Consider the following 56199-nt stretch of genomic DNA (forward strand, 5'->3'; position numbering starts at 1 on the left):
CGAACTGGCCGTTATCCACCGCCACATGATGCTTTAGGCGGCGCACCAAACACGCCAGGTCAGAGCCTTGAGCACCATCGAAGGTGTGCAGCTCATCGACCACCAAAAAGCGCAAGCAACCCGGTGTGTTGTAGCGCCACAGCGGCTGATCCACCGGCCGCATCAACAGGTAGTCGAGCATCTTGTAGTTGGTCAGCAGAATATCCGGCGGGTTCTGGCGCAAGGTTGGCTTGTCGGTGATCACCTGCTTGGGTCCCATCACCTTGCTGGGAAACTCATCGCTATCGCCGACAAACAGGCCAACCGTCACCCGCCCATGCAGCTTGGGATCACTGGCAATGGCACTGGCAAAACGGCTGGCCTGATCGGTGGCCAACGCGTTCATCGGGTAGATGATGATCGCCTTGACCCCCGCGCCGGCTGTGGCGGCGCAGTGGTTAAGCAGCGGATACATAAAACATTCGGTCTTGCCCGAGCCGGTGCCGGTGGCCACCAGGGTTGGCTGGGGGTTGGCGCCGCCTAAACGCTCAAAGGCGCGCGCCTGATGGGCGTGCGGCGGGAAGGGCAACCGCAACTGGCTGAAAAAATCCAGCGGCAGTGCGCTTTGGCGAAACGGCAACTGCGCCGAAAAATAGGGCCCCTTCAGCAAGGTATCCGGGTCTTGCAAAAACGCCTCGAGGGTGTGGTGCTCCGGTTGCTCAGGGTCGCCGGCAGCCTGGTTAAACAGCGGGCTATTCATCGGGAAGGCGGCGCGCAAAAACTCGGCCACACTGTCGGCCACCTGCCGACTGACAACAGAAGGCAGCATCAGCCATGTTCCTTATGGTTGTTGAAGAAGTCCCACGCCACCCGATAGTCATCTTCGCGATCCGGTTTGATAAAGGGCGCTTGCCAGGTGATGGTACGGCGCACCACGCCACCCGGGCGGGTATCGTCGTCGAAGGTGACACTGACCGAGCCGGTTTTCAGGTGCTGGATATCCTCCCAGCCGATGACCAGATCAGCGCCGCTGCCACCGGTCCACTCCGGGCTATCCACCCCATAGACGATACCGGCCTTGAGGTCGGTTTTGCGCGCCTTGCGCGGCAGGCCAACCCCAACCAGCCCCTTACTCGGGGTAAACACGATGCGGCCCACTTGGTCATACCAGGTATCGGCCTCGTACTGGCGCATCACCGGGAACTGCACCCGGTAGATGGTCAAGAGTTCATCGAGGGTCAGCCCCAAGGCCTGGGCCACCAGCACATCGATCTCCACCAGCGCCTGACGGCGGCTGTAATCGGTACGCAGTGCACAATTGCGCTGCCACTTGGGGGTCAGGTTTTTGAAGAAGTCAGTAGGCAGTTGCGGCAGCTCACGGCTCCAGCGATATTTCGAGAAATCTACATCGTAACAATTAGCCCATAGCTCACTATGGAAAGAACTTACAGCATTCAACACTAAACCAAGAATGCTCGCCTTTTTGACTTCTATATATGGAAATTTAGAGAGCTGAGTTCCATATAGATCTGAGCGACCTGATACACGTAAAATAAAATCAAAAACCAAAGAATGAGTCAATGTTGCAAAATTAACTAAGTCGCCAGCATCTTTAAAAACTGTGGTGACAACTGAATTTATATTCACAACACCTTTCGGAATTATGGTGCTAATAAGCGATCTTTCAGCGGAGGCACCAAACATTCGCCTATGAGCTAACCTATAAAAATCACTTACAAGATAAATCTTATTATCAAAGTTCACCGTAGGAATACTAGAGTCATAGCAAATTGATTCTCTGTTTAAGACATACTTAACTCTAGGTAGATAGTTGTCAGAAATAAGAGATAGATCCAATGCATCATAATCACTATTTAACTGTCCCTTAGCTCTAGGGGTTTTGTATAGCGGGTTTGCAACAAAAAAATGAGGGCCAGATAAAACCATATCAATTGAATGTTTAGGAAATGTAATTTTTGAGTCTAGAATCCCATCTTTTTGAGCTTGGGTTTCATCATAATGCACATCAATTGTTTTGACGCCCTTGCAATCATGCAGCATTTTAGCGTTACGGATAATTTTTTCTAACACGCTAATAAATTGTTGTGCATGCAATGTAGGAAGACTAGCCTGACAAGCTTGAGTATCTTCGGAACCATACAAACGAGCAAATATCTGCAGTTCTTTAAGTCCAACAGTAACTAATCGACTATGATGCCCAGAAGTGTTCCAAGACACTTTAATTTTTCCATCAACTTCTTGTTCCTCCTTTATACCAGGTACTGGCCCAGTATTGTCGTGAGAAAATGAAGCATCAATAGAGCTTGCGGCATAAATGTTAGACATATGGATAAATGCCGCTTTATGTAAAGTTGGCCCATAAACATTTATGCTAAACATAGTGGCATGATGCACTTCCGCAAACAAGTTCAGTTCATTGTGGAACTGAAAATGCGCCCGCAATCTGGGATAAATCGCCGCCCGGAGTTGCCCCCCCTTGGGATCATCATAAACTCCTTCCGGATGAAGAAATCCCGCTACCCCTTGAGCGGCCCCCAGCCGCCATGCCTGCGGAAGGAAACATTTATAGAGGTTAGCTTTTTGCCCCTTCAGCAACGGGTAGTTCTGAATAGCGTTTAGGAAGTTCTGGGTCCCTTCACAGCCCTCGTATTCGGCGCGCCAGGCATTCTCCAGCGCCGGAATGCGGGCAAAAGTCTGTTCCCGCAGCTTGACCAAGTTACTGGCCGAAAGCTTGCGCAGTACAAACTCCGGCTCAAAGTCGCCGAGCACCCCCGCCTCCTGCCATTCCACCTTAAGCCAAGGCGGGTTACCCAGCATCAGATCAAAGCCGCTGCGCTTGGCAAACAGATCGCTAAATTCCAAATCCCAATGGAAAAAGCGCTGGGCGCTGGCAATCTCATCCACCAACTTGAGGCGTGGCAACAGCGCAAACAGCTGCTTGCGCTGCAACACCCCCTGCTGGCTAAACAGCGCCAACTGCTGCGCCGGTGCCTCCTCTGCAAACAACTGCCCCTGCGCGGTGGCCGGGGTCTCATGCGGCGCGCTGGTCAGCATCACCCCATCGAGCAGGGTTTCCAGCTCAAACAACCACTCATCGCGGCTCGGTAGGTGTTCGGCCTGATCGATCGGCCAAAACCACAGCGCGCACCAGTAGTTCATCACCCAGCGCAGCTTTTGGTAGGCGCTGCTCTCCTGGCCGCGCCCGGCCAGGCGCGCATCCTTATCACGGATGCTCGATAACGGCTGCGCCGTGCTTGGCGCCGGCCACACCGGGTGGCTGTCGCAGGTTTGCGCCCGCTCGTGCATCAATTGCTGGCGGTGCGCTTGCCACAGCTCATCTACCTTGGCACTGATGCGGTCCAGGGCGACTTGCTCATCGGCGGTGATGCTGGCGCAAAATGCCTTGCGCCAGCCATCGAGTGCTTTTATGTCATCGGGATAACGGGCCTTGACCGTTTTGTCGCTGTAGCTGGCCATGGCAAGATCGGGCAGCAAGAAGTGAAACACCTGCCCTGGGACTCGCGGCTCACTCATCGCCAGCTCGCTGGGCACGCTGTTAAGCCAGCTCGGGTCTTTTTGCTTTTTATAGCTGAGCTCGCTTTTGCTAAACACCTGGCGGCGCGCACCAATCAGCGAGTTGCCGTGATGCAGCTGATAGCCAAACCAGGGCACAAAGGCATCGCCGCTGATGGCGTTGAGCCACAACGACACCTCGGCCAGCTCCACCGCCACCGGGTTTAAATCCACCCCGTACACATTGTTATCAGCAATAAACATCTTCACCCGCTGCAATTCGCGCGGATAGCTATCTTGCGGGATACGCCGCCCCTCGGCCTGTTGCTTGAGTTGCAAATAGGCTTCGGCCAACTGGTTGATGGCTTCGTTCAAGAAGGCCGCGCTGCCCATGGCGGGCTCGCAGACGGTGAGCGTCAAGATGGCATCGGCCTTGGCATGGGGGTCGCTAATCGGGTCGATTTGCGCCTTAAACAGCTCTTTGAGGGCGTATTTGACCAAGGATCGGGTCAGCACCTCCGGGGTGTAGTAGGAGGCGGATTTTTCCCGATCGCGGCCAGCCATGCGGTAGATAAAGCTGCCCTTAGGGTGGATTCGCAGGCTGCCATCTGGGTTAAACACCTTTTCGTCGTCGCGGTATTTGCCAATCTCGGCGGCCGTGACGAAGTAACCGGTCTCCAGCGGGTTAAACTCCTCGCCGGCTTTTTTCACTTCATATAAGTCATCGCTGGCAAAAAAACCGCGGTAAGAGAGCAGCGCCTCATAAACGGCGCCCAACTGGTTGATGCCAAGCTGGCGATAGGATATGCGGCCACGGCGCCCCTTGCCAGCGCGGTTTAGCGACATCAAGTTGATGATGTTAAGCAGGGTTTCGTTGCGAAATACCACCTTGTTGAGGTGCGGGGTGTTGCTGTTGGCAAACAGGTGGCTATCGAGGCGCGGCACACTAAATTGGCTCTGGTGTTGGCTGATTTGCTCGCCACTTAGGGCATCAGCTTGCACCGCGATGCCGCCTGCGTAGCCTTCGCGCACCAGCTTGAACAGCATCTGCAAGCTGTCATGCAAATAGCGGCCGTGGCGATCCTCCTCACTGGTGAGGGTGATCATCTCCAGATCGCGCAGGCTCTCCAGGCTATAGCCTTGCAGGTAGGTTTTGGCGGTCATCGGCGCAAAGCCGAGTTCGGGGCGCGCCTCGATGTAGAACAAAAACAGCAAACGGTACATGTAGCGCAAGCATTCGCGGCTGAGCTCATCAGGGCTGACTGCCCGCTGGCCACTGTAACCGGCCTGATTGTGCTCAATCAGATAGCGCATCGCCTCGTTGCCGAGCAGCTCGATGCTTTCGCGCAGGGCAAATTTGAGATCTTCCGATACCCCGAAAGCGTGCTTGTGGGCGTTGTCATCCAGGGAATCGAGATAGGGTGCGCCGCTGCCGGGCAGCAAGGAGTCTTTGTGCAGCAAGGCGGCCAGCGCCTTGAGGGTGGCATCTTCTTTGCGGCTTAAGATCTCATCGAGTTCAAAGCGCAGCAGGCGGTTTTGCGCCCACTTGGTTCTGTCGAGCAACAGCAGTTGCCGGCTACCGAGCAGCAACACAAAGCGTGGCGGCTCGGCCTGGGTAAACACCACAGAGGAGAGCAACTCCTGCCAGCTACGCGGCTCACCGCGACTGTTGTGGCGCAGCAGTTGGTTCTGTTTCGGGTCGCTGTCAGCGGGCAGTTGCAGCGCATGCAGGGCCTGGGCAAGCGGATCGCCCTCTTCTTCACTATCGAACGCTTCGGCAATCCACAACCAAGGGCTGCCATCGGCACTCTCATAGCTGGCCAGCAGCGGCAAGCTGCAACCTTCATCGAGCGGCTGCAAGGTGGGCGCGAGCTGATAACCGAGCGCGCTTAGCACTGCTGCTTGGCGGGCGCGCTGCTGGCTAAGTTGCTGCGCGATATCGCGTTGTTTCTCCTGCTCGCTGAGCTGGCGAAAATAGCCGCTAGCGAGACTAGCGAGCTGGTTCCATGGGGCACGATAACCGGGGGCGACCGTTTTGCCCAGCTCCCTGGCGGCACGTTCCTGGTCGCGGGCGGCTTGCTCTTGTGCCTGCCAAGGTTCGAGCACGCTGCGGATGTCACTGCCAAACACCTCGTCGAGGTAGTGGTTGGAGTAAAATTCGTTTTCGTTAATGATGCCGACCAGTGCCATGGTTAACCCTCCGCGCCGGTGATAACGGCAATCAACTGAATATATGGTTCTTTTTCGGTGGTCATGGTCTCTTCGATCCACTCGATATAGCTTTCAAAGTTGTGCTCTATTTCGCGCTGACGCTGGGCCTGGCGACTCTGTTTCACCGCTTCGACCTGTTTGTTATCGGCAAAATCCAGCGTCAGTTGCTGGAGCTGGCGGGTTTTCAGCGCGTCGAGTTTCTCTAGCTGCGCGGTTAAGCGCAGGTTGATCTCGGTTTCAAACGCGTTGCGCTCCTGCACAAACACACTGCGAGCATGGTCAATGGCTTCGCGCAGCAGATCTTGCTGGCGTTGGTGGTTGCGCTGCTTGCCGCCGGGGTTGCTCAACTTACTGCATAAGGCGGGTTGCTGAGCAACGAAGTCGGCAAACGGCTGACTGCCCACAAACTGTGCTTGCTTAAAGCTGACCACCAGCCAGGGGTTGACCATGGGGTGGGATTTGCGGTTGGGGAACAGCCCCGAGAGGATAAAGTGGTCTTCATCGGCGTTCATGGCATGGCTCATGCGTAGCACAGGCGCCTGATGACGGCCAAAGGCGCCTTGCACCTTGTCATCGAGCCACTGCACTACCGGGTTGATCTGCCACAGATAGTGAATGCTCGGCCAGGCATGTTGCTCGCCGCGCGCCGCAATAATGGCGCTGTTGATCACCTGTTTGTCTTCGCTGAGCAGCAGTTGCCAGTTGTCGGGCTCAATTTCTGGCGGTAGTTGAGCAAAGCGGCGGCGCAGTTCATCAGGCGCCACCAATGAGAGACAGCCATCGGGCAGACGCTCGAATTGCACCCGTTGACCGGCTTGTTTGAGGTAACCGAGTGCCGTCTCACAATAGGCCTGTTCGCTGGCAAACAGTGACAGATCCTGGGTGGTGAGGCGACTGGCATCCTGGCTGACCTGATTGCTCAGGGCCCCCAGTAGATCGCCGGGTTGCGCCTGCTCGCTGGCATTGTGGTTAAGCAGCATATCTAACAGGCTGGCGCCATCTTGGGCGCCCTGCAGCATGAAGTCAGCGGTCTGCAGTTCTTCTTCTTCCTGGCTGTATTTACCGGTGAACTCGGAGCTGTCGCCGATGTTCTTTTGTGCCTGCTCATCTTTGTTGATCAGCACTTCCAGCACCCGCATATCGCCCTTGATCTGCTCGGCTTCGGTGAGCAGGTAGCGGATCTGCGGTACATGCTGCTGGCCATAGCGGTCGATACGGCCATTACGCTGTTGAAACACCATCAGTGACCAAGGGATGTCAAAATGGATCATCTTGTGGCTTTGATGGTGCAGGTTGATGCCCTCGGAGGCGACATCGGAGCACACCAGCAAGCGCACCGGCGCACTCTGTTTGCTGAATGCTTCGACGGTGTTCATCAGTTCAACATCGCCCTGGTCGCCGCGCAAGGTGGCGAGTTGTTCAGGCTTGAGCTTGAGATCGCGCGCCAAATTCTCGGCCAAAAACTCCAGGGTCTTGATGCTTTCGGTGAAGATCACCAAGCGGTCATCCGCCTGATTGGCGCGCCATTGCAGATCGTTGCGAATGGTGTCGAGCAGCAGTTGGTATTTACTAAAGCTGCTAGCATCGATGCGCTCCAGTGCCAGCTGCAACGACTCCAACTCGTTGATCTGGCTTTGGCAGTTATTGACCTTGCGCTTGGTCAGATTGGCGAGCCGGTTGTTCACCACGCTGGCGCAGGCCATGGGGCTGGAAAACAGGGCCTTGGCGAGAGTGACCTTAAACAGGCGACCACGCTTGGCACTGCTGTCATCACTATCATCATCTTTAAGTTCGCTCTCAACAAGCCGGCGGAAGACTTCTTCTTCTTGTGCGCTGGCCTGACGTGCGATCTGCTTGATCTCGCGCTCGGGAAATTCACCGGCCATCTGATCTTTGACATCTTTTTTAAAGCGCCGCACCACCAGATTTTTGTCGGCAAAATCACTATGCTGGTAATTAGAGGGATTGGCGATGGCTGTCGGGTCGAGCATGTTCATTAAGCTGGCGAAGCTCTCTGGCTTGCCATCATGAGGGGTGGCCGAGAGCATGATCAGGGTGTCACTGCGCCCAGCCAGCAATTTGGCGAGCTTGCTGCGTAGTGAGCTGCTGCCACGCTCGGCAACGTTGTGCGCCTCGTCGATGACGATGATATCCCACCAGGCATTCTCTAAATGGTGGCGATATTCGATGTCTTGCTTGAGGGTATCGATGGAAATAATGCTTTTATCGAAGTAGTGAAACGGGTTGTGGTTGGTGGGAATGCGATTGCGCACCCGCTGCAACCCTTGAGAATCGAGCCGGGTGAGCGGAATGGCAAACCGACTCCAGAACTCTTTTTGAAACTGGGTCAGCATGGATTTAACCGCCAGCACCAAGATCCGCTTGCCACGGCCACGACGAATAAGCTCGGAAACCATGATCCCTGCTTCCAGGGTTTTACCCAGCCCCACGGCATCGGCGATCAGGATGCGCTGGCGCGGTTGCTCCAGTGCCATGCGGGTGGGATCAAGCTGGAACGCCATCGAGTCCATCGCTGCCCGGTGACCAAAGTGCAACTTAGCATCGGTTGGTACCCTTTGGCGCAGCTGGCTTTCGATATACAGCTGCGCAGCCTGATAATTGGCCGATTCATCTTCCACCAGTTGGGTAGTAGCAGGATCGAGGATCTCGATGCGCTGTTCCAGTCGGGTTAAAAACAGCCCCTCTTTGCCACGCACCAATTCAGACACGCCATCACAGGTTAATAAGTGACCACCATCACCACTATTGTCTGCTCGACGGATGCGCCACTCTGCATCCCGGATCACCACCCGCATACCGGGTGCAAAATTTTGGTCGTTCATCAGTCTGGTCTTAATGTCACAACAATGTCACGTGATGGCAGGCTGTACTTCGTCAAGCCAGGCCATGCGGAACAATGCAATTAAAGGAGGCCAAAAGGGTACCATAGCGGGACATCTACATGATAAAAAACACAATTCAAATGTGATGTACCGCAATTTACGCCTTCATTCATTAGCTTGAGAAATGGCTTGGATTAGCAATGACCGCAAATTTAGTCTGCAAAATAGGCTGAAGACGCAGTCAACATTGGCAGCCTCATCCCCGGTTAATCAATAGTCTGAGCGCTTTCATCATGGGCATAACTCAGACTTCGTCATCCTTAATCACATCGCAGTCTTCATCCCTATTGGGTGGATTCACAAACGTGACTGTCGATTTCACCTGCATGCTCCCGTGGTTAACGCCAGAGTCTTCTCGCCGCCCCCCATCGCCATACTTCTTGGGAGCCAGCTTTGAGGCCAGCCATTTACGAGCATCGATCTGCAGGCGGGCACGAGCAATCACATCATGGTTAACTTTCACGTTCCCGTTGGCGTCGAGGAGGGTGTCATTGCTGCCGTCATCGGCAATCTGGAGGATCTCGTCGGCCAGTTTGTCGGCCAGATCCTCGCGCGCACACGTGTACTGGTCCCTAAATTCTATGTAGCGTTCATCAGCCAACCAGCGCATCACCATGGATTTGGACGGCATCCCCGGACGAGCCAACACTGCTCGTAGACTCACCCCATCAGCAATGGCGCTACATATGGCCTCCCCCAACTCGTTCGTGTATGCGCTCCGACGGCCTCTTGTTACCGGCTTGGGATTCGACGTATTGGTTTCCACCGTGGAAACCTGAGGAGTGACAACTGGGATCATAACTTGAGTTGTAGAATCCACGTGTTCTGCGCCACTTATAGGAGCCGTAGGCATAGCTGAAGATGAGGCAGCATTAACAGGTGTTGTGACTCTTGACCATTTGTGCGTCTTGGCCCGCTTGTTAATGGCGGTATGTGAAATGCCGTGCTCTATCGCTATCTGGCGAACACTCTGGCGGCCAGCACAGTACGCAAATTCGATACTGTGCCAGTCTGGGGAATCTGTTGAATGCATAGGGGAATAGATCATAGGCGACCAGTATTTCCGAGGAGGCAAGTAGGTATCCAGCCCTACAGGGGGAGCCCCGTCAGTGCAAACGCAGCTGTGTGTGGCAAGAAGTTGTCTGTGATAGTCACTTGGTCACTGTTTTGATAAACATCCCGCCATCATTGGGCTAGCAGCTAGTGACCATGATTTTTCATGGTCTCTGGGAGTCACTCACATCACTCTTTTGGGCACTGCTTTCACTGATCCACTCATTGCGTCATCTCCCATCTGCCATCCATCAAGAAGCATCAGGGCAGTGACCCAGTGACAAACAGTGACCATGAATCAATGTTGGTCACTGCATCCCAACCCGTGCAGGACAAGACATTCACACAGTAAAGTGACTCAGTGACTATGAAATGGGGTATGCCCCCTCCCCTCAAGTTAGAAAAAAAGGCCCCGCAAGGAGCCTTCTTGTCACCACCGTTCGGCCTCATTAAGTAATGTCGGCCTACAGGGCCCGCGGAAGGTACTCCTCTGCCAGTTCGGTGAGTGCAACATTGGTTTGAGTTTGGCCATTGGTCTTGCGCGTCTTGTACTCCGCGCCCAGCTCCTTTGCAGCCTGTTTAACGGCTTTGCTGAATGAAATAAGCGAGAGTGGGCGGTTCAAGCCGTGGTACTCCAGATAAGCCAGGTAGAGGTGATACAGGAATTTTCTCGGCTCCTTCATCACGGCGACATTTCCCCCCATACAGAACCCTTGCGGCTCAGCCAGAAACGCCAAGGTGGCGCAAAAGTCGAGTACGTGGTCAGCCTCGCGTTTCACCGCCAGTGCATCAGCACCATCCCGTTGCTCCTCCAGCAGACGCTTGGCCAGGTCAGGGTCGGCAAACCGGGTCAGCAGATGGCGAATGATCACCGGTAACTCAGCAGCAATCTTGTCGCCAAGCGCCCCATCCCGATCAGCCGATGCCACCACTCGTCCGAAGTGGAAGATCACCCGGCGACGAGCGATCCCCCCGTTGCGCTCGTTAAACACCATCGGCACGTTGTTGGTGGCCAGCAACACAGCTGGGATCCGAGTGCTGAAAATCGCCTTACCTTTAGGGTTGACCGATACTTTATCGCCACCAGTGATCGCCTTGAGCACGTGGCCATCGCCAACGTACGAAGGTTGGTCCGGCAACAAGATCAGGCGTTTGTCCCAGACATTCTCCAGACCAAAGTTGCTCTCGAGCAGTTTCATCGAGCTACTGCCCACGTTTTCTTGGCCAACCAGCAGCTCGCACAGACCTGCCATGACCGATTTGCCACTGCCGCCTTCCCCCGTCACCTCCAGGAACAACTGCCAGTCGTAGCGATTCGCCAGCACCATGAACAGCGCCGCGTTAATGCGATCCATCTTGGCCGCATCATTGTCGGTTGCGTAGCTCAGCCACTTCATGAAGTGGGGGGCACAATGCGCCAGGGTTTCCCCCACCAGCGGCTCGCTGTACTCGATCCCGTTGTGAGTCAGCAAACCATCGACGAGGGAATGCGGGCGAAACGCGCGGAGCACTAAGTCATAGACCCCATTGGCAAAACCAATCAGGTTGAGCGCCGGACGCGGTATCTCATCAAGGCCCAGTTTCATGGTATCCACAGCAGTGTTGATTATCCGGGCACTGTGTTTGGCGCCTTGCTGCTTAAACATTGCCGTCATACAGCGCGCAAGCACCGCATCCGGCATCGACTCCCACAGGCTGCCGGTGTAACGGTACACCTGGCTCGTGTCGACATTGATGGCCAGGGTTCTCAGACTAGAAACCAGTGCCTCCCCGCGCTGGCAGGCACTCATCTGATCCAGCATCAGCGCCGCGTCGTCCTGCTCAGGGCGCAGAGAAACAACATTAGCCGCCAGCAGAGAACCTGTTTTTTGGCTGCCCTTCTTATCGGCCAACAGCTTACTTTTAGGCGGGGCTTGGCGTGGCTCCTGTATCCCCTTCTGGTGCGCACTGGCAATAGTCGCCTTGACCTCCTGTACCGATTGGCCAGACGCCATGCCAGCAGCAAACAACTGACGCTCAGCGTCGGCGTGGCAGATCTCTCCACCAGCGACCAGTTGCGCCACCCCCAGCGCCTCCCGGTTGAGCGTCTCGTTCCGGCTCCCCATCGGCGCGCTGACAATCGCCTCACAGGCACTCGTCAACGCTCTCTCTCCATAGCGGCTGGTCTCTGCGGAGCTGACCATGGGGGCAATCACCTTTGGCTCATGTTTGGGCTTGGTGATCCACCCCAACAAGATGGCAGGAGCCTCCGGCAGAGCGGCCAGTTGGGGGATGGTATCGCCGCGCAGCACCTTACCGGCTTTGATGTAGATCAGCTGATTGCCGGTCTTTACATCTACGCCGGCCAGTCCATTCGCGTTGTTGACGCTCTGCTTCAAGCTGGCAAGGTCTACCCCAGCTGGCAAGCGGAACAGCCAGTGATACGAACCGTCAGGCAGGGTGTCGGTGAGCATCCGGTACTGGATCGGGAGCGTCTGATTGGGCAATCCGAGCATCGCCAGCAGATCCCTGGGGTGCGGCGCCTCGGGTACCTTGTTACCGTCCAGGTCCAGCAGGACCATTTCATCCAAGCGAACACCAAACAGGGTGTCATCCTCACGCACCATGGAGGACGGGTAGCGCTGCTCATTGCCATAGGGTTTCGGGTTGCCGTTGTCCTGATACGGAATGACAGCGTGACCGTTGGCCTCGATATTTGCAGCCTTGGCTTGCAGGGTTGCGTTCATACCGTACCCCCTACCACGCGCAGCATGGCACGCTTGTGATCGAACAGTGACACGCCGTCATCGTTCTCATAGGCTTCCTGAAGGCGGTGCATTTCCTCGATGCGCGCGCTGTTGGTGCTAGGGGAAGCACCATACAGGGCGAACTGGCCACAAATAACATCCCTGCTAATTATCCCCGACTTTGCGCGGCACAGGCTTTTGCTTGCCAGCGAGCGCGCAGGTGCTACGCTCTCAGCGCTAGGTTTAATTATCTGGCCAATATCAAACATGCTAACCGAAGAGGCCGCCGTACCATGGCGGCTCTTTTTTGCGTAATTGGTGACTGTCATCCTCGCCTCCTTACGCCTCACGGCTCTTCTGGATCTGGGCGATGAGCCATGCTTCCAACTCCTCTTCAATCCAACCAACGGCTTTTGCGCCGATGGACACCGGTTTGGGAAAGGTCGGGTCATAAACATTGGGGTACTTCGGATTGGGACGCATTTTGGCGTAGATGGTAGAGCGGGACAGCCCGGTGCGGGCTTCAACCTCATTACGGCGAATAATGGTCAGAGTGGGTTTGCTTTCTTTAGCCATGTTAGTCATTCCCTGTCATGTACTGGAACGAAATGCACCAGCATGGCTCCTTATTTTTATCATTTCGTCACCAATTCCTAACCCTACAGGGGGAAACCCCGTCAGAGACGCACTTGACAAGGGAAATTAAATGGCGAGTAGGTGTGGATGACTTCCAGGAACAGCAACGAAATCTGCTGTTGAACGGCGGAACCGGGACGGGTCAAACCCACCTGGCATCGCCTTGGGATGCAATGCTGAGGGCCGGGTCAAGCGAGTGCGTTTCTATACAGTGGTGTACTGGTCAGCGAACTGGAGCAGGAAAAGGTGGCAGGCAAAGCCGGACTGCTTGCCATTCGGTTGGTCAATGTCGATGCAGTGATTCTGGGCAAACTGAGCTATCTGCCGTTTGCCGAAAGCGGAGACGCTCTGCTGTTTCACCTGATCAGCAAGCTGCGCAAGCGCACCAGCCCGCTCCTGACCTCCAACCTGGCCTTCAGCAAGTGGAGAAGATGACAACGGTGATGCTGGATAGGATCATGTGAGTTTATCGAGACAGGCAACGACGCCTATCGCTTCAAACAGAGGATGAAATCAGCCAGCTAACCCTGGTCAATGTTGGACGCTGATCCCTGGTCATTTTTCGATGCTGATTGACAACCCGATCCGTCTATACAGACAGACTGTTTGGCAAGTGAATTACATTGCTCTCCAACCCGGTAAATTCATGGGGTGGCACATAGTGATGCTTGCAACAGTCCAGCCAGTCAGCCCACCATTGCACCATCTGTTGCCGCTGGGTGATAAATTCGGCCCGATGAATGTAAGCCGCCCGCACACCGTTACGCTCCTTATGGCTCATCTGCCGTTCAATGGCATCCGCACTCCATTGGCCTGATTCAAGCAACGCGCTGCAGGCCATCGCCCGGAAGCCATGACCGCATACCTCCACCTTGGTGTCATAACCCAGGCGGCGCAAGGCACTATTCACGGTGTTTTCACTCATGGGTTTTGATACATCATGGTCACCGGCAAATACCAGATCAAAACGCCCGGTCAAAGGGCGGATCGCCTCAATGATGGCCAGTGCCTGGCGTGACAACGGCACAAAGTGCGGTTCTCGCATCTTGGCACCACGATGTGAATGTTTAACCCCTTCAATGGGATCGCGGGACGCCGGGATCGTCCAGATTGCTCGCTCGATATCGAGCTCATCCCAGCGCATGAAGCGCAATTCACTCGAACGGACAAAGGTTAACAAAGTGAATTTCACCGCCATCTTGGTCAGCAGACGTCCCGAATAACTATCGAGACGACGCACCAGCTCGGGAATATCCTGCAGCGGCAGCGCGGGATGATGCTGGACTTTGCGAACCGACAACGCCCCCGTCAAATCAGCGGCAGGATTGGCCTCAATCAAATCAGTTCGCATTGCATAACTCATTATGCCATTGATGTGTTGCCGCACTCGTCCTGCCAAATCAAGCGCATTTCGCTGCTCTATCTTACGCAGTGGAACAAGCAGGTCACGAGTCTTGAGTTCGGCAACGGGGCAATGGCCAATCAATGGAAACACGTCTTTTTCAAGCCGGGTCAAGATGCGTGAAGCGTGATCGGAGGACCACTTGCCAGCATTATTTGCATGCCATTCACGGGCAACAGCCTCAAAACTATTCACTTGTTTGCGGGTAATGTCGTTACGCACCTGCTGCTTATGGACGACAGGGTCAATACCCTTGGCCAACAAATTTCGTGCGGCAGCGTGTTTGGCACGGGCCTCCGTCAACGACAGGATGGGGTAATCACCAAACGCCATCAGCCCGGCCTTACCATCAGGCTTAGTGAACTTGAAGCGCCACGAACGGGTACCGTTCTTTTTGACCAATAAGTGCAAGCCATTCCCATCGAACAGGGAATAGTCTTTTTCTCGCGGGCGGGCATTGCGACACTCGGTATCAGACAAGGGTCTGGTGGTTCGCGGCATTGGTATACGACTCCTTTATCGAATCGATGTATACCTAAGCGTATACCAATTTATAGCGGATGTGTTAGGAATGACTCGGAATGTTCTGGACGTAAAAAAACCCAGAGACGTTGAATTCACTGGGTTTTTTGAACTTTTTCGGAATACTTTGGAAGTATTAATGGTGCCCGAGGCCGGAATCGAACCGGCACGACGCGAACGTCGAGGGATTTTAAATCTGATTCAGCCCCATGATAAAACAAGTACTTACATAAAAATCAAAGAGTTAGTTAACCAATGACAACCAAAAATGACCACCCATTTAAAATTTTGTCGCCACTTTGTCGCCACTTTCAGCCCCCACCTGACAGCATTCTCTGCAGCTTTCCCCACTCCTCGGCATACTCCCGACGCAGATAAAACTGCCGCAAGTTGATGGTGGTTTTCTTAAGAAGACCCGCTTCGGATTCTTCTTTCAGCAGGGCCTGGATATCAAGCCAAAGCCGATCCCTCTCAAAGCCGCTCCAAATCTCAGGGACAGGAGTCAACATCTTGGTGTAACAGACAGGGGCAACCCATTCGAACAGGGCTTTTTCCACATGCTCTATTGGAAATGCCTTGGCTACTTTGGCGATGTAGCGATAGTCCACTTCGTTATCCACGAAAAACCCTGAGAGGGCTTCACACAACTCGATATCAGACCTAGTTCCCTTCATCAGAACCCCTCAGCCTCCACCCTACCCAGATTATTCTAAACCACAAACAGAAAGAGGATTTAGACGAATAGCATCCTCCAAGTGATCAGGGGCAAAGTGGGCGTATCGCATGGTCATGGCGATGGTGGAGTGGCCCAAGATCTTCTGCAGCACCAGAATGTTCCCGCCGTTCATCATAAAGTGGCTGGCGAAGGTATGGCGCAGCACATGGGTATTCTGCCCGGCGGGCAGCTCTAGCCCAGCACGTTCGACCACCATCTCGAAGGCGCGATAGCAGTCGCTGAACAGGCGGCCGCGCTTTCTGGGCAACTGGGCGTAGAGCTCTGGGCTGATAGGCACGCTGCGACTCTTCTTGCTCTTGGTGCGAGTGAAGGTGATGCGGTTTGGGGATACTTGGGACTGGGTCAGTTCTTCCACCTCAGACCAGCGTGCGCCGGTGGCCAGGCAGAGTTTCACCACCAACAATAGATCGGGGTTGGGGCTCTCGGCGCAGGCGGCCAGCAGGCGCTTGAGTTCGTCGGGGTAGAGGAAGGCCAGCTCGGCCTCTGCCACCTTGTAGGCCCTCAGCCCATCGAGGGGGTTTTCACTCTGCCACTCCCCTAGCCTTTTCAGTTCGTTGAATACCGCGCGCAGGTACGCGTGTTCGCGGTTCACCGTATTGGGGGTGACGCCTTGCTTCTCCTGATTGATGGCGCGCCGGTCGGTGATATCGCCCGATAGCCTTGCTTCACGATAAGCGGCAAAGTCACGAGCGGTGAAGTTGACCGCCAGCGGATCACCGAGATAGTGACACACCGTCAACAGCTTGGATTTGCGGGCCTCGCCATCACGCAGGCTCTGTCCATGACGACCAAACCAGAGTTCGACCAGATCGGAGAGTCGTCGGCCATCGATTGGTTCCCCCTGCCCCTCTAACCAAGGTTTGCCCTTGTCTGGGTCCAGCACAAAACGCTCGAACGCTAGCGCCTCACCTTTGGTAGCAAACTGCTTGCGCACTCTTGGTGCAGTAGGGTTTGTCTTGCTTGGGCGCCCCTCTGGATAAATCTCTGTAAGCCACTTACCGGATGTCTGTTTTCTTACTGTCATTTATTTAATATCTCTAAAGATGACAAAACATTCCAGATATACTCCACAATCCACTACACACTATTTCAAGTGATACAGAGATTTTATTATCATACGCAAAATCATCCACCAAGCATAAACACAATACTGAGAGTTTGATTCTTGATCAGACAACAACCCATGCGCGACCTCATTCCTTAAGTTAATGCCCACGGACTCGGTAAACACGGCCTGAAGTTCAAACAATATATCTTTACCAAGGATATTCTCAGCGGAAGGATTATTTAACAATGTTGACAACCCACATTCAGTTTCAATTCCATCTCTATCAACATTTGATGTATTAACTCCGTTACTTTTAAAAAGCACTCTAACAATGTTTTCAACCTGTGGAGCCAAAATATAAATGCAACTTGAAAAGTCATATTCAAAGCCAAACCAAAGAGCGCTTGCCATTAATTCCTCTCGCCCATCAGGAATTATTGGTGAAAGTGCGCACACTTTAATTAAAAACTCTCTTGTAATACGATACTCAGATAGTATTTGATTAAGCGCGGGAATAATACAGCCTTTAACATGTAGTGGAATAGCGTATTTGAAATTCTGAATCATCTTATGATGAATAACAATTTCACTATCATCGCCATTAAAGTTAAATGAAGGAGTTTTGGCTATAACTCTTCCATCTACAGACATATAGCTCGATGAGAACAGATTGCTAAGGGGGTATTTTTTAATTTGTTTTAATGCTTGTTCTCTGCTTTCGGAATAATTAGTTATTGAAAAGCCAACGAAATACATCAATGCAAGTTCTATATTATTTTTATCTTTAACATGATTCTCTGCGTTTTTTGCAATTTCCGAAATATTAATCTTGGGAGATTTAAAAGTCCCCATTTCAGTTAGAGCCGCAGCACCAGACTCATTTATTTTCCTTCTTATGGATTGAACTCTTTCTTCAACACCTAACTGCTCTCTATGCTTTACTGGTATTCGTCGATAAGCTTGCAAAGCATCTGTATAAAAAATATTTGCAACCATCTGAACTGAGCTTTTGGCATCACCTTCACACTCGTAGCTTTCAGCGTGAACCATCAATACTTTTAACAACAACTCCGTATCGTTAGAGTACCTTGATGCCTTCTCTGCAAGCAGACAATACTGCCTAGATTGAATATATTCTTTTGCTATCAAACATGATTGAGCACATTCAAAAAGGACACTTGCTATAACACCTATCTGATTTTCACACAAACCATGCTCAATTATTGTTTCAGCGAGCCATAGCTTCATGTATGAAGCATTTTGATAGTCATTTTCAAATGCTTCATATAAAAAGCCTTCTATCTTAGAAATTATTGAAGTGGCTCTTACTTGCCTAGCTAAGCCAATTGCTCTGGACCAGCAATCTTTCACATATATCGACCAGGTATTTTCATTGATCGCTATATTAATGTAACTTTCTATTGCGTCATCCACATACTTTCTATTTCTAGGTTTCCCTATATACCAAAGTAAATCAGCGAGTCTAGCCTTAAGTAAAGGTTCATGTATTTTATCGTAGACTTCACTAATAAATCCTAGTTGCTCAGCTGAAAAGTCATCAACACTTGCCGAACGCTTAGATTCAAGCTGTAGGTATGGTCTAAAGACGTCATTAGTACTGGATGGAGACAATGTCATTGAGCATATTTCATAGATGAGACTCAGTGCGTCGGCAAGTCCATTTTTATCTTCTTCTGCTTTAACTAAAGCATTTCTATATATATCGCTTAGAGAATAATACCCATGTTCAAAGGGCGGAATCGTAATTTCGTTACATAGTTCTACAAAGGAATCAACCGAAATATCAGAAAACGTGTTACTCATTCTTCACCCTGACCATCATATTAGTATTTACTTCCAGTCAAACAGACAGCTTAAATTATTCATTTGGTATTTCACCAGTATTAAGCATTGAAATAAACTCTACCTTGTTGATTACCAATACACTTTTGTTTCTAGCATCCCTCATCTTTGAAGGTCCTGCATTATCACCATAACAAAGAACATCTAAGTCTGTTGTAACACTTTTCCTAACCAAACATTGCATAGATTCAGCCAATTGAACTAACTCATCTTTTTCCTTTTTTGAAAAACCGGTAAAACAAACCTCAAGCAATGCCTTAACTTTTGGTTTTTGCACTTCAATATGGCCAGACTTGAGTAAATGTTGAATTTCATTTTCCAGAGATACAACATCCTCCCCTTCAAATAAAACCCTATCCTGACGGAAAGTTTTTAATTTTCCATCATGAACAGCCTGAATATAAATATCATTCTCACTAATATCTTCAAGCTCATAAGATTTAACTTCACCTTTGGCATTTACATAAATAATGTACCTAATATCCATATCAATCCCCAAAAAATTCAGGGCGCATTAGCGCCCTGTTTGTCTTTTTCTAAATATTCTGTGCTCAACCATCACACCGATGATCTGGATGTGTTGTCGATCGGAGTGCATGGTGGGGTAATCCTCGTTGAGGGGGACCAGTTCAAACACCTCTTGCCCGTTCTCGTCGATGCCACGGGGCCGGTACTTTTTGAAAGTTGCCTCATTGCTGCCGTTCTTGGCCACCACGTAGTCCCCGGGCTGCGGCGCTTCGTCGGGGTCAACAATGATCAGATCCCCCTCTTTGAACTGCGGCAACATCGAATCTCCACGCAACCAAAGGCCAAAGCCAAACGGGCCGATCTCGCCGCTTGCAGATACGAACTCAACGTTGCCATCGAAGGTGGTGGCCTGCTCGCACATTTCGCGCCAGTTGCCCGCTTGGACATAACTAAGAATCGGGATCCGCTTGCCAGGCAGCATTACCGCCGGTTCGACGTTGTGATAACCAGGAATAGGCTGTTCTTCAGCTAGCTCAGGTGTATCCCCACTCCCTGTCAAAAGCCAGTCAACAGTTACCCCCAGCGCTTCGGCCAAATCGTTCAGATAACGGCCTTTAGGCTGGTTCAGGCCAGATTCCCACTTACTGATTGAAACGCGGGTAATCCCGATTCGCTTAGCAAGTTCGTCTTGGCTCATTTTCTGCGCGCGTCTGCGTGCAGATATCCGGTCATTGATAGTTTCCATAAACCTAAGTTACCACCCCACACCGTAACTAAAGCAACGAAACTGCTTGATCTTAAATCGACCCTTAAGTTACATTCACCTCATTCCGACACTTATGGAACGGAAAGAGAGGTGAGTAATGCAAAAATCTGAAGTGATAGAGCACTTCGGCACGGTAACAGCAACCGCGAAAGCACTGGGAATTTCACATGTAGCTGTCAGCAAGTGGGCTGAAAAAATCCCGAAGGGCCGAGCCTACCAAATCGAAGTACTGACTGGCGGCAAATTGAAAGCCGAACAGACTCAAACTGCGCAAGGAAGCGCGTAACTTAAGCAACAGGAGGCACTCATGATCATAGCCCCTATCCACATAGACACCCCGGTTTGCACGGTCGAGAGCTTCTCCGAGCGGACCGGTTTGACCCAGCGCACGGTTGAAAACTACGTGCGTGCCGGGCGCATTCCAATCATGCCCAAGCAAGGCCGATCTGAAAAAGTGCTGATCAACCTGGTGCTCTACACCCAGCAGGCCATGAATCAACCGGGTCTGGAACCCATTTCGAAACCTGTACGCACACCAAGAGTGTCGCGCAAGCAGCGGGATGAAGACCATGTTTGAACAAACATGCAGCAAACATCCTCACTGGGTCAGTGCCTGCCAGCGCTTTGCGGCGAACCACAACGTGGCCGAACTCGCCGACAAGGCAGGCATTAACCCGCAGACCCTGCGCAACAAGTTAAACCCCGACCAGCCCCACGAGCTGACCGTAGTCGAGCTGATTGCCATCACCCAAGCGAGTGAGGGGGATGAAACCCTCTTCGATGGCGCCTTGTTCTGCTGTGGCCTGACGGCCATTGCCATCCCCGAGCGGGAGAAGGGCCCTAGCCTGGCCCATCAGGTGATTGACACCACGGCCAAGGTGGCCGGACTCGGTGCGCAGGCGCTGACAGTGGTGGAGAGCGGCCGCGTCACCAAAGGGCAGCGCAATGCACTGGTCGGTGCTGCAACGGCAGCCATGGGCAACCTCGCCCTACTGATCACCGAGATCGAGCACAAATACCAAGCCATTCCCTCTCTGTCTTGTGCGCTGGATATGGCGCGCATGGCGGCCGGGGCTTAGGAGAACCCATGAGACTGATTTGCCCCCACTGTGGTGCCCGTGCCAGCACTCGCACATCCATCCGGATGAGCCCGCTTTGCGGCATCGCCACTTATCAATGCAGCAATGTGGATTGCGGCCACACCTTCAAGGCGGGGTTCGAAATCATCGCAACCATCAGCCCCAGTGCCATGCCCAATCCGGCCATTGTGCTGCCCATTGTCCCGCGCAGGGTGAAAGAGGTGGCCCAGTGATCCCCTCACTGGCCGCCAGATTCTGCGCCCAGGTGAAGGAGAAACCAGCATGCAACACACCCAACACGAACCCCGCAACATCGCCGGTCTGACCGCCGAGGAGCAGGTGTTGATGAATACCGCCGGCATTGCGCTATTGCGCGAGCACCTCAACCGGGCGGGTTCAAACCTCGACGGTGATTGGCTTAATGCGCCCAAGACCAAGCGCGTCGCCATTTGCACCATCGCCCGCCAGCCGTGGGATTCGCTGATGATGGCGACCCTCTCAGCCCTGCCCTATCAGCAGCGTGAGGCGATCCGCCTTGCGGTGATTGCGCTGGATTATCAGTCGCTGTTTCACAGCGGGTGTGATCCGAAGGTGTGGCACCCATCGGTGAAGGTGATGCCAGCAGAACTGGCCGAGCGGAAGAAGAGAGAACAGGCCAAACGCCAGCAACTGGATCATGCGGTGCATGTCGCTGGCCAGATTGGCCAAGAAGGCCCGAGACCCATCGGGCACTAAAAAGCCCGCTTAACGGAGCTGCAACTCCAAGCGGGCCTTTATCAACAACGTATGAGGAAGTCGACATGGCAACTTTAGCGATCCCCTGCGCCCTGCGCAACCTTCGCATCCAGCAACGCAAGCTGACGGGCCGCTATGGCACCCGTCTTAGCCAACACCCGGACGGTGTGGCGCTGCTCGAGCGTTCCACCGCACTGGCTTGGGCTTCTCTGTTCAGCTGCATCAACCCCTGCACACCTCAACAAGGAGCCTGACCATGACCGCACAACCGACCCAAATCAATCTGCTCAACCACCATGCCGCCAAGCGTCTGCGCCAGTTGCGGGAACAGTTGAAGCTGAGCCGCCCGAAGTTTGCCGACCTGCTGGGTATTCCACCCACCACGCTCAAGAACTACGAGCTGGGATACCGCGAGATTGGCGGCGGTTTGTTCCTGCTGATTGCCAACCACCCGGAGCTAAAACGGCACATCGACTGGTTACTGACTGGCATCGCCACGCCGGAGGTGCAGCCATGAGACAGATCTTTCACCCCATATCCCAACAGGAGGCGCTAGCCGAGTTGCCGCGCCTTCAACAACGGCTGACCGCCAAAGCTCGCCCTGCCTCTTTTACCTATCGGGGGTCAGAGGGCAAATCCCTGTTAGTCCAGGCGCAGCAATCATTGCGCTGGCACCAGTTGTTTCACCACCTCAACCGGAGGGCCCGTCCATGAGTGACGCCATCAAGATTGCCAACCAAGCACCCAAGGTGATCGAGGGTCTGCTGGCCGAGATGTTTGCCGCACGCGCCGAGGATAACCGCATCGCCTTGGGCGCACTCTACTCGGGGGATGAATACATCCAGGTGCAACTGGTGGTGACCAGCAAGCCTGCGGATCTGCTCGATGACGATTTGGTGATGGGGGATGAGGCATGAGCACCACGCTGTTCACCCTGGCCAGCCTGAAAGAGTGGCTGGCCCAGAACGAATCGAAACTGCTGCCGACAGCCCCGCTTTGCTGTGGTGGTGAACTCGGTATCTCAATCCGCATCGAGGCGGGCCATATCGCCATCGATGAGCCGGACTTTCAGGCAATAGATGAGGCATGCGATGAGCAACTTCGAACTGTTTGAGCTGGACGCCCAACAAGAGCAGAGCGAAACCGGCCCTGCACATATGCAACCCACCACACCGGTCAGCCAGCTGACCACCCACTGGTTTGCCGCCCGCGCCGAGTTTATCGCTGCGGGCAGCGATGCCAGAGGCAACCGGGATCAGGTGGCAGAGCTGCTGGCGCTGGGCGCAATGCGCACCGTCTACTGGTTGGCCGCTGCAAATCTGGAGTTGGCACTAGCCCGGGAAATTGCCGAGTGGTGGGCCGAGTGCGCACCACTGCATGGACAGGGGGAGATCATCAAATGAGCCATGGACTGCAATGGGAGCTCACGCTCCTGCAAGATCGCTGGCAAGCCACCTACCGGGAAGACGCGGCACGGCTGCGTCTTTATCAGCGAGAGCTGGCCCATGCGCGCCGACTACCTGCCCGCCCCCACGCCAGCATCAAACAGTTGCTACGCCAATGTGCGGCCGCCCGCCGATTAAAAGAGCATGCCCAAATGAGCGTTCGTGGCTGCCAGTTCCGCATCAAACAGCTATCCGGTTATCTCTCTGCATGACCAGCAAGACCAAACGCCTGCCGCTGTCGAAAAGAACACTGCGGCAGCGCATCGATACCCTTTGCAACTCTCTGCCCGGCGTCAACTTTGACGCCGCTTTTGCTGGTGACCGCGGCCAGTACGACCTGATCTGGGCCATGCAACTGCTCGATGGGCTCTCCACCGAGTTGACCAAGAACCTGTTCAAGCAGTACATCCGCCGCCGCAAGGATTGCAGCTTTACCCATTGCCGCTCCGCCAACATCTGGTTGAGGGAGCGAACCAAGTGGGTGCGGATGCAGCTCCAGACCATCCCGGTCGATCCAAAACAGATGCGCGATGACTCCGGCCGCAAACAGATTGCCCACCAGTTTGCCAACCAGACCGCAGCCATTTACAAGCACATCGAACAGAGCATCAAAGAAGGTGCCGAAGCGGATCTGCTGCAGACCTGGGAGCTGATGCGCCAGCCTGCCGACCAGTGGGGATTTATCGGCGAGCTGCCGAAGTTCAAAACCGACGAGATGCGGGATAACTGGATCCTGAGCGTGCTGGTGCGCCTGCTCTCTGCCAAGTGGTGGGAGAAGCGCGTCAACCGCTGTTGGGATCGGCTGCAGGAGCAGATCAACATTCTGCTGGGCAAGGTACGCAAGGGCGTGTCGGCTTATGTATCGAACGCCACCATGAAGGTGGTGCGCGAACGCAAGCGGGCGATGATACGCTGGCTGGCCGAGTCGGAAGTGGTCAACGGGCAGTATGACCTGGTCGTGTCGATGAAGGATTGCTGGGAGGCCAGCAACGCCAACCCGGTGAACCGCCGCAACGAAATGATGGTGCGTGCTCGGGGATTCAATGACTATGCCGAGGAGCAGGGTCATGTGGGGGTCTTCTTCACCTGGACAGCCCCTAGCCGCTTTCATGCCTGGACACAAAAGCACAATGGCAAAGCGGTAGAGAACAAACGCTATCAAGGGGCTACGCCGCGAGAGACCTGCGCCTATCTGGCCAAACTCTGGAGCCGTGCAAGAGCCGCCCTCAAACGGTGGAACGCCCCCGTTTATGGATTTCGCGTTTGCGAGGCTCACCACGACGGCACCCCGCACTGGCACCTGCTGCTATTTATGCGCCCGGAAGATCGCAACCGGGTGATCGGCATCCTGCAACGCTATGCCCTGACCGATGACCACGAAGAGCTGGTACGGGATATCAAGGGCGCCCCACCCTTTACCGACTTTACTCCCCGCTTTGACTGGAAAGAGATAGACCCAGCCAAGGGGGATGCCGCGGGCTACATCGCCAAATATATTGCCAAGAACATCGACGGCGCCTACCTGGACGATGACGAGGAGGCCGGTACCGCCGCCGATGAGGGTGCCCTGCATGCCGTGGCCTGGGCCAGTTGGTGGGGCATTCGCACCTTCCAGCAGATCGGCGGCGCCCCGGTAGGGGTATGGCGCGAGCTGCGCCGCATCAGCAACGCCAAGAAGCATGCCGATCTGGTGGGCCCACCCAAGCCAGTACTGCAAGACCCGCGCTTTGAGGCAGCCCGATTTGCCGCTGATAACGGCATTTTCCGCTGCTACCTGCACGCCATGGGCGGCGCACTGGCGACCCGTGCCGAACACCCCATCAAGCTGGCCCACCTCATCGAGGAGCAGGCCAACTGCTATGGCGAAGACATCAAGCGCCTGATGGGCATTACCTCCGCTCGCTTGGGCATCAAGACCCGCCTGCAAGGGTGGGAAATTGTGCCCGCCGGCACCCATGAAGCCAGGAAAGCCGCCGAGGCTGCAGCGAGGGGGGTTGGGGTTAAGACGGGCGACAGCCCGGCACCTTGGAGCTCTGACAATAACTGTACGCGGCCGGATCCTGAGGCCTTCGCAGACCAGATCATGAGGGAACAATGGGGGTTATCGCCCTTCTCCATCGACCGATTGCGGGCTGGATCCAGTGTCAGCACAGACGGCTTCACCCTTTGGCTGGAGAACGGCCAGCTGCAGTCAGGTCGCGCACTCCCAAGCGAACCAGATTGGCTGCCAGATGGCCAGAAACCAGCAGAACAGAACCAGCCGGATGAGTACGCGGTACCGGAAGGGGATCAGGATTGGCCGATGCTGGTTGAACTGTGCGGCGAGGTCTACCAGGCACAAGGCCACGCCGGGGCGCACCGCTGGATCGAAATGCTGCCGGAGCCCTATCAGTCAGAGATGTGGAAGGTATTGGAGGGGCTGGATTCGCTAGAGTGGAGCGGGGACTAAACGGTTATAACAGATGACAGGAGAATCTATGTATACAGTAATACTGATAGAGTTAAACCGTTGACGGAATTTTATAGAACAAACAATACGTCATCAATACTAACCACAAAAAAAATAAACACCATATATATTTTAGTGTCAATTTAATAGACAGCCAGTCGATAGAACAGTGGTGAACAGATAAAAAACTGATGGTAAATATTGGTGATTATGATTTTTATCATAGAATAAACGCTGGCCTAAAACCAGCGTCGCATATAAATCAACCTTCATTAGTTGGTAAATTATGCTTTTGATATTCTTTAATATGAACATCTTCAATACCAAGCATACTCAACAAGTACGATTGTATAATTAATTTTAAACAACGACTTATAACCATGCGTTGATAATGACCTATTGCTTTTAATAATGTTTTTGGCCTACCAACATGTGCGATTTCATTTCTAAGATCCGCTAGTTTTTTTCCATAACAATCATGTTTTTGTACTTGCAACGCATTTCTTAGTCTATCAATCAATAAATCACTGCCATATTTATTTATTGGCTTCGTATACTTCTCAATAGATTTCCCGCTTAAGGAAATATTAATTGATTCAAGTTGAGTAGCAAACAATACTAATTCACTGTTTGTTTCATGCTCAGTTCTATAACCTGTTTCATGTTGAATTATTGATACTATAGAAGAATGGCTGTCATCAATTTGATACCACTTCATCAAAGCTTTTTCCAAATCAACAGTTCTAGTTGTCAGCGGGAGGTGCAAATGATGAACTTTGCTTTGCGCCAATTTTAAAGTACTCTTGTTTATCGCCATGCTAGCCAAAACAGGAAGGGTTTTTACATCATTTGGGTTTGCACGCTCTATAAATTTTATTTCTTTTGCGTAAACAGGTCGATCGAAGAACAACGAGAGCAAATCTGAAACTCTAAAAACCTCACGGAGCAATTCTTTTATTGGCACATTGTTATTTTTCTTAAGCCGAAAATAATAACTTAGCTCAGTTTTGAATGTTAATAGAACATTTTTATACTCTTCTCTTATTTTATCCCAGGCAGCCTGAAGATCATTCAATGCTTGCTCATTCTCACAAAACAATGCACCTCTTAGGTCATTTGGTAAATATTTAAATTTTGCAGCATTTTCGACACTAATGACGCCATCCGGCACTACAACTTTATACAAAGCTTCCTTATTAAATTTTATATGGTCAACATATCCTGCCGGGAAGAAAAACTCTTGAGTATTATCAAACTCAAAACAAACCTCGTCAAATTTAGCATCTTCTGATAAATGCCCGCCAAAAATACAAAAAGCCACAGAAAAAACACCATAGTGAGTGTTAATATCACTACATCTAAGTCCTGCATAACCAAAATTAAAATCACCAAAAAGAGTACATAGACGCCCATTATCCAAGGCTGCATAAAGGACTTTTCCTGTGCGAGTTTTTTCTATTTCATCCTCCGTAGATGGCGCCGTATAATGAAGGTGCAAGCCTTTTTCTGATGAGTAAGTTACTTTACCAAAAAAACGATGAGAGAAATTTTTAAAATAAAACTCTCCTGTCCACTCATATTCTTTAGAAAAATCAAAAGCGTTTTTGGTCACACCCAGCCCCTTTTTTTAACAAAAAAACACAACTACTGAAAATGATGCCATCTGAGTTAATACATCTTACCATGCCTTTATCTAAAGGCATTAATATCACACATCTTTATGACAGCTTTTTCTTGTTTTTATGGATTGAAGATAATGATTATTAATAAGTACAAGGAACAATATGTTGTCACCAGTCTTTCACTACCATTAGTATCCACACGTAAAGCTGATATGTATAGTGGTGTGAACATTCTACACTCTTGGCTGAGGGACTTTGGGTATGGGAAAAAGACAAGGTTACCAACTTGTCGTATCTCTTTCGGCGCCTGTGCACTGGCAAAGATAGATATCAAATAACTCACTTCACAACCGGTAACTCGCCGAGAGCGGTGGTATAGCGGGGGCTTAGCTGCTCCCGCTTCATCATCCACTCTCGAGTATCCCGGCCGCGGGCTGCAAAGTAGACCTTCCCCAGCCGTCCCTGGTTGATCTTGTCGATGACCTGCATCAGCGCCTCGCTGCGTGGGGATTGCTGCTGTGCGGCGAACAAGTCGCCCTGCTGCATGCTGGCTGGGGTGAAGTCGGCCAACATGACGCCCCCTTTCTGGTAACGCTGCTCGTCGCGCCAGATGCGGGGGAGCAGCTCGGGGATCAGGGCCAGCAGCGCCCGGGTGTCATGGGTAGGCATGGCCAACTTGGTGCTCACCTGGTTGCCGTAATAGGGCTCCCGGTCGCTGAACGGGCTGGTGCGAATAAACAAAGTCACATGCCGGCAGCACATCCCCTCACCCCGCAGCTTCTCGGCGGCCCGCTCCATGTAACCGGCCAGCGCCTGGTGCATGGAGCCGATCTGGGTGATGCGCTCCCCAAACGAGCGCGAGCAGATGATCTGTTGTTTGGCCTGGGCCTCTTGCTCCAGCTCGGCACAGGGGATCCCCCGCAGTTCCTGAACCGTGCGCTCGACCACCACGCCATAGCGGCGGCGCAGTGCCTTGGGGTCGGCGGCGACCAGGTCGGCCACGGTCTTGATGCCCTGAGCCTCCAGCTTGGCCGATAGCCGCCGGCCAATGCCCCATATCTCGTCCACAGGGGTGATCGCCATGAGCCGTGCGCGCCGCGCTTCATCCCGCAGATCCACCACACCGCCAGTGGCCGGCCACTTCTTGGCGGCATAGTTGGCGAGCTTGGCGAGCGTCTTGGTGCGGCCAATGCCAACCCCCACGGTCAGCCCCGTCCACTGCTGCACACGCTCGCGTACTTGGCGGCCATAGGCCACCAGGTCGCCCGCCCACGACTCGCTCAGTTCGATGAAGGCCTCGTCGATGCTATAGACCTCCACTGCCGGGGCCATTCCCTCCAGAATGGTCATCACCCGGTTCGACATGTCGCCATAGAGTGCATAGTTGCTGGAGAACCAGACCCCGCCCATGGCCTCGAAGAATTGGCGGACCTGGAAATAGGGTATTCCCATCTTGATGCCCAGCGCCTTGGCCTCCGCCGAACGGGCCACCACGCAGCCATCGTTGTTGGAGAGCACCACGATGGGCCGCCCCTTCAAGTCGGGGCGGAACAGCCGCTCGCAACTGGCGTAGAAGTTGTTCACGTCGACCAGGGCAACGGCGCAGCGCTTGTTCATGGGGTATCCACCTGATGCACGACAAAAGACACCACTCCGAAGATTTCCAGCTCCTGCCCCTCATTGAAATGGATGGGCCGATATGCCGGGTTGCCAGGGAGCAGCGCCACGGTTGGCGCAAGCTGCAGCTTCTTCACCGTGAACTCGCCATCCACCGCGGCAATCACCACGCTGCCATGCCTGGCCTTGCGGCTGCGATCGACGACCAGAAGGTCGCCATCACGGATCCCGTGATCCACCATGCTGTCACCGGCCGCCCGCACGAAGTAGGTGGCCGCTGGATGGGCCACGCACAACTGGTTAAGGTCGATGGTCTGCTCGGTGTAGTCCTGCGCCGGCGACGGAAAGCCGCAAGCCACTGGGGAGAGAAAGGGGTAGCTCCAACAAGGGAGCATCAGGCGTGGGTTGAACAAACATGCTGGCAATCTCGAAATACACTGTATAGATAACCAGTATAGCAAAGCGCCAAAATCGGATCACCGTGCGACGTTTGGCTCCAACCACGCAGGCGGCGCAACCCCATATTTATCAGAATGTATCGCTCACAATTCCAATTTTCGGTGAGCAATTCCAATAGGACATAAAATAGATCTACACCCTGAAAGGGAATGATACAGCTCGCGTGCACAGTCAAATGGAGATAATGTAATGGCGCAAAAATGTCCAAATTGCGAATCAACAAAGGTTGATAAGCGCAACTATGCAACCAGAATTGGGGCTGCGATTGGTGGAGCAGCTGCTGGTTTCCTTGGCTTTATCGGTACCCGTGCAACTGCAGTTGCAGGTGCGACAGCGGGGGCGGAGGCTGGAGCCGTGGTAGGAGCTATAGCTGGTCCTGCTGGAGTTGCCACTGGCACATTTGCCGGTGCCGTTTTGGGCGCACTTGCTGGAACGGCTGCAGGCGCTACTGTCGGCGGAACAGCAGGCAAGGCCGTTGATAGTTTCATACTCAACAACTACAAGTGCCTCAGCTGCGGCCATACGTTTACTGACTAGGACTTCTAACAACCATCCCGGGTGTATGTTGCCTACCGAAACTAACGCCCCTTTCCTTGTGCAGGCCCTTTACCCTCCCGGCCGTGTTGTGCTGCAGGGCAGTGGAGGTTGTGGCTTATTCCACATTACTGTGGGTTGATTGGTGTCGTGCTGTTGCGCACCGCCGATTACATGGTGGGGCATCTTTCTCCTGCACGATGTGGCCTAACACCGCGAAGCCGGCACCTACTACTCCATCATCCACGAATACCCGAAGACCCTGGCCGCGGCCCAGCGCATCCTAGCCGACAAGACCCGCCATGTGCAGCCCGCCACCCACAGCGACCGCGACTGGAACAGGTTGATCCCCCATCTGCACCGCCTGCCGACAGCAAAAAGTTGGTAAATGTGACCGGTCCCGCACTCCAGTGCGTGACCGGTCTCTTTTGTATGTGTACTCTACAAAAAATAGATGGAGAGCTTTGACATATGAATAAACGCTATCAGGTTTTTGTTAGTTCAACATATGCAGATTTACAGGATGAACGTGCTAAAGTAATTCAAACACTAATGGAAATGGATTGTATTCCAGCTGGAATGGAACTATTTCCGGCCATGGATGAGGAACAGTTTGAATTTATTAAAAAAATTATTGATGACTGTGACTACTACCTACTTATATTAGGTGCTAGATATGGTTCTATATCCGTAGATGATGGCCTTAGCTATACAGAAAAAGAGTATCACTATGCGAAAGAGAAAGGCATGAAAATCATCGCTCTTGTCCATGGCGAGCCGGATCAATTACCTGTTTCCAAAACTGACAGAAATCCAGAACTGTATGAGAAGCTCGTTAACTTTAGAAATGAGGTATGCACTAATAGGCTTGTTAAGTTCTGGACATCCGCAATAGAGCTTCCCAGTCTAGTTGCCCTTAACCTACCCAAGACGATTAAAGCATACCCTGCTGTAGGTTGGGTGAGGGGAAATACAACCACCTCATCAGAAGTATTGGAAGAACTACGTTCCGTAAAAAACGAGAATGATGAGCTGAACAAGAAAATACAGGAGCTAAGCCATCAACTGGAGTCTTACTCAAGTGTCAACATCCCGAATTTAGCAGGACTTGATCACAATTTTACATTCACAGGACATTATAAATTAATTGGTGAATACCACGAAAGAACATGGACATTTGAAAAAACAATTGGAGAATTATTTAATTTAATTGCACCGTCAATTCAAAACACCCCAAATGACACTAACGCCCGCTCATTAATAAAAGATTGTATTTTAGAAGAATTAAATGTAAGACATGTTTCCAGCTCCACTATTAACGACCAACAATTTCAGACATTTAAAATACAGCTTGAGGCTTTAGGTTTGATTCACGTCAAGCAAAGCCGTACGACAAATGGTGGCATCGCCCTATTTTGGTATGTAACAGAGAAAGGGAAAAAATTAATGGTAGAACTGAGAGTAATTAGGGAAACCTAATGTTTTAAAATTTTTTCGAGCAATTTTAAACGGTGAAGGCCACGTATTCCAATTGCATTTATGGGGCGAAAAACGAAAGGATCTGAAAGATTCTGAAGGATCACAAAAAGGATCCTGTTTCTCACCCGCGACCAGTGCTGGCGCAGGGAGCCGATACCCATAACTAGTCTTTCACCCGCATGATTTTCAATACATAAAGCGCGCAGGCGAGGCGGGGTCCCGATTGCGCGCGCTGGGTGTTGAGGGGCCTTTCGAGGCTCCGCTCATGCTCGCAGGTGCGCGTGAAGGATCTCGGGAGTGTGATGGACGAAGGGTTGGCCGAGGGTGGCCTGTAGCGCGACTGGTACGCTCTGGCAGGATGGGAGCTCAGCCAAAACAAAGCCCCCTGGGTAGGGGGCTTTGAATTAAATCATGGAGGAATTTGGAGGAATTCCGATTTGAAGATAGCCAAGATTTTCAGCTTTGCACTGTCAGATCTGACAGTCGATAGGAGGTGAATCGGATTATCTCCTCCCCTGCCCACTCGTTGAACTGCGCAAAGTTTGCCTTCATGCTGTCGATCTCGTTGACGTCAAACACCTGGGCCGCCTTGGTCACATCCCCGAACCCGCCCGTATTGTTCGGTACGACCCCCATCAGTTGCGGTGGTACCCGATGGGCCGCCAGCTGGTCATCCCGGCTCACCCCCTTGATAGACAGGAAGTCATCCTTGGCCGCAATCTCGGCCACCGGGATCAGCTTCACCGAATCCGCCTTGCCACCCGGGGTATAGAGCAGCAGGTTGCGAAAGTTGCCCGGTCCCTTGCTGTTTTGCAGCGCCGTCTTGAGCGCGGTGATGTCGCCCTCGTTCTGCAGGGCATCGCTGATATGTAGGATGAACCCTGCATGGCTGCCGTTCTCGTAGTAGCGACGGCGAAACAGGGTGGCCGACTCGTTGAGCAGCGCCGAGTTAAGGCTGGCCACATAGTCGGGGATGCCGTAAATCTCCTGGTTAACGTCGGCCTCCATCACATGCCCCACATCACCGGCGGGCAACTCCACCTCATCCCCGGGCCTTGGCACCCACCAGTAGCGGTCAAGGTCGAGGGATCGGCGGGTGTATTTGGCCGGCATCTGGTCATAGCGCAGCGTGCCACCCAGCCGGTTGCGCACCCGCTGCAGGTGAGCGTTGCCGAAGATTTCGTAGTCCATCACCAGCCCGGTGAAGGCGGCCAGGCTCAATTTCGGATGAGGGATAAAACAGCCGCGCAAGATATTGCGCTTCACCTGGATGGCCGAGGCGTGATGCACTGCCGCCCGATAGACCCGCGCCAGCCCGTGCAGGCTCAGGGGATGCTCATACCAGCGGCCGTTATGCATCGACTCCAGGTAATCGAACACCTCCCGCTGGGACAACACCGGGATAGCCTCCCCAAACGTAAACGCCTGCACACCGGCAGGCGAGTTGATCTGCTCACTCATCAGTAAATCTCCATAAAGCCGGAATTGGTGCCGGTCTGCCCCTCAAGAGGCTCATGTAACAGGGCTTGCATGGTTGCCCAGGCAATATCGGCGTGGCTGGTCTCATCAGATCGGCTGGCCTCGAAGGTGGGCAGCTTGCCGCTTTGGGTCACGGCGCGCCGGATGCTCATGAACGCCTGGGCCAAGTCGGTCCAGCCGCTGTCAAACTCCAGCCGCCCCTTGTTCATCACATCCTGTGCCTTCATCACCATCCGCATCTTCACGTTGGGGTTGTACTGAATGGCGGTGACTGCCGGGTAAAACTGCTTCACCAGCTGATAAACCCCCTCCCCAATCCCGGTGGTATCGATGCCGATATAGGCGACGTTGTAGCGATCGCAGATGGCGCGAATGGATTTGGCCTGGGCGTCAAAGTCCATCCCCTGCCAGCGGTGGCGCTCCAACACCCGAAACTTGCCGCCGGGTACCAGTGGCGGGGCCAGCACCGCGCAGCCGGCGCTGTCACCTTTGCCCCCCTTGGCCGGGTCATAACCGATCCACACTGCCCGGTTGGCCAGCGGCCGCAAGGTGTGAGGTTTGTAGTCCTCCCACACCAGCCAGCTGTCGACCATGCAACGCTGCAGCGTTGCCAACGGAAACAGACTCTCGGTGTCATCCATGAATTCGCACATCAGCAGGTTGCGGTATTCATCCTCGGAATACTCACTGCGCAGCTGATCCAGGTCGAACAGGTTGCAACCGCCGCGCACCGCGTCCTCCACCGTGACGATCTGCCGCCATTGCCCATCGGCGCACAGCTTGCCGGCAGACAGGTTGGCGTGGCTCAGGTCAATCTCGACCCGGTCGGCCTTGGCCTTGCCGCGGTTAAAGTTGGCGCCAGACCAGAATCCATAAGCGGGATGAGAAAGGCTGGAAGGGGTGGAGATGTAGGTCTGGCGCCACTTCTTGTGCATCGCCATGCCGGAGGCCACCTTGCGGAACTCCAGAAAGCCGTGGATCCAGAAATACTCGTCCATGTAGATATTGCCGTGATAGCTCTGGGCGGTGCGGGCGTTGGTGCCGAGGAAATAAAGGTGCGCCCCGTTCGGCAGCACCATGGGGTCACCTTTGAGCTCAACCCCCTCCTCCTTGGCGAACTGGATGATGTACTGCTTGAACATGTGGGCCTGCGCCTTGCTGGCTGACAGGAAAATCTGGTTGCGCCCGGTCACCAGGGCATCAATGAAGGCCTCGAAGGCAAAGAAGTAGGTCGCCCCGATCTGGCGCGACTTGAGCAGGTCGCGGATCCGGTACTCCTGCCCGGCCTGATACCAGACCCGCTGGTAATCGAACATGGTCGACTCAAACCGCTCGATGAGCCGTTCTTGCTGCTCGGGCTCGACCACGTTGCGATCGGGCGCCTTCTTCGGCCCCTTGTTGCGGTTGGCGACCTTGGGGTTGAGGTCGGCCTCGTTGCCGCCGTTGCTGTACTTGTTGACCCGGGCGATACGCTCGAGCTGACGGCCCAGCAGGTCAATCTCCTTGAAGTCGCCGCCGCTCTTGGTCTCCTTCATCACCAGCTGGATCATGCGCGCCTCGATGGCGCTATCCACCCGGTCTATCGGTTTGATGTCCTCCCAGCCGTCACGTTTCTTCCAGGTCGAGACGGTACCCTCCGGCGTTTGCAGCAACTCGGCAATGGCGCGCAGCGGGTACCCCTGGAAGAACAGGTACATGGCCTGCCGTCTGGGGTCGAGATGGGGAAAGATGATGGGTGCTGTTGTCATGGCGCCAGTCTACCCAGCCGCTACCACCCCAAACGCCCCACTGCCAGTGTGTAGCGCCACCACACACTGGCCCCGGATTGCACGATCCCGCCGCTCACCCAGACCATAACCGCGACATCACTACCCAATTACCAAAGGGATCCCAGCACATGCCTAAGTCCAAATTCTTCCGTGTTGCGGTTGAGGGGGGCACCACCGACGGTCGCGCCATCACCCGCGAATGGATTGAGCAGATGGCCCAGCGCTACAACCAGGCCACCTATGGCGCACGGGTCAATATGGAGCATATCCGGGGCCTCGACCCCAACGGCTTGTTCAAGATGTACGGCGACATCACCGCCGCCAAGACAGAAGAGGTCACCATCGAAGGGGAACAGCGGCTGGCCCTGTTCGTCCAGATTGACCCGACGCCGGAGCTGATCGCGCTCAACAAGAAGCGCCAGAAGGTCTACACCTCCATCGAGATCCACCCCAACCTGAACGACAAAGGGGCCTACATGATGGGGCTGGCCGTGACAGACAGCCCGGCAAGCCTTGGCACCGAAATGCTGCAGTTCTGCAGCAAAGCCGCGGTCAACCCGCTGGCCGACCGCAAATACCATCCGGAATGCCTGTTTACCGAAGCCCTCGAAACCGTCATCGAGTTTGACGATGAGCAGGAGAAAGGCCCGGGCCTGCTGGAACGGATCAGCGCCATTTTCACCAGCCACAAGCAGCAATCGACCGCCGATTTCAGCGAGGTGCATCAGGCCGTCGAAGCCGTGGCCAAAGAGGTGACCAGCCTCGATACCGACCTGCAAACCAAGTTCAACGAACTGACAGCCCGGCAAACGGAGACCGCCAACGCCCTGGCCGACCTGACCACCCAGCTCGAGCGCCAGGAAGATTTCAGCCACAAGCGCCAGCCTGCCACCGGTGACGATGGCACCAAGCCAACCAACACCGATTTTTAAGGGACCCCGATAATGCGCAACGATACCCGTCAGCAATTCGAGCAGTACACCAGCCAACTGGCGAGCCTGAATGCCGTCAGCTCGGCCATGGTGCAATTCAGTGTCGAGCCCAGCATCCAGCAAAAGCTGGAAACCAAAATGCAGGAGTCCGTCGACTTCCTCGGCATGATCAACATCGTGCCGGTGGATGAACTCAAAGGGGAAAAGGTCGGCATCGGCATCAATGGCACCATTGCCTCTCGCACCGATACCAGTGGCGGCAAGGCCCGCGTCCCGTTCGACCCGACCGGACTGCAAAACACCAAATACGAGTGCGAAAAAACCAACTACGACACCAGCATCGGTTACGCCAAGCTTGATGCCTGGGCCAAGTTCAAAGACTTCCAGATCCGCATTCGCGATGCCATCGTCAAGCGCCAGGGCCTGGACCGCATCATGATCGGCTGGAACGGCAAACTTGCCGCGAAAGACACCGATCGCGTCCAGTTCCCCATGCTGCAGGACGTCAACATCGGCTGGATTGAACACACCCGCAATGATGCTCCCGCCCAGGTGATGAGCGAAGGGGATGCGGGCACCGGTCATATCTACATCTACCAGCCCAAGAGTGAAGCCGACACCAAAGAGGGTGATTACGGCAACCTCGACGCCCTGGTGTTCGATCTGGTCAACAGCAAGATCAAACCCTGGTACCAGGACGACACCGATCTGGTGGTGATCTGCGGTCGCAAACTGCTGGCCGACAAATACTTCCCCATCCTCAACGAGACCCGGGACAACCAGAACAAGCTGGCCGGTCAGGTGCTGGTGAGCCAGAAGCAGATTGGCGGCCTGCTGGCGATCCGCGTTCCCTTCGTCCCGGAAGACACCCTGATCGTCACCCGCCTCGACAACCTCTCCATCTACTGGCAGATCGGCGGCCGCCGTCGCCACCTGGAAGAGCAGCCGAGCCTCGACCGCATCGTAAACTGGGAATCCTCCAACGATGCCTACGTGGTCGAGGATTACGACTGCATCGCCGTAGCAGAAAACATCACGCTGGGCGCCAAACCTGCGCCTGCAGGCGGTTAAGGAGCCACGATGACACCTGCACAACGACACACCGCCCGCATCATGGCCGCCCTGCAAGGGGCGGCCAACCCCGAGCAGGATCGCGCCGCCGCCAACCAGTACGAACTCCAGCTGATGCAGTTGGCCGAGCACCGCCGCACCCTCAAGGGCATTCAGAGCCTCGAGCGCAAGATTGACGCCAAACGCACCATGCTGGCCACCTACACACCGTGGATTGATGGCCTGCTGGCCGCCGATCGCGGCGGTCAGGATGACGTCATGGTGACCGTGATGCTTTGGCACCTCGACACCGGCGATCTGGCAGGTGCCCTGCCGATGGCTGATTACGTGATCCGCCACGGCCTCAATACCCCTGACCAGTACGAACGCACCGCGCCCACCCTTATCGCCGAAGAGGTGGCCGACACCGCCATCAAGCTGCAAGAGGCGGGCAATGGCCCATCCCTGCCATTGCTCAGCAGCTACATGAACATGCTGGCTGACTGCGACATCTTCGACCAGGTGCGCGCCAAGTTGCACAAGGCGGTAGGCCGCGCCTGTTATGCCGAAGGGCTCAAGGAGCAAGCGGCCGACCACTACCGCCGCGCCATCGAGCTGCACGACAAGGTGGGCATCAAGCGAGAGCTGGAAGATCTGATGCGCGAGATCAAAAAGGAGAAAGCCGCCGCCGGACAGCCCGCCAACGAACCGGCACCGCAGCCAGACGCTAAGCCCCAATCCGAATCACAGCCACCCGAACAGCCTGACCCCGCCCCCGGCGAGGCCAGCTAACCGAGCGAACCCCGCACCCTGGGCGGCTCGGGCCTGACGAATGCCAGCGGCATACCAGACGGCCCGACCACCGCCCAACATGCGGCGCCACCTCAAATCAGGAGCACCATGAGCACCGGATTTTTAGCCACCAACCCGACCCCGGCCGCCACAGAAGAGGGCGACATCACCAGCGCCCCCTTCTGGCCGGCCATCTCGCTCTGCGCGCTGCGCGACACCGTCCGGCTCGATGGCACCGTCACCACCGCCCGCCTCACCCATGCGGTGATCGACGCCATCACCAGCGTCAACCGGGATCTGGCACAGTGGCGCAGCACCAGAGAAAGTGAAGGTCACGCCACCCTGGCCGCCGTCCCCGCCGAGTCCATCAACGACGAATCGACATACCTGCATAGCTATCGGCGCGCCGTCTACGCCATGACCCGCGCCAACCTGCTCGAGCGCTACACCGACTACAGCGCCACAGGTGACGGCATCAAAGGGGCAGATGCCAAAGAGATAAGTTCGGATGACCTCTACCGCGACGCCCGCTTTGCCATCCGCGACATCATCGGCACCACCCACACCACGGTGGAGCTCATCTGATGCAACTGCGCAGCCTGCAGGGCGACACCCTCGATCTCATCCTGTTTCGTCACTACGGCTACACCGCAGGCATCACCGAGCAGGTGCTCAACCTTAACCCCGGTCTGGCAGCGCTCGGCCCCACCCTGCCGACCGGTACCCTCATCAACATGCCAGCGGCCCCCACTCAGGCCGAACAGCCGCTGATCCAGCTATGGGACTGACTGTCATGCGACAAAAGAGAACACCGACATGAGCCGCCTCGACGACGAACTCGAACGACTGGCCAGCATCAGCGAGCAGCAACTGGCAGCCCGCATCCATGCCGCCCGCATTGCGGGCACTGGCCCCCACTACTGCATCGACTGCGACGACCCGATCCCGCAAGAGCGCCGCGAGGCGATCCGGGGCTGCGAACGCTGCGCCGACTGCCAGACCATCCACGAATTCCAACTCGCCCGCCACTGCGGCAGCAAACGATAGGAGAGCACGATGCCAGAACCGATTTCCTCCAGCGCCGCAACCAGCACCCTCACCGGTCTGGCCTTGCTGTTCACCCTGCCCGGGGTGGATCCCTCCGTGGTGCTCGGCGCACTGACCGGCGCAGTGCTATTTATCTCGGCCGCCGAAGAGCAGGGGCGCCTGCGCCGGATTGCCCTGTTTGTCGCCTCGTTTGTCAGTGGCCTGCTGCTGGCCGGCTTTACCTGCCAACTGCTCGAGGTACTGCTGCCCGCCAGCGTCCAGGTCAGCAATGCGATCGGCTCGCTGATCGCCTCCGCCATGATGGTGCGCCTGCTGCAGCTCATCATGCGCAATCAAGATCGGCTACTTGAAGCCTTGTTTAACAAAAGGGGGCAACCATGATCCCGACCACTCCAACCGGTGTGTTTATCTACACCGCCCTTTACGCCCTGATCTGCGCTGCCATCTTCCTGCGGGTCATGCTGTTTGACCGCAAAGGTGGCGAGTATCGCGCCCTGCCCGCCTGGATGGCATGGCTGCTCTGCGTGCTGTCAGGCTCCATTCCACTGCGCTTTCTGTTTGGCGGCATCCCTGTGCCAGATCCGGCCGCCTTCGGGCTAGCCCTCTTCCTGCTGTGCGCCGTGCTCAACACCCGCGGCTCGGTGCACCACCTGCTGCCCCGGGGCAAACCGTCCAGCACCGACCATGCCCGGGATATTTACCGGAGGTACCAGCCATGAGCCTGAAAAAAGGGGATACCGGCACCGCCGTGGCCGACCTGCAACGCCGCCTCACCGCCGCCGGTTATCCGCTGGCAGTAGATGGCTGGTTTGGTGAGGCAACCGAGCAGGCGCTGATCGCCTTCCAACGGGATTACATGATTGCCGCCATCGGTCAGGCGGGCCCGCGTACCCTGGCCGCCCTGCTCGGCAGTGAGCGCGGCAACCAGCTGACCATCAACCACATGCAGGCCGGCGCAGATCTGCTGGCGGTACCGCTGGCCACCATGGCCACCGTTGCCCAGGTCGAGAGCATCGGTGAAGGCTTCACCCAAGCCATACGCCCGGTGGTGCTGTTCGAGCGGCATGTGTTCTACCAGCAGCTCACCAAACATCTGGGCAAGGCGGCTGCCGACCAGCTGGCCGCCCATTACCCCAACCTGGTCAACCCCAAACGCGGCGGCTATGCAGGCGGCGCAGCCGAGTGGGAACGGCTGCAACTGGCCATTAGCCTGCATAAGGATGCCGCCATCGAGTCGGCCAGCTGGGGCATGTTCCAGATCATGGGCTACCACTGGCAGCCGCTGGGTTTTGCCTCTGCCAGCGACTGGCAGGCGGCCATGCAGCGCAGCGAGGTCGAACACCTCACCGCCCTGTGCCGCTTTATCCAGCAAGACCCCGCCATGCACAAAGCGCTGCAGGGTCGAAAGTGGGCGGATTTCGCCCGCCGCTACAACGGCCCGGCGTTTAAAGAGAACGACTACGACACCAAGCTGGCCAAGTGGTTTGCGCACTTCACCAAGGTCTATCAGGGGCAGGAGGTAGCCAATGTGGCGTGAGCTACTGGGCTCACCCCTCAGCTGGTTGCTGCTGGCGTTGGCTGTCGCCCTTGGTGGCTGGGGCTGGTCAGCCCGCTCGGCGGCCGAGGCCAAAGGGGACGCCACCACCCTGCAAACCAGCCTCAAGGCAGCCGAAGAGAAAACCAGAGAGGCCGAGCGGCGCGAGCAGCTTAAAGAGACAGCCATCGCCACCCTCACCCGGGAATTGACCACCCAGGCACAAGCGGCGCAGCAGCTGCAGGGCCAGCTCGACCTGCTGGCGCAGGCTGCTGCTACCCGCGCCGACACCATCAAGAGGCTTAAACGTGAAAATGCCGAACTCAGAGCTTGGGCTGATCGCCCTCTGCCTAACCCTGTTATCAGGCTGCTCCAGCGCCCCGCCCTCACCGGCGCCGCAGATTATCAGGCTCACTTGTCCGGCCCCGAGCCCCTGCCAGCTGCCGCCGGCGGCGCCACTCAATAACGGCGACTTGCTCGACCAGCTGAGCCAGACCGAGGCCGCCTGGGCCAGTTGCGCCGCCAAGGTCGATAGCCTCATCACCTGCCAGACACGACAACAACGGAGTGAAGATGGAAAAGCCAAAACAGATCCGTGAGGTGCTGACCCGCTGCGTGCCGCACCTCAAGACCAACCCGGACAAGCTGCACATCTTTATCGCCCCGGGCAATATCGAAAGCACCGGCGCCCGCTCCCTCTCGTTCGAGTGGCAATACCCACTCACCATCGGCATTGAAGACTTAGCCGGCCACCCGGATCAGATCATGGTTCCGCTGCTGGCCTGGCTGCGCCAACACCAGCCCGAGCTGATGACCAACGATGAGCAGCGCAAGGATGGCATCACCTTCGAAGCCGAATACCTCGCCAACGACCTGATGGATCTCATCATCACCGTCAAACTGACCGAGCGGGTCAAGGTATGGCAGAACGAACAGGGGATTGGCTGGGAACATCTGCCAGAACCGCCAGAAGACCCTTATGACGGCATCACCTGGGAGCTCTTTATCAACGGGGAACCGCAGCCATGGCCACCGACGACCTGAACCGGCTGATTAGCTGGGCCGATGCTCTGCTGGCCAGCATGACACCGGCCGCCCGTCGCCAACTGATGGGGGACATGGCCCGCAACCTGCGCGCCAGTCAGAGCAAACGGATCAGGGCCAACATCCAGCCGGATGGCAGCCCCATGACCCCGCGCAAGCCGCTCAAGAAGCTGGCGAAAAAGCGCGGTGCCACCCGCCGCAAGATGTTTCAGCATCTGGTTAGCCCCCGCTGGCTCAAGGCGACCAGCACCGAACATCAAGCCGTGGTTGAGTTTGTCGGCTCGGCCAATCGCCTCGCCACCATTCACCAATATGGACTCAAAGACCGCATCAAGGGCCGCGAGATCAGTTATCCAGCGAGGGGGCTATTGGGGGTAACCACTGAGGAGGTGGAACAGTTGGAAACGTTACTATGTGCCCATTTGATCATGTGAAATCTCACTGGAGCTTGCCAGTACAAACAGGGACTTATACGATACCAAATAGTACGAACATGGTAGGTTAAAAATGGATAAGCAAGCAGAGTTACGTCAGCGAATTAAGCAACGGATAAGTACCAGTAAACAATCCACTCCAGAATCGGTGACAGGTATAGTTACTGTTCCAACCTCGCAATTTTTTCAAACCGTTTTGACGGCATTACCACTGATCACTGCTGCCATTTATATGATGGGAATGGCTCGACATTACGGATATGTCAATACATATGGAATTGATATATCTGAGTTTCCATTGCCAGCAGATACAACTTTATTGGTGGGGTTCATCTCCCTACTAAAATTCATATACCCTTACATAATGTGGCTTTTGGGAGGTTTTTTCATCATTTTCATTTGTTTGTTTGTCCTACTGTTACTACCAAGCTTTCGGTTGAAAATACGTCAAAACTGGCAGCAGACATGGCTAAAACACTATATTACAAAAAAAATTAATAACCTCCGCCGAAGCAAATCTACCTTAGTTGTCTTTTTTCTGGATTTTTTATCGACCCTCTATGATAAATTTACCATCATAGTTATACCGACTCTGCTGGCAGTCATGGCAGCACTTTATTGTATTCCCCAAGGAGCCGTGCAAGCCAAGAAAGAAATTTCACAACTGGCTGAAGGGACACTCCCCATAACCACTTTCATTAGTTCTTCTGCTTGGTTAAGCGATACCCCTCATATCAGGATCATCTGCAATACAACTCACTGCGCCTACCGGCTCAAAGATGGCAAAACTCTTATACTACGCCATGATCAGGTAGAACAGACGTATCACCCCTGACAATCCGAAACTCAAGGTAGCAACGACAAGCCTAAACCTCTCCGCACCAAGGCCGCGAGCAGCTTTACATCAATTAAAAGCGCCATAAAAATAAAGGCCCACACGAGCCTTCATTTAGGGTATGATGTGGCTTTCACTTTTATTTTTTATATTGGTGTGCAAATGAATTTTTTCTCTGAACACAAAAACTTAAAAATTCTCCGTGAAGCCCACGATTCATTACCAACAGTTTTAAATTCCATAGATGAAACATCTTTTCAATACGAAATGGTAATTAATTTTAAAACAATGCTTGAAGCAATTATTGCTAATCCTAGCTTTTGGGATGAGCATAGTAGCTTTAGCATAAAAATTCTTGGGGAGAGATTTATCTCACTTTTAGGAAGAATATTTCCTATTAAAAATGAATTTAATGAGCTATTTCAATTGGCATATGCAATGAACTTTAGATTCATTTATGAGGGATTTTTATTATCAAATGCAGAATTTGAACCTGAACTTTTTGAAGCAATTGCGTTTACTAAAAATAATGTAGACAGGTTTGAAACAAAACCGGCCTCAAACATCACATTTTCAACTCGTGATTTACCCGCGTATCTTTTTAAGGCAATGATGAATGATCCTGCAATAAAAAACTTAAAGCATATAAATGCGACGATAGAAAATGCAAAGGTTTTGACGGCTGATTGGGAAAACACTCTCACAAAAAAAATAGAAAAAGCAGAGGCTTTGAAAGCCTCTATAGAGAAATATGAAAATGCATTCAATTTTGTTGGCTTATATGATGGATTTAATTTATTACACCAGCAAAAGAAGAAAGAGAGAAGCAACCTGATTGGCATGATGGTCTTATCTATACTCCTTATAATGTCACCGTTGGTATATAAGATGTACTCAACATTTAAGCATGAACAAGAGCTGAGACTATCTAGCCTGAGTTACGAGCTAATTTTGAATGGCAGTTCAAATAAACCCTTGGAAAATAAAGTCAGTAAAAATGAATCTCCTGATTTGGTTTACACTATAACATCTTTATTTCCCACGATATCTTACATTGCCATTTTGCTTTATCTTTTTCGAGTCCTGCTCTTTAATTACAAATCGGTTTGCGCTCAACTATTGCAAATTGAATTAAGAATGACCCTGTGTAGATTTATTATGCATTATTCAGACTACGCAGCTAAGATAAAAGAAAATAGTGATATAACTTTAGATAGATTCGAGAGTGTTATATTCGCAGGCATTGTGTCCAACGAAGGTGATTTGCCCGCCACTTTTGATGGCATAGACCAAATAACAGCTCTCTTTAAGTCAGTAAAAACCAACTAGTTTAGATTCATCAAATAATCCCCCTGCTAGTGTGCCAACAAATGGCACACTAGCAGCCCCTCGCCTTACCCGCCATTGCCCAAAACAATGGCCCCATGCAACCGACCCCAACCGAACTCAAACGCCTGCTCGACAACCTGATCCGCATTGGCACTGTTACCGCCGTGCGCTCAGGGGAGTGTCGCGTCAAAACCGGCGACATCACCACCAACTGGCGGCCCTACACCACAGACAGGGCCGGGGCTAACCGTACCCGCCACCGCCTGAGCCTGGGCGAGCAGGTGATCCTGCTCTCCGTCAGCGGCGATCTGCGCAATGCCTATATCGTCGGCCGCCTCAATGCAGACCAATTCCCCGAGCCGTTGGCCGAAGATGACAACCCGGATCTCGACCGCACCGAATACGCCGATGGCGCCGTCATCGAATACAACCCGGCAACCGGGGCGCTCAACGCCATCGGCATCAAGCAGGCCACTATCGCCGCCAGTGTCAGCGTGACTCTCGATACCCCCAAGACCATCTGCACTAACCTGCTGCAGGCCAAGCGCCTCATCTGTAACACCGCCAAGGTGGGCGACATCGAGGTGACAGAGCACAGCCACAAAAACGTGCAGCCGGGCGATGGCACATCAGGGGGCCCGGTATGAACTGGCTCGGCATGAATGCAACCAATGGCCGCGCCATCAGCGCCACCGACCACATCATCCAGTCGGTGCGCGACATCCTTATCACCCCGGTGGGTTCGCGGGTGATGCGCCGCGACTACGGCAGCGAGCTCTTTTACCTCATCGACATGCCACAGCATCAAGCCACCCGCCTGCGCCTGATGGCCGCCACTGTGCAAGCCCTTATCAACTGGGAACCGCGCATCACCGTCACCCGCGTCGATGTACTGGGCGGCGGCATGAATGGTGCCCTCACCATCGAGCTCACCTGGCGGCGCAAAGATGGCGGCGTGCTGGAGTCTGCAACCATCCCCATTCCGACAGGAGCCGCCCAGTGAGCAATGTAGACCTGACCCAGCTCCCACCACCGGAAGTCGAGGAAACTCTCGACTTTGAGGCCATCCTGGCCAAGCGCAAAGCCACCCTGATCAGCTACTACCCGGCAGACCAGCAGGCGGCCATCGCTGCCACGCTGGAACTTGAATCCGAACCGCTCAACAAGCTGCTGCAGGAGAACGCCTACAACGAAATGATCCTGCGGGCCCGCATCAACGATGCCGCCAAGCAGACCCTGCTCGCCTTTGCCAGTGGCACCACCCTTGACCATGTGGCCGGTGAGTACGAACTCGAACGCCTGCTGGTCACCCCGGGTGACCCCAACGCCACCCCGCCCATCGAGCCGGTGTATGAATCTGATGACCGCCTGCGCATGCGCTGCCAAATGGCCTATGAGGGCATGGCCACGGCGGGTCCAGTCAATGCCTACAAGTTCCACGCCCTCTCGGCCAGTGCCGAGGTGGCCGATGTCGCCGTCGACAGTCCCACCCCGGGCACCGTCAGAGTGACCATCCTCTCACCGGCAGGCCAGCCGAGCGCCGACACCCTCAATCTGGTCGAGCAGGCGCTCTCTGCCGAAGACGTGCGCCCGCTCTGCGATCTGGTGGCGGTCGAACCGGCCCAGATCAAACCCTATGCCATCGATGCCACCCTCAACGCCATCGGCCTGGGTAAAGAGCAGGCCATTGCCGCAGCGAAAGATGCAATGGCCAAAACGGCAGCCGCTTACTACCGGGTCGGGGCGACCGTCCCGCTTTCCGCCATCTATGCCGCTCTGCACCAGCCGGGGATCGACAGCGTCACCCTGCGCGCGCCGCTGACCGACGTCACCTGCAGCGCACAGCAGGCCGCCAAACTCACCTCCATCACCCTCGACTAAGGACACCACCATGGCAAACGCCCTCTATGACAAAGGCCGCGAGAAGTTTCTCACCGGCGCCATCAATGCCAGTGCCGACACCCTCAAGTGTGCCCTGCTCAAGAGCACCTATTCACCGACCCTCGCCAGCGATGAGTTTTACAGCGGGATCTCGGCCCATGTGGTCGGCACCCCGCAAACCCTCACCAGCAAAACCGTGGCCGCAGGCGTGCTCGATGCGGCCGATGTCACCTTCACCGCCGTGCCAACTGCCAACGTCAACTACTGCGCTATCTACAAAGACACCGGCAACGCCGCGACCAGCCCGCTGATCGCCCTGTTTGATACGGCGGCGGGCCTGCCGGTCAGCACTAACGGCGGCGACATCATCATCGCCTGGGATAACGGCCCCAATAAGATCTTCAAGCTCTGATGGCAACCCTCTATCCCGTCTGGTGCGGGTCACTCACCTATCACGACGGCACCCTGTCACATGACGGGGCAGCTCTCTATCGGGGTACAGTGCAAGGCCCGGATGATCCAGCGCCGGAGGCCATTGCCGGGGTCAGTGTCGGCCTGACAGTGGCAGGGATAGAAGCAGGCCAAGCCGGAATGGCATCGCTCATCCAGCGCGCGAAGCCAACCGGGATCAGCCAGTTTGCAGCCGGGACCAACAAGCTGACCAGCCGCGCCAGGGCCATCGCGATTACCGATGGCGCACAGGGTGAACCCGCGACGACCATCCGGGCCACGGTTGCAACAATGGGCGATCTGCTCGCCATGGGGGCGGCTGACATGTCAACACAGATAACCCTTGTCGGGCTTGATGCGGGAATGGTCGGCATGGCGGGAGTCAGAACCCGGCTCGCTACCGGCGGGATACGGCCTGATGCCATCAAGGCGCCGACCATTCAGCAACGGCTGGCTCCGGCAGGGTTCGCTCTCGGCGTCATCGGCAGCCACAAGGCCAAGGTGCGACAGACCATCGGTGATCTGACTGACGGTCAGCCAGGTGCGCTATTGCTGAAAACCAAACTGGCGCAGGTGGAAACCGCCTGTACCGGCGCCATGGGCACACCGATCGCCAAGTACGCCCAGATCATCTACCCAATGGCGCCAGCCCTGCCAACAGCAACCCAGCCAGCCCTGACCATCACCCTGGCAAACGATGGACTAGCTCCCCCATTGGTAGGCCCGTTCACCACCATCACTCGCTTGGCGAGCCAAGGGGTCGATGCCGGTGGCATGGGGTCGCACAAGGTGCATCGCCTGCCACTGGCAACCCCGGCAACCCGGGATCTGTTGCCACCCTCTGCAACCCGTCTGGAGCACCTGACCGCCGCCGCGCTGGCCTACAACCTGACACCAGAAGTCATTACCTCAACCCGCTTTGCCGACACCTGCCCTGCGCCACTGCTGCCCTGGCTGGCATGGGCCCGCTCGGTGGACTGGTGGGAGCTGGCGGAATCGGAAGACCAGCAGCGGGCGCTGATCAAAGCCTCGTTCCGGCTACATCAGCGCAAGGGTACCCCGTGGGCCATCAAGGAGGCGCTGAACGTGCTGGGCTTTGGCGACAGCACCATCATCGAGCGCGCCACCGGCCGCCGCTATGACGGCACACTCAGCTACAACGGCAACGAACCCCATGGCGACCCGACCCGCTGGGCAGTCTATCGGGTCATCCTGACTCGCCCGGTCACCACCGAACAGGCCAACCGCATCAAGCGCCTGTTGGCAGAGATGGCCCCGGCCCGCTGCCACCTCTCCGCGCTCGATTACACCAGGGCGCCCGTTACCTACAACGGCGCCGCAACCTACAACGGCAACTACAACCACGGAGCCTCGTGATATGGCGAATTTACAAGAGGTCGTCAGCTGGGAGGCTGGCATCTACCAACTCGAAACCGGTGATCCGGTGCTGGGCGGCCCGGGCGGCATCTCCAACAAGCAGGCACAAGCGCTGGCCAACCGTACCGCCTACCTGAAAAAACACGTCGATGATATCGAAGGGGGCAACACGGCCGCCGGCAAGGCCAACAAGCTCAGCACCGCCCGTAATATCGCCCTGGCTGGCGATGTGACCGGTCAGGCGGCATTTGATGGCAGCGGCAACATCACCATCACCGCCACCTATAAAAACTCAGGAGTGGTGGCGGGCACCTATCGCTCGGTCACTGTCGATGCCAAGGGTAACATCACCGCCGGCAGCAACCCCACCACCCTGGCGGGCTATGGCATCACCGATGCGGTTCCCAGCGCACAAAAAGGCGCAGCCAATGGGGTGGCAACACTCGATGGCAGTGGCAAGGTCCCCGTCAATCAGATCCCGGCCACAGCCATCACCGATACCTTTGTCGTCAACACCCAAGCCGCCATGCTGGCCCTGACCGCCGAAGTCGGGGATATCGCCGTGCGAACAGACCTCAACAAGAGCTTCATCCTGCGGGTAGCGGGCGCCGCCACCCTGGCCAACTGGCAAGAACTGCTCACCCCGACTGACTCGGTGCAATCGGTGGATGGCATGACCGGTGCGGTGACCGTCGCCACTGCCAGCGAAGCCGTGAAAGGTAAAGCGCAGATCGCCACCCAGACAGAGGTGAATGCCGGTACCGATGACACCAAATTTGTCACCGCCAAGAAGCTGATGGCATGGGTCAAGCAGGCATCAGAAACCGTACTCGGCATGATGAAGGTGGCCACCCAGGCACAAATCGATGCAGGCACCGCCGATGATGTGGCGGTGACGCCAAAAAAACTGCGGGCCGGATTCTCGGCACTACTAGCTCCAGTCGGGTACATCACGTTTCCGACATGGATGGGCGGACTTATCATACAGTGGGGACTAGTGAGTGGTATTGCAGCTAGCGGGACAGCCACATTCACATACCCTCTGGCATTCCAGAACGGGGCGTTCGGAGCATTCGCTACATCTGGTTCCTCTACGCCAGCGAACTGCGTTCCTTTCGGTGTGGGGCCAGGAGTAACCACATGCAGTGTCACAAATGGTGGCACAAACGTATCGACGGCATATCTATTGCTGATAGGAAAATAAGGAGAGAGCATGATTTACTGTGCCGAATCTACCGGTGGATTTTATGACACCGACATACATGGGAAAGATATTCCCGTAGACGCTATGGAAATATCAAAGGCTGAGCGAGCTAGACTGCTGGCAGGTCAATCCAGCGGAAAATTTATCGCATTTAAAGATGGGATTCCTTATTTGGTGGATCCCGTCCCGCCGTCAGCTCATGAAATCGCCACTGCTGAGCAGTCTGCCCGCATCACCACCGCCAACCAACAGATCGCCATCATCAAACCAGCGGTCGATGGCGGTTATGCCAAGACAGAGCACACGCAGTTGCTGGCCGACTGGCAGCGTTACCGATACGAGCTGACGCTGGTGTCGGAGCAAGCCGGCTGGCCAGAGTCGCCGCAGTGGCCAACCGCACCGGACAAAATCATCTAACGAAACACCCCGCCTTGTGCGGGGTGTTTCGTTACTGCCATCCGTTACCCCGTTGTCACCGCCCATCCAGTGTATCCACGCCAGATACACTGGGCGCCGCTCGCCTGCCATCCCCTGCCCCTGCATCCTGACCCTGTTCACATCACCTGCATTACCTACGCAAAGAATGCTCCGCCCGGACAACAGGAGAACCTATGGCACTGGACCAATTTCACCACGGCGTGCGCGTCGTCGAAGCGACCGACGGTACCCGCACCATCCGCACCGTCGCCACGGCGGTGATCGGCATGGTCTGCACCAGCGAAGACGCCGACGCCACCTACTTCCCCCTCGACAAGCCTGTGCTGATCGCCAACCTGCCGGCGGCCATCGCCAAGGCGGGCAGCGAGGGGAATCTCAAGCGCTCGCTGCAAACCATCTATGACACCGTCAACACCATCGTTATCGCCGTGCGCGTAGCCAAGGGGGCTGACGCGGCAGCGCTGACCAGCAACATCATCGGCACCATCAAGCCCGATGGCAGCTATACCGGCCTCAAGGCGCTGGAGCGAGCCACCCCGGCCACCGGCGTCAAGCCGCGCATCCTCTGCGTGCCGGACAACTGCACCCTGCCGGTATCCACTGCGCTGGCGGGCATGGCCAAAAAGCTGCGCGCCTTTGCCTACGTGCCGACCATCGCCGAGACCGTCGAAGCCGCGCTGGCCTACCGTGAAAACTTCTCCAGCCGTGAGCTGATGTTGGTGCATGCCGACTGGACGGCGTGGGACATTGCCGCCAATGCCAGTATCAAGCTCGATGCCTGCCTCAAGGCCGCCGCCATGCGGGCACTGATCGACAAAGAAATTGGCTGGCACAAGACCCTGTCGAACGTCGGCGTGACCGGGGTCGATGGCATCACCAAAAACCTGTTCTGGGATCTGCAAGACCCCGACACCGAGGTCGGCCTGCTCAACGCCAACGAAGTCACCGCCCTGATCCGCTCTGACGGCTTTCGCTACTGGGGCAACCGCACCTGCTCAGACGATCCCCTGTTCGCCTTCGAGAACTACACCCGCACCGCCCAGATCCTGGCTGACACCATGGCCGAGGCGCACATGTGGGCCAACGACAAGCCGCTGCACCCTTCCCTGGTCAAAGACATCGTCGAAGGGATCAAGGCCAAGGGGCGCGAGCTGGTGAACGGCGGTTATCTGCTCGGGTTTGACTGCTGGTACAACGAGGAGCTCAACGACAAGGACACCCTCAAGGCGGGCAAGCTGCGCATTGATTACAACTACACCCCGGTGCCGCCGCTCGAAGACCTCGGTTTCATCCAGCGCATCACCGACCACTACCTGATCGACTTCGGCGCCCGCGTCGCGGCCGCAGCATAAGGAGCCCCCATGGCACTGCCACGCAAACTCAAACGCCTGAACGTCTTTCTCAACGGCGAGAACTGGGTGGGTGAAGCAGAAGATTTCACCCCGGCCAAATTGACCCGCAAGTTTGAAGCCTATCGCGGCGGCGGCATGGGCGGCGCCGTCAACATCGACATGGGATTCGATGACAGCGCCCTCGATGTCTCGTTCACCTTCGGCGGCTATGGCGAGCCCCTGCTGCGCTGCATGGGGGAACCCAAGGCCGACGGCACCATGGTGCGCTTTGCCGGCTCGGTACAGGGCGACGACACCGCCGAGGTGGTACCCGTCGAGATCATCTGCCGTGGCCGCTTCAAAGAGCTCGACCGCGGCACCCTCAAGGCCGGTGACAACTCCCAGGCCAAGGTAGGCATGGTCAACACCTACTACAAGGAGACCATCAACGGTCAGGTGATCCATGAAATCGACCTCATCAACATGATTGAGATCGGCCCCGATGGCGTCGACCGCATGGCCGAGCACCGCAAAGCCCTCGGCCTCTAACCCCTTCCCTCATCCAATGGGCGGTCCTTATCCAACCAATAAGTGCCGCCCTCACCACATCACCAGGAACCCAGACCATGGAAAACAAAACCGTTACCCTCGACCAAGCCATCCAGCGCGGCGACACCACCATCACCGAGATCCAGCTGCGTAAACCCAAGGCGGGCGAAATGCGCGGCCTCAATATGACCGATGTGGTGCAGATGGACGTCAACGCCCTCACCAAACTGCTGCCCCGCATCACCACCCCCATGTTGACCGAAGCCGAGATCGGCAACATGGATCCGGCTGACCTGATGCAACTGGGCAGCGAGGTAAGCGCTTTTTTGGTACCGAAGAGAATGGCCTACCTCATTGCGTAGACGAGGTGATGGCCGATCTGGCCATCATCGCCCACTGGCCGCCGTCCGAGATGGCGGTCATGGAGATCAGCGAGCTGATGGGCTGGCACCAACGCCTCGTTGAGACTCACAACCGCATCAACGGGGCAGAACAACAATGAACCCTCTCAAACTGCAAATCCTGCTTAACGGGATCGACAAGCTCACCGCCCCCCTCAAGGCAGCCAGCGGCCAGAGCCGCATCACCGCCAAAGACCTGGTCGACACGAAAAAGCGCATCAAGGAGCTGGAAGCCCAGAGCGGCCAGATTGATGGCTATCGCACCCTCGGCCAGCAGATTGGCGCAACCCGCGCCCAGCTGACCCAAGCCCAGCGCGACGCCCAGCAGATGGCCCAGCAGTTTGCCAAGGTCGAGCAACCGACCAAGGCCATGTCCCGCGCCATGGAGCAAGCCAAGCAGAAAGTGCGCGACCTCTCCCAGCAAGAGCGGGAAATGGTCGCCCGTCATGGCAGCCTGAAACAGGCCATGGGCGAGGCAGGCATCAACACCAGACAGCTGGGCCAGCACCAGCGCCAGCTCAAGAGCGATCTTGCTGCCGCCAACAGCCAGCTCGACCAGCAACGGGCCAAGCTGGGGCAACTGGCCGACCAACAAAAGCGCCTCAACCAGATCAAAGCCAACTACGACAAAACCATGTCTATGCGCGGCACTCTGGCGGGCTATGGCGCTGCGGGCATGGCCACCGGGGCCGCCGCCATCTACAAGGGCACCAATATCGCGGGCAAGGCGATGGGCTTTGATGTCGATATGTCCAAGGTGCAGGCGATCACCCGGCTGAGCAAAGAGAGCCGTGAACTGGCCGCCCTGCGGGCTCAGGCGCGGGAGCTCGGCGCCAATACCGCCTTCACGGCGGGCGAAGCCGCGCAGGGCCAAGGCTTTCTGGCCATGGCCGGTTTCACCCCCAAGGCAATCCGTGATGCCATGCCCGGGGTGCTCGATATCGCCAAGGCGGGCGGCGTCGAGATTGCTGCCGCAGCCGATATCGGATCCAACATCCTGACCGGCTTCAAGTTACCGGCCAACCAGATGACCCGCTTGGGGGATGTGATGGTCGGCACCTTCACCCGCGCCAACGTCGACTTGCAGATGCTGGGCGAAACCATGAAATACGTGGGGCCGGTGGCGGCAGGGCTCGGGGTTGACCTTGAAACCGCCTCCGCCATGGCGGGCAAGCTGGGAGATGCGGGTATTCAGGGCAGCATGGGCGGTACCGCTATCCGGGCCATTCTCGGCCGCTTGGCTTCTCCGCCCAAGGCCGCTAACGATGCGTTGGCTGCCCTCAACGTCAAGACCGCCGATGCGGCGGGCAACCTGCGCTCGCTGCCAGATATCCTGGACGAGCTCTACAAGAAAACCAGCAAGATGGGGGACGCCACCCGCTCGGGCTACTTCAAGGCCATCGCTGGCGAAGAGGCATTTGCCGCCCTGACCGTGCTGACCGAGCAGGCCGGTTCCGGCAAGCTGCAGGAGCTGATCGCCACCTTGAAGCAAACCCAGGGGGAAGCGGGCAAGGTCGCCAAGGTGATGGCCGATAACGCCATCGGCGACCTGGACAACCTCACCTCCGCCTGGGATGACGTAGGGATCCAGATGATGGAGACCGAAAACGGCCCACTGCGTGGCATTATCCAGCGCGTCACCGAGATCATCCAGGTCAGTGGTGACTGGATGCGAGCCAACCCAGAGCTGACCTCGACCCTGACCCGTATCGCGGCGGTCACCGCCGTAACGGCTGCTGCTGGCGGATCGCTGCTGCTGATTGTGGCCGGTCTGCTGGGGCCACTGGCCGCCATCAAGATGGGGCTTTCGACCCTGCTGGTTTATGGCGGCCCGCTGCTGGCCTTCATCAAGGCGCTGACCATGGGCATGGTCAGGCTCGGGTTTGCCATGCTCACCACCCCGATCGGCTGGTTCATCATGGGGATTGTGGCAATCGCGGCCGGGGCCTACCTGCTCTACAAAAATTGGGATGGGGTCACCAAATGGTTCAGCGACCTATGGGCCCAGTGCAAGGCCCCTGCTCTCGCCTTCTGGGAACTCCTGAAAGAGCTCTTCTCATGGACCCCCATCGGCATGCTGATCATGCACTGGAACGAGATCTGGGCCTTCTTCGATACCCTGCCAGCAGGCGCCGCCAACAAGGGTAAGGCCATCATCGACGGCCTGATTGGTGGCATCAGTGCCAAGTGGGAGAGTTTGAAGAATAAGATCAAAGCCCTCACAGACCTGCTGCCGGACTGGATGAAGGGGGGCGGCTCGGTCACCGCCAATGTCAATCCGTCCGGATACCTCACCGGTAACTACAACACCTCGACCACGGCGGGCGCTTCGGGCTATGGTCCGCGCATCGTTACCCCGGTGCGACCAGTGGCCCGAGGCAACAGCACCACCCAGATCCACGCCCCGATCAGCATCGTCCAGCAACCAGGGCAGTCCGGTGCCGATGTGGCGAAAGAGGTGAGCCGCGAACTGGATCGACGCGAACGGCAGGCGGCCGCCAGTGGCCGCGCCTCCCTGACCGACCGCAACTAAGGAGCAACCACCATGATGATGACCCTGGGCTGGTTCGTGTTTATGCGCTCGACCGTAGCCCCGCAATCCCAACAAGACGAAAAATCATGGCGCCACCCGGGCAATAACCGGGTCGGTGCCCGCCCCTCATATCAGTACCTCGGGCCTGATGACGAGCTCAGCACCCTGAGCGGGGTACTCTATCCAGAGCTCACCGGCGGGCCAGTCTCCCTCGACATGCTCAATAGCATGGGCGACAGCGGCCAAGCCTTCCCCCTGATCCAGGGGGATGGCGTGATGCGTGGCTCGTTCGTGATAGAGGGGATCAGCACCACCCGCAGCGAGTTCTTCCAGGATGGCAGCGCCCGAAAAATTGAGTTCAGCATCAAGCTAAAACGGGTCGATGACAACGACAGTTCCCTCGGCAACACCCTGCTCGGGCGCACTGCGGGCAACCTGCTCGGTCGATTGGGCGTTGGCAAGCTGCTGAACACCGTAGGCGGCAAACTCGGGGGGCTGCTCTGATGGGGGCATTCGACCAGTTCGGTACCCGCTTGGCTGAAAACCTTGGCATCACCAGCCAACTGGATGCCCTGCGCCAGCAACATCCGGCGCCCGCCTATCAGGTACTGGTCGATGGCAGCGATATCTCGGGCACCCTGCGCCCACGCCTGATGCACATGACCATCACCGATAACCGGGGCTTTTCGGCCGACACCATCGAGATCGCCCTCGATGACAGCGACGGCAAGCTGGCCATGCCGCGCCGTGGAGCCACCCTTCAAGCCAGCATCGGCTGGCAAGGCGGCCCCCTGGTCGATAAAGGCACCTTCAAAATTGACGAGGTGGAACACGGCGGCGCACCGGATGTACTCACCATCCGGGGCAAATCAGCGGATCTGCGCGGGGGCATGAACAAACTGCGCGAGCGAAGCTGGCACTTCGAAACCATCGGCGCCATCGTGGAACAGCTGGCCGCCCGCTATGGCCTGACACCGACCGTCGACGAAGCCTTCAAGGGGATGGTGATTGACCACATCGACCAGACCAACGAGAGCGATCTGGCCTTTCTCACCCGCTTGGCAACCGAGCAGGATGCCATTGCCACCGTCAAATCAGGCCGTCTGATGTTTATCAAGGCGGGCAACGGCACCACCGTCAGCGGCAAGCCTCTCCCTGCCATCAGCATCACCCGCCAGGACGGCGATCAGCACCAGTTCTCGGTGGCAGACCGCGATGCATACACCGGTGTCATCGCCTACTGGCAAGACAACAAAGCCGCCGAGAAGAAGAAAATCGAGGTGAAGAGCAAGCGAAAGACCAAACCGAAAGAGGAACGGCCGCTACCGCCGGGCGTGGTGGTCAACAAGAAGGAGAACGAGCTGCTGGTTGGCGACAGTGAGAACGTCAAGGAGCTGCGCCACGTTTACGCCAACCAGAGCAACGCAATGCGCGCCGCCCGGGCTGAGTGGGAAAAGCTGCAGCGCGGCGTGGCCGAGTTTCAGATCACCCTGGCCAAAGGCCGCCCCGAACTCTACCCGGAACAACCCACCACGGTCAGGGGATTCAAACCACAAATCGACGAGGCTGACTGGCTACTCACCCAGGTGGTACACGACCTCACCGACCAGGGCTACACCAACCGCTTGCAACTCGAAGTGAAACTGGCAGAGCTGCCGGAGTGATATCTGGATGCGAGAAGGGCCCCACAATGTGAGGCCCTTCTCATTCTGCCTGACAACGCACCGAGACATGGCCAGGGAAAGGCGCCGCATGAAGTGCGCCATCAGGCAGAGCGGCATCATACAAGAAGATCCTGTTACTCAACATTACAGGAAGGGTGAACCGCTTAAAAAAGCGCTGTCGCCACTTTGTCGCCATTTAGGCAAAAGAAAAAGGCCACTATTTCTAGTGGCCTTTCGTAACTCTTTGATTTTAATGGTGCCCGAGGCCGGAATCGAACCGGCACGACGCGAACGTCGAGGGATTTTAAATCCCTTGTGTCTACCGATTTCACCACTCGGGCACCGCAATCGGTATCAAGCTCGCGTGGCGGGCTTGTCAATATGGAGGCACGTTCCGGAGTCGAACCGGACTAAACGGATTTGCAATCCGCTGCATAACCGCTTTGCTAACGCGCCATGCAAAAGAGAGTTGGCTCTCTATTGTCTGAATTTGGAGCGGGAAACGAGACTCGAACTCGCGACCCCGACCTTGGCAAGGTCGTGCTCTACCAACTGAGCTATTCCCGCATTGGTCTGGCTGACTGCCTGACTACGAGGACGCATTCTAGCGATGTTCCTCGCCCAGTCAACCAGAAATATTTAATTACCTGATCGTTCGGGCGTTTTTTGCCCTTTTTGAACAGTTTTAGCGCCTTTGGCCGTTTCCTGCCTCAAATCAGCGGAAACCTCACCTTGCAGCGCGGGTGACTCACAGGTTGGCGTGGTGGGTCAAATCGCCCCAGGCGGCCTTCATGTACTGGAACATCGACCAGAAGGTGAGCACGGTAGCGACATAGAGCATCACGTAGGCGAGCCACACC

61 protein-coding genes, 3 tRNA genes and 1 pseudogene (2 of these 65 running past the window's edge) are annotated in these 56199 nt (G+C 55.6%); 43 read left to right on the plus strand and 22 right to left on the minus strand.

Annotated features, from left to right (window positions below; all coding sequences use genetic code 11):
• The 7 genes from BN1139_RS04980 to BN1139_RS05010 form a co-directional block, all read right to left on the minus strand.
• Positions 1-808, minus strand: partial view of a DEAD/DEAH box helicase gene (locus BN1139_RS04980; protein WP_005350914.1) — the start only. Its footprint begins 5597 nt before the window's first position; only the first 808 of its 6405 coding nucleotides appear in the window; it begins with the start codon at positions 806-808; the stop codon falls past the left edge of the window.
• A complete protein-coding gene (locus tag BN1139_RS04985; protein WP_005350913.1) occupies positions 808-5703 on the minus strand; it encodes an Eco57I restriction-modification methylase domain-containing protein in 4896 nt (1631 codons plus the stop codon). The genes BN1139_RS04980 and BN1139_RS04985 overlap by 1 nt, the downstream gene beginning before the upstream one ends.
• A 2-nt stretch (positions 5704-5705) precedes the next feature.
• The gene (locus BN1139_RS04990) at positions 5706-8567 is read right to left on the minus strand and encodes a DEAD/DEAH box helicase (RefSeq protein ID WP_005350912.1); all 2862 of its coding nucleotides are present in this window, start codon (positions 8565-8567) and stop codon (positions 5706-5708) included.
• Between the two features lie 304 nt (positions 8568-8871).
• Entirely contained in the window at positions 8872-9393 is a 522-nt protein-coding gene (locus BN1139_RS04995; protein ID WP_143231920.1) for a terminase small subunit-like protein, read from the minus strand.
• A gap of 751 nt (positions 9394-10144) precedes the next feature.
• Positions 10145-12406, minus strand: a complete 2262-nt coding sequence (locus BN1139_RS20625; protein WP_005350910.1) for a DUF5906 domain-containing protein — start codon at positions 12404-12406, stop codon at positions 10145-10147.
• The gene (locus BN1139_RS05005) at positions 12403-12735 is read right to left on the minus strand and encodes a hypothetical protein (protein ID WP_005350908.1); all 333 of its coding nucleotides are present in this window, start codon (positions 12733-12735) and stop codon (positions 12403-12405) included. Before BN1139_RS05005 ends, BN1139_RS20625 begins: the two co-directional genes overlap by 4 nt.
• A gap of 10 nt (positions 12736-12745) precedes the next feature.
• On the minus strand, positions 12746-12982 hold the full coding sequence (locus BN1139_RS05010; RefSeq protein ID WP_041980245.1) for a helix-turn-helix transcriptional regulator: 237 nt from the start codon (positions 12980-12982) through the stop codon (positions 12746-12748).
• A gap of 276 nt (positions 12983-13258) precedes the next feature.
• Here BN1139_RS05010 and BN1139_RS21635 point away from each other — a divergent pair.
• A pseudogene (locus BN1139_RS21635) lies at positions 13259-13477 on the plus strand (ATP-binding protein); the annotation flags it as partial.
• Positions 13478-13631: 154 nt separating this feature from the next.
• Here the strand turns inward: BN1139_RS21635 and BN1139_RS05020 are convergent.
• From BN1139_RS05020 to BN1139_RS05040, 6 genes are all read right to left on the minus strand, one after another.
• Positions 13632-14945 carry a tyrosine-type recombinase/integrase gene (locus BN1139_RS05020; RefSeq protein ID WP_005350905.1) on the minus strand — a complete coding sequence of 438 codons (1314 nt, stop codon included), beginning with the start codon at positions 14943-14945 and terminating at the stop codon, positions 13632-13634.
• A gap of 332 nt (positions 14946-15277) precedes the next feature.
• Complete coding sequence (locus BN1139_RS05025) at positions 15278-15640, minus strand: DUF7079 family protein (protein ID WP_041915412.1); 363 nt, start codon at positions 15638-15640, stop codon at positions 15278-15280.
• Positions 15641-15670: 30 nt separating this feature from the next.
• Positions 15671-16726, minus strand: coding sequence for a phage integrase (locus tag BN1139_RS05030; protein ID WP_041915413.1), 1056 nt, complete (start codon positions 16724-16726; stop codon positions 15671-15673).
• 60 nt (positions 16727-16786) lie between these two features.
• Positions 16787-18574, minus strand: a complete 1788-nt coding sequence (locus BN1139_RS20840) for a DUF4209 domain-containing protein (RefSeq protein WP_013723851.1) — start codon at positions 18572-18574, stop codon at positions 16787-16789.
• A gap of 55 nt (positions 18575-18629) precedes the next feature.
• Complete coding sequence (locus BN1139_RS05035; protein ID WP_013723852.1) at positions 18630-19100, minus strand: BRCT domain-containing protein; 471 nt, start codon at positions 19098-19100, stop codon at positions 18630-18632.
• Positions 19101-19127: 27 nt separating this feature from the next.
• A complete protein-coding gene (locus BN1139_RS05040) occupies positions 19128-19826 on the minus strand; it encodes a LexA family protein (RefSeq protein WP_041915414.1) in 699 nt (232 codons plus the stop codon).
• Positions 19827-19944: 118 nt separating this feature from the next.
• Between BN1139_RS05040 and BN1139_RS05045 the strand changes: the two genes are divergently transcribed.
• From BN1139_RS05045 to BN1139_RS05105, 12 genes are all read left to right on the plus strand, one after another.
• Positions 19945-20133, plus strand: coding sequence for a Cro/CI family transcriptional regulator (locus tag BN1139_RS05045; protein ID WP_041915415.1), 189 nt, complete (start codon positions 19945-19947; stop codon positions 20131-20133).
• 21 nt (positions 20134-20154) lie between these two features.
• The gene (locus BN1139_RS05050; protein ID WP_013723854.1) at positions 20155-20424 is read left to right on the plus strand and encodes a hypothetical protein; all 270 of its coding nucleotides are present in this window, start codon (positions 20155-20157) and stop codon (positions 20422-20424) included.
• Positions 20417-20926, plus strand: a complete 510-nt coding sequence (locus tag BN1139_RS05055; RefSeq protein ID WP_013723855.1) for a phage regulatory CII family protein — start codon at positions 20417-20419, stop codon at positions 20924-20926. The genes BN1139_RS05050 and BN1139_RS05055 overlap by 8 nt, the downstream gene beginning before the upstream one ends.
• 8 nt (positions 20927-20934) lie before the next feature.
• Positions 20935-21159 carry an Ogr/Delta-like zinc finger protein gene (locus tag BN1139_RS05060; RefSeq protein ID WP_005351998.1) on the plus strand — a complete coding sequence of 75 codons (225 nt, stop codon included), beginning with the start codon at positions 20935-20937 and terminating at the stop codon, positions 21157-21159.
• Positions 21160-21208: 49 nt separating this feature from the next.
• Complete coding sequence (locus BN1139_RS05065) at positions 21209-21661, plus strand: hypothetical protein (protein WP_013723856.1); 453 nt, start codon at positions 21209-21211, stop codon at positions 21659-21661.
• A gap of 65 nt (positions 21662-21726) precedes the next feature.
• Entirely contained in the window at positions 21727-21915 is a 189-nt protein-coding gene (locus BN1139_RS05070; protein WP_013723857.1) for a hypothetical protein, read from the plus strand.
• Positions 21916-21917: 2 nt separating this feature from the next.
• Positions 21918-22178, plus strand: coding sequence for a helix-turn-helix domain-containing protein (locus BN1139_RS05075; protein ID WP_005352009.1), 261 nt, complete (start codon positions 21918-21920; stop codon positions 22176-22178).
• 193 nt (positions 22179-22371) lie between these two features.
• Positions 22372-22578, plus strand: a complete 207-nt coding sequence (locus BN1139_RS05085; protein ID WP_005352017.1) for a hypothetical protein — start codon at positions 22372-22374, stop codon at positions 22576-22578.
• Positions 22575-22775, plus strand: a complete 201-nt coding sequence (locus tag BN1139_RS05090; RefSeq protein WP_005352019.1) for a hypothetical protein — start codon at positions 22575-22577, stop codon at positions 22773-22775. Before BN1139_RS05085 ends, BN1139_RS05090 begins: the two co-directional genes overlap by 4 nt.
• Positions 22753-23064 carry a hypothetical protein gene (locus BN1139_RS05095; RefSeq protein WP_041915416.1) on the plus strand — a complete coding sequence of 104 codons (312 nt, stop codon included), beginning with the start codon at positions 22753-22755 and terminating at the stop codon, positions 23062-23064. Before BN1139_RS05090 ends, BN1139_RS05095 begins: the two co-directional genes overlap by 23 nt.
• A complete protein-coding gene (locus tag BN1139_RS05100) occupies positions 23061-23318 on the plus strand; it encodes a hypothetical protein (protein WP_005352024.1) in 258 nt (85 codons plus the stop codon). The genes BN1139_RS05095 and BN1139_RS05100 overlap by 4 nt, the downstream gene beginning before the upstream one ends.
• The gene (locus BN1139_RS05105; RefSeq protein ID WP_013723860.1) at positions 23315-25555 is read left to right on the plus strand and encodes a replication endonuclease; all 2241 of its coding nucleotides are present in this window, start codon (positions 23315-23317) and stop codon (positions 25553-25555) included. Before BN1139_RS05100 ends, BN1139_RS05105 begins: the two co-directional genes overlap by 4 nt.
• A 262-nt stretch (positions 25556-25817) precedes the next feature.
• On the opposite strand, the gene BN1139_RS21350 is transcribed toward BN1139_RS05105, so the two are convergent.
• From BN1139_RS21350 to umuD, 3 genes are all read right to left on the minus strand, one after another.
• Positions 25818-27167 carry an ApeA N-terminal domain 1-containing protein gene (locus tag BN1139_RS21350; RefSeq protein WP_013723861.1) on the minus strand — a complete coding sequence of 450 codons (1350 nt, stop codon included), beginning with the start codon at positions 27165-27167 and terminating at the stop codon, positions 25818-25820.
• A 349-nt stretch (positions 27168-27516) separates the two neighbouring features.
• On the minus strand, positions 27517-28794 hold the full coding sequence (gene umuC / locus BN1139_RS05115) for a translesion error-prone DNA polymerase V subunit UmuC (protein WP_013723862.1): 1278 nt from the start codon (positions 28792-28794) through the stop codon (positions 27517-27519).
• Positions 28791-29207, minus strand: a complete 417-nt coding sequence (gene umuD, locus BN1139_RS05120) for a translesion error-prone DNA polymerase V autoproteolytic subunit (RefSeq protein WP_440898239.1) — start codon at positions 29205-29207, stop codon at positions 28791-28793. The genes umuC and umuD overlap by 4 nt, the downstream gene beginning before the upstream one ends.
• A 1051-nt stretch (positions 29208-30258) precedes the next feature.
• On the opposite strand from umuD, the gene BN1139_RS05125 reads away from it, so the two are divergent.
• Complete coding sequence (locus BN1139_RS05125; RefSeq protein WP_013723864.1) at positions 30259-31266, plus strand: DUF4062 domain-containing protein; 1008 nt, start codon at positions 30259-30261, stop codon at positions 31264-31266.
• A 456-nt stretch (positions 31267-31722) separates the two neighbouring features.
• Here the strand turns inward: BN1139_RS05125 and BN1139_RS05130 are convergent, their stop codons facing one another.
• Both BN1139_RS05130 and BN1139_RS05135 read right to left on the minus strand, forming a co-directional pair.
• Positions 31723-32727: a phage portal protein gene (locus tag BN1139_RS05130; RefSeq protein ID WP_013723865.1), complete on the minus strand. Its 1005-nt coding sequence runs from the start codon at positions 32725-32727 to the stop codon at positions 31723-31725.
• On the minus strand, positions 32727-34493 hold the full coding sequence (locus tag BN1139_RS05135; RefSeq protein ID WP_013723866.1) for a terminase ATPase subunit family protein: 1767 nt from the start codon (positions 34491-34493) through the stop codon (positions 32727-32729). Before BN1139_RS05135 ends, BN1139_RS05130 begins: the two co-directional genes overlap by 1 nt.
• A gap of 149 nt (positions 34494-34642) precedes the next feature.
• Here BN1139_RS05135 and BN1139_RS05140 point away from each other — a divergent pair, with 149 nt between their 5' ends.
• From BN1139_RS05140 to BN1139_RS05275, 29 genes are all read left to right on the plus strand, one after another.
• A complete protein-coding gene (locus tag BN1139_RS05140) occupies positions 34643-35446 on the plus strand; it encodes a GPO family capsid scaffolding protein (RefSeq protein ID WP_013723867.1) in 804 nt (267 codons plus the stop codon).
• A 12-nt stretch (positions 35447-35458) separates the two neighbouring features.
• Complete coding sequence (locus BN1139_RS05145; RefSeq protein WP_013723868.1) at positions 35459-36517, plus strand: phage major capsid protein, P2 family; 1059 nt, start codon at positions 35459-35461, stop codon at positions 36515-36517.
• A gap of 9 nt (positions 36518-36526) precedes the next feature.
• Positions 36527-37288: a phage terminase small subunit gene (gene gpM / locus BN1139_RS05150; protein WP_013723869.1), complete on the plus strand. Its 762-nt coding sequence runs from the start codon at positions 36527-36529 to the stop codon at positions 37286-37288.
• Positions 37289-37396: 108 nt separating this feature from the next.
• Entirely contained in the window at positions 37397-37873 is a 477-nt protein-coding gene (locus BN1139_RS05155) for a head completion/stabilization protein (RefSeq protein WP_013723870.1), read from the plus strand.
• A complete protein-coding gene (locus BN1139_RS05160) occupies positions 37873-38076 on the plus strand; it encodes a tail protein X (RefSeq protein ID WP_013723871.1) in 204 nt (67 codons plus the stop codon). Before BN1139_RS05155 ends, BN1139_RS05160 begins: the two co-directional genes overlap by 1 nt.
• Positions 38077-38104: 28 nt before the next feature.
• Positions 38105-38335, plus strand: a complete 231-nt coding sequence (locus BN1139_RS05165) for a TraR/DksA C4-type zinc finger protein (RefSeq protein ID WP_013723872.1) — start codon at positions 38105-38107, stop codon at positions 38333-38335.
• Positions 38336-38344: 9 nt separating this feature from the next.
• Complete coding sequence (locus BN1139_RS05170) at positions 38345-38716, plus strand: putative holin (protein ID WP_005352066.1); 372 nt, start codon at positions 38345-38347, stop codon at positions 38714-38716.
• Positions 38713-39054: a phage holin family protein gene (locus BN1139_RS05175; protein WP_013723873.1), complete on the plus strand. Its 342-nt coding sequence runs from the start codon at positions 38713-38715 to the stop codon at positions 39052-39054. The genes BN1139_RS05170 and BN1139_RS05175 overlap by 4 nt, the downstream gene beginning before the upstream one ends.
• Positions 39051-39872, plus strand: coding sequence for an N-acetylmuramidase domain-containing protein (locus BN1139_RS05180; protein ID WP_013723874.1), 822 nt, complete (start codon positions 39051-39053; stop codon positions 39870-39872). Before BN1139_RS05175 ends, BN1139_RS05180 begins: the two co-directional genes overlap by 4 nt.
• On the plus strand, positions 39862-40335 hold the full coding sequence (gene lysB / locus BN1139_RS05185) for an Rz-like lysis system protein LysB (protein WP_013723875.1): 474 nt from the start codon (positions 39862-39864) through the stop codon (positions 40333-40335). The genes BN1139_RS05180 and lysB overlap by 11 nt, the downstream gene beginning before the upstream one ends.
• Positions 40226-40468, plus strand: coding sequence for an Rz1-like lysis system protein LysC (gene lysC / locus BN1139_RS21750; RefSeq protein ID WP_235671901.1), 243 nt, complete (start codon positions 40226-40228; stop codon positions 40466-40468). The genes lysB and lysC overlap by 110 nt, the downstream gene beginning before the upstream one ends.
• Positions 40443-40913: a phage tail protein gene (locus BN1139_RS05190; RefSeq protein WP_013723876.1), complete on the plus strand. Its 471-nt coding sequence runs from the start codon at positions 40443-40445 to the stop codon at positions 40911-40913. Before lysC ends, BN1139_RS05190 begins: the two co-directional genes overlap by 26 nt.
• Entirely contained in the window at positions 40895-41347 is a 453-nt protein-coding gene (locus BN1139_RS05195) for a phage virion morphogenesis protein (RefSeq protein WP_013723877.1), read from the plus strand. The genes BN1139_RS05190 and BN1139_RS05195 overlap by 19 nt, the downstream gene beginning before the upstream one ends.
• Before the next feature lie 73 nt (positions 41348-41420).
• Positions 41421-42182, plus strand: a complete 762-nt coding sequence (locus BN1139_RS05200; RefSeq protein WP_049790229.1) for a hypothetical protein — start codon at positions 41421-41423, stop codon at positions 42180-42182.
• 162 nt (positions 42183-42344) lie between these two features.
• A complete protein-coding gene (locus BN1139_RS05205; RefSeq protein WP_143231919.1) occupies positions 42345-43511 on the plus strand; it encodes a hypothetical protein in 1167 nt (388 codons plus the stop codon).
• A gap of 95 nt (positions 43512-43606) precedes the next feature.
• Positions 43607-44158 carry a phage baseplate assembly protein V gene (locus BN1139_RS05210; protein ID WP_013723880.1) on the plus strand — a complete coding sequence of 184 codons (552 nt, stop codon included), beginning with the start codon at positions 43607-43609 and terminating at the stop codon, positions 44156-44158.
• Positions 44155-44514, plus strand: coding sequence for a GPW/gp25 family protein (locus BN1139_RS05215; RefSeq protein ID WP_013723881.1), 360 nt, complete (start codon positions 44155-44157; stop codon positions 44512-44514). Before BN1139_RS05210 ends, BN1139_RS05215 begins: the two co-directional genes overlap by 4 nt.
• On the plus strand, positions 44511-45392 hold the full coding sequence (locus tag BN1139_RS05220) for a baseplate assembly protein (protein ID WP_013723882.1): 882 nt from the start codon (positions 44511-44513) through the stop codon (positions 45390-45392). Before BN1139_RS05215 ends, BN1139_RS05220 begins: the two co-directional genes overlap by 4 nt.
• A gap of 10 nt (positions 45393-45402) precedes the next feature.
• Positions 45403-45804: a hypothetical protein gene (locus BN1139_RS05225; protein ID WP_013723883.1), complete on the plus strand. Its 402-nt coding sequence runs from the start codon at positions 45403-45405 to the stop codon at positions 45802-45804.
• The gene (locus BN1139_RS05230) at positions 45804-47219 is read left to right on the plus strand and encodes a phage tail protein I (RefSeq protein WP_013723884.1); all 1416 of its coding nucleotides are present in this window, start codon (positions 45804-45806) and stop codon (positions 47217-47219) included. The genes BN1139_RS05225 and BN1139_RS05230 overlap by 1 nt, the downstream gene beginning before the upstream one ends.
• A gap of 1 nt (position 47220) precedes the next feature.
• A complete protein-coding gene (locus tag BN1139_RS05235) occupies positions 47221-48423 on the plus strand; it encodes a gp53-like domain-containing protein (RefSeq protein ID WP_013723885.1) in 1203 nt (400 codons plus the stop codon).
• Between the two features lie 9 nt (positions 48424-48432).
• Positions 48433-48840 (plus strand): tail fiber assembly protein, encoded by a 408-nt coding sequence (locus BN1139_RS05240; RefSeq protein WP_013723886.1) that lies wholly within the window; start codon positions 48433-48435, stop codon positions 48838-48840.
• Between the two features lie 194 nt (positions 48841-49034).
• Positions 49035-50213, plus strand: a complete 1179-nt coding sequence (locus BN1139_RS05245) for a phage tail sheath protein (protein ID WP_013723887.1) — start codon at positions 49035-49037, stop codon at positions 50211-50213.
• A 9-nt stretch (positions 50214-50222) separates the two neighbouring features.
• Complete coding sequence (locus tag BN1139_RS05250) at positions 50223-50741, plus strand: phage major tail tube protein (RefSeq protein WP_013723888.1); 519 nt, start codon at positions 50223-50225, stop codon at positions 50739-50741.
• 77 nt (positions 50742-50818) lie between these two features.
• On the plus strand, positions 50819-51103 hold the full coding sequence (locus BN1139_RS05255) for a phage tail assembly protein (protein ID WP_013723889.1): 285 nt from the start codon (positions 50819-50821) through the stop codon (positions 51101-51103).
• An 8-nt stretch (positions 51104-51111) separates the two neighbouring features.
• Positions 51112-51243: a GpE family phage tail protein gene (locus BN1139_RS20855; RefSeq protein ID WP_041202707.1), complete on the plus strand. Its 132-nt coding sequence runs from the start codon at positions 51112-51114 to the stop codon at positions 51241-51243.
• The gene (locus BN1139_RS05265; protein ID WP_013723890.1) at positions 51240-53675 is read left to right on the plus strand and encodes a phage tail tape measure protein; all 2436 of its coding nucleotides are present in this window, start codon (positions 51240-51242) and stop codon (positions 53673-53675) included. The genes BN1139_RS20855 and BN1139_RS05265 overlap by 4 nt, the downstream gene beginning before the upstream one ends.
• A 12-nt stretch (positions 53676-53687) precedes the next feature.
• A complete protein-coding gene (locus tag BN1139_RS05270; protein WP_013723891.1) occupies positions 53688-54179 on the plus strand; it encodes a phage tail protein in 492 nt (163 codons plus the stop codon).
• Positions 54179-55339, plus strand: a complete 1161-nt coding sequence (locus BN1139_RS05275) for a phage late control D family protein (protein ID WP_013723892.1) — start codon at positions 54179-54181, stop codon at positions 55337-55339. Before BN1139_RS05270 ends, BN1139_RS05275 begins: the two co-directional genes overlap by 1 nt.
• A 254-nt stretch (positions 55340-55593) precedes the next feature.
• Here the strand turns inward: BN1139_RS05275 and BN1139_RS05280 are convergent.
• The 4 genes from BN1139_RS05280 to pgsA form a co-directional block, all read right to left on the minus strand.
• A tRNA-Leu gene (locus BN1139_RS05280) sits at positions 55594-55680 on the minus strand.
• A gap of 41 nt (positions 55681-55721) precedes the next feature.
• A tRNA-Cys gene (locus tag BN1139_RS05285) sits at positions 55722-55795 on the minus strand.
• A gap of 35 nt (positions 55796-55830) precedes the next feature.
• Positions 55831-55906, minus strand: a tRNA-Gly gene (locus BN1139_RS05290).
• Between the two features lie 181 nt (positions 55907-56087).
• Positions 56088-56199: the 3' end of a CDP-diacylglycerol--glycerol-3-phosphate 3-phosphatidyltransferase gene (gene pgsA, locus BN1139_RS05295; RefSeq protein ID WP_005337443.1), read on the minus strand. 443 nt of this gene lie beyond the right edge of the window; only the last 112 of its 555 coding nucleotides appear in the window; its start codon lies beyond the right edge, outside the window; its stop codon occupies positions 56088-56090.

The sequence above is a fragment of the Aeromonas veronii bv. veronii genome (assembly GCF_000820225.1).
Taxonomy (GTDB): domain Bacteria; phylum Pseudomonadota; class Gammaproteobacteria; order Enterobacterales; family Aeromonadaceae; genus Aeromonas; species Aeromonas veronii.

Excerpts from the sequence above, each read along its gene's own strand:
- BN1139_RS05070 (WP_013723857.1), top strand. The coding sequence starts at position 21,727 with ATGGCAACTTTAGCGATCCCCTGCGCCCTGCGCAACCTTCGCATCCAG.
- lysB (WP_013723875.1), top strand. The coding sequence starts at position 39,862 with ATGTGGCGTGAGCTACTGGGCTCACCCCTCAGCTGGTTGCTGCTGGCG.
- BN1139_RS05055 (WP_013723855.1), top strand. The coding sequence starts at position 20,417 with ATGTTTGAACAAACATGCAGCAAACATCCTCACTGGGTCAGTGCCTGC.
- BN1139_RS05025 (WP_041915412.1), bottom strand. The coding sequence starts at position 15,640 with ATGAAGGGAACTAGGTCTGATATCGAGTTGTGTGAAGCCCTCTCAGGG.
- BN1139_RS05050 (WP_013723854.1), top strand. The coding sequence starts at position 20,155 with ATGATCATAGCCCCTATCCACATAGACACCCCGGTTTGCACGGTCGAG.
- BN1139_RS05090 (WP_005352019.1), top strand. The coding sequence starts at position 22,575 with ATGAGCACCACGCTGTTCACCCTGGCCAGCCTGAAAGAGTGGCTGGCC.
- BN1139_RS05175 (WP_013723873.1), top strand. The coding sequence starts at position 38,713 with ATGATCCCGACCACTCCAACCGGTGTGTTTATCTACACCGCCCTTTAC.
- BN1139_RS05065 (WP_013723856.1), top strand. The coding sequence starts at position 21,209 with ATGCAACACACCCAACACGAACCCCGCAACATCGCCGGTCTGACCGCC.
- BN1139_RS05255 (WP_013723889.1), top strand. The coding sequence starts at position 50,819 with ATGGAAAACAAAACCGTTACCCTCGACCAAGCCATCCAGCGCGGCGAC.
- BN1139_RS05230 (WP_013723884.1), top strand. The coding sequence starts at position 45,804 with ATGGCAACCCTCTATCCCGTCTGGTGCGGGTCACTCACCTATCACGAC.
- BN1139_RS20625 (WP_005350910.1), bottom strand. The coding sequence starts at position 12,406 with ATGAACGCAACCCTGCAAGCCAAGGCTGCAAATATCGAGGCCAACGGT.
- BN1139_RS05205 (WP_143231919.1), top strand. The coding sequence starts at position 42,345 with ATGAATTTTTTCTCTGAACACAAAAACTTAAAAATTCTCCGTGAAGCC.
- BN1139_RS05130 (WP_013723865.1), bottom strand. The coding sequence starts at position 32,727 with ATGAGTGAGCAGATCAACTCGCCTGCCGGTGTGCAGGCGTTTACGTTT.
- BN1139_RS05200 (WP_049790229.1), top strand. The coding sequence starts at position 41,421 with ATGGATAAGCAAGCAGAGTTACGTCAGCGAATTAAGCAACGGATAAGT.
- BN1139_RS05140 (WP_013723867.1), top strand. The coding sequence starts at position 34,643 with ATGCCTAAGTCCAAATTCTTCCGTGTTGCGGTTGAGGGGGGCACCACC.
- BN1139_RS05145 (WP_013723868.1), top strand. The coding sequence starts at position 35,459 with ATGCGCAACGATACCCGTCAGCAATTCGAGCAGTACACCAGCCAACTG.
- umuC (WP_013723862.1), bottom strand. The coding sequence starts at position 28,794 with ATGAACAAGCGCTGCGCCGTTGCCCTGGTCGACGTGAACAACTTCTAC.
- BN1139_RS20840 (WP_013723851.1), bottom strand. The coding sequence starts at position 18,574 with ATGAGTAACACGTTTTCTGATATTTCGGTTGATTCCTTTGTAGAACTA.
- BN1139_RS04990 (WP_005350912.1), bottom strand. The coding sequence starts at position 8,567 with ATGAACGACCAAAATTTTGCACCCGGTATGCGGGTGGTGATCCGGGAT.
- BN1139_RS05020 (WP_005350905.1), bottom strand. The coding sequence starts at position 14,945 with ATGCCGCGAACCACCAGACCCTTGTCTGATACCGAGTGTCGCAATGCC.
- BN1139_RS05085 (WP_005352017.1), top strand. The coding sequence starts at position 22,372 with ATGAGTGACGCCATCAAGATTGCCAACCAAGCACCCAAGGTGATCGAG.
- BN1139_RS05105 (WP_013723860.1), top strand. The coding sequence starts at position 23,315 with ATGACCAGCAAGACCAAACGCCTGCCGCTGTCGAAAAGAACACTGCGG.
- BN1139_RS05075 (WP_005352009.1), top strand. The coding sequence starts at position 21,918 with ATGACCGCACAACCGACCCAAATCAATCTGCTCAACCACCATGCCGCC.
- BN1139_RS05215 (WP_013723881.1), top strand. The coding sequence starts at position 44,155 with ATGAACTGGCTCGGCATGAATGCAACCAATGGCCGCGCCATCAGCGCC.
- BN1139_RS05190 (WP_013723876.1), top strand. The coding sequence starts at position 40,443 with ATGGAAAAGCCAAAACAGATCCGTGAGGTGCTGACCCGCTGCGTGCCG.
- BN1139_RS05210 (WP_013723880.1), top strand. The coding sequence starts at position 43,607 with ATGCAACCGACCCCAACCGAACTCAAACGCCTGCTCGACAACCTGATC.
- BN1139_RS05005 (WP_005350908.1), bottom strand. The coding sequence starts at position 12,735 with ATGACAGTCACCAATTACGCAAAAAAGAGCCGCCATGGTACGGCGGCC.
- BN1139_RS05195 (WP_013723877.1), top strand. The coding sequence starts at position 40,895 with ATGGCCACCGACGACCTGAACCGGCTGATTAGCTGGGCCGATGCTCTG.
- BN1139_RS05170 (WP_005352066.1), top strand. The coding sequence starts at position 38,345 with ATGCCAGAACCGATTTCCTCCAGCGCCGCAACCAGCACCCTCACCGGT.
- BN1139_RS05275 (WP_013723892.1), top strand. The coding sequence starts at position 54,179 with ATGGGGGCATTCGACCAGTTCGGTACCCGCTTGGCTGAAAACCTTGGC.
- BN1139_RS05045 (WP_041915415.1), top strand. The coding sequence starts at position 19,945 with ATGCAAAAATCTGAAGTGATAGAGCACTTCGGCACGGTAACAGCAACC.
- BN1139_RS05250 (WP_013723888.1), top strand. The coding sequence starts at position 50,223 with ATGGCACTGCCACGCAAACTCAAACGCCTGAACGTCTTTCTCAACGGC.
- BN1139_RS05225 (WP_013723883.1), top strand. The coding sequence starts at position 45,403 with ATGGCAAACGCCCTCTATGACAAAGGCCGCGAGAAGTTTCTCACCGGC.
- BN1139_RS05125 (WP_013723864.1), top strand. The coding sequence starts at position 30,259 with ATGAATAAACGCTATCAGGTTTTTGTTAGTTCAACATATGCAGATTTA.
- BN1139_RS05240 (WP_013723886.1), top strand. The coding sequence starts at position 48,433 with ATGATTTACTGTGCCGAATCTACCGGTGGATTTTATGACACCGACATA.
- BN1139_RS05180 (WP_013723874.1), top strand. The coding sequence starts at position 39,051 with ATGAGCCTGAAAAAAGGGGATACCGGCACCGCCGTGGCCGACCTGCAA.
- BN1139_RS05245 (WP_013723887.1), top strand. The coding sequence starts at position 49,035 with ATGGCACTGGACCAATTTCACCACGGCGTGCGCGTCGTCGAAGCGACC.
- BN1139_RS04985 (WP_005350913.1), bottom strand. The coding sequence starts at position 5,703 with ATGGCACTGGTCGGCATCATTAACGAAAACGAATTTTACTCCAACCAC.
- BN1139_RS05030 (WP_041915413.1), bottom strand. The coding sequence starts at position 16,726 with ATGACAGTAAGAAAACAGACATCCGGTAAGTGGCTTACAGAGATTTAT.
- BN1139_RS05155 (WP_013723870.1), top strand. The coding sequence starts at position 37,397 with ATGAGCACCGGATTTTTAGCCACCAACCCGACCCCGGCCGCCACAGAA.
- gpM (WP_013723869.1), top strand. The coding sequence starts at position 36,527 with ATGACACCTGCACAACGACACACCGCCCGCATCATGGCCGCCCTGCAA.
- BN1139_RS05270 (WP_013723891.1), top strand. The coding sequence starts at position 53,688 with ATGATGATGACCCTGGGCTGGTTCGTGTTTATGCGCTCGACCGTAGCC.
- BN1139_RS05265 (WP_013723890.1), top strand. The coding sequence starts at position 51,240 with ATGAACCCTCTCAAACTGCAAATCCTGCTTAACGGGATCGACAAGCTC.
- BN1139_RS05100 (WP_005352024.1), top strand. The coding sequence starts at position 23,061 with ATGAGCCATGGACTGCAATGGGAGCTCACGCTCCTGCAAGATCGCTGG.
- BN1139_RS05010 (WP_041980245.1), bottom strand. The coding sequence starts at position 12,982 with ATGGCTAAAGAAAGCAAACCCACTCTGACCATTATTCGCCGTAATGAG.
- BN1139_RS20855 (WP_041202707.1), top strand. The coding sequence starts at position 51,112 with ATGGCCGATCTGGCCATCATCGCCCACTGGCCGCCGTCCGAGATGGCG.
- BN1139_RS05160 (WP_013723871.1), top strand. The coding sequence starts at position 37,873 with ATGCAACTGCGCAGCCTGCAGGGCGACACCCTCGATCTCATCCTGTTT.
- BN1139_RS05035 (WP_013723852.1), bottom strand. The coding sequence starts at position 19,100 with ATGGATATTAGGTACATTATTTATGTAAATGCCAAAGGTGAAGTTAAA.
- BN1139_RS05060 (WP_005351998.1), top strand. The coding sequence starts at position 20,935 with ATGAGACTGATTTGCCCCCACTGTGGTGCCCGTGCCAGCACTCGCACA.
- BN1139_RS05135 (WP_013723866.1), bottom strand. The coding sequence starts at position 34,493 with ATGACAACAGCACCCATCATCTTTCCCCATCTCGACCCCAGACGGCAG.
- BN1139_RS05040 (WP_041915414.1), bottom strand. The coding sequence starts at position 19,826 with ATGGAAACTATCAATGACCGGATATCTGCACGCAGACGCGCGCAGAAA.
- BN1139_RS05235 (WP_013723885.1), top strand. The coding sequence starts at position 47,221 with ATGGCGAATTTACAAGAGGTCGTCAGCTGGGAGGCTGGCATCTACCAA.
- BN1139_RS05165 (WP_013723872.1), top strand. The coding sequence starts at position 38,105 with ATGAGCCGCCTCGACGACGAACTCGAACGACTGGCCAGCATCAGCGAG.
- BN1139_RS05095 (WP_041915416.1), top strand. The coding sequence starts at position 22,753 with ATGAGCAACTTCGAACTGTTTGAGCTGGACGCCCAACAAGAGCAGAGC.